Annotated in this window: 51 protein-coding genes and 1 pseudogene (2 of these 52 running past the window's edge); 12 read left to right on the top strand and 40 right to left on the bottom strand. The window is 37.2% G+C overall.

Annotated elements, in window-relative coordinates; translation table 11 throughout:
- Nucleotides 1-1,345, top strand: the 3' portion of a protein-coding gene (locus ACQKFG_RS07485; protein WP_427557501.1) for a cytochrome P450. 56 nt of this gene lie to the left of the window's left edge; 1,345 of the gene's 1,401 nt are visible here — the last part of the coding sequence; its start codon lies beyond the left edge, outside the window; it ends in the stop codon at nt 1,343-1,345.
- 88 nt (nt 1,346-1,433) lie between these two features.
- Nucleotides 1,434-1,663 (top strand): annotated as a pseudogene (locus ACQKFG_RS07480) (3-hydroxyisobutyrate dehydrogenase); the annotation flags it as partial.
- A 416-nt stretch (nt 1,664-2,079) separates the two neighbouring features.
- On the opposite strand, the gene ACQKFG_RS07475 reads toward ACQKFG_RS07480, so the two are convergent.
- On the bottom strand, nt 2,080-2,934 hold the full coding sequence (locus ACQKFG_RS07475) for a helix-turn-helix transcriptional regulator (RefSeq protein ID WP_427557498.1): 855 nt from the start codon (nt 2,932-2,934) through the stop codon (nt 2,080-2,082).
- Between the two features lie 121 nt (nt 2,935-3,055).
- Between ACQKFG_RS07475 and fabF the strand changes: the two genes are divergently transcribed.
- Entirely contained in the window at nt 3,056-4,291 is a 1,236-nt protein-coding gene (gene fabF, locus ACQKFG_RS07470) for a beta-ketoacyl-ACP synthase II (RefSeq protein ID WP_349728182.1), read from the top strand.
- Between the two features lie 1,150 nt (nt 4,292-5,441).
- Here fabF and ACQKFG_RS07465 read toward each other — a convergent pair.
- Both ACQKFG_RS07465 and ACQKFG_RS07460 read right to left on the bottom strand, forming a co-directional pair.
- Nucleotides 5,442-6,302: a CPBP family intramembrane glutamic endopeptidase gene (locus ACQKFG_RS07465; RefSeq protein ID WP_377400508.1), complete on the bottom strand. Its 861-nt coding sequence runs from the start codon at nt 6,300-6,302 to the stop codon at nt 5,442-5,444.
- A gap of 86 nt (nt 6,303-6,388) precedes the next feature.
- Entirely contained in the window at nt 6,389-6,946 is a 558-nt protein-coding gene (locus tag ACQKFG_RS07460) for a hypothetical protein (protein WP_192205212.1), read from the bottom strand.
- Nucleotides 6,947-7,381: 435 nt separating this feature from the next.
- On the opposite strand from ACQKFG_RS07460, the gene arfA reads away from it, so the two are divergent.
- Nucleotides 7,382-7,519 carry an alternative ribosome rescue factor ArfA gene (gene arfA, locus ACQKFG_RS07455; RefSeq protein WP_192205213.1) on the top strand — a complete coding sequence of 46 codons (138 nt, stop codon included), beginning with the start codon at nt 7,382-7,384 and terminating at the stop codon, nt 7,517-7,519.
- Between the two features lie 19 nt (nt 7,520-7,538).
- Here the strand turns inward: arfA and ACQKFG_RS07450 are convergent, their stop codons facing one another.
- The 7 genes from ACQKFG_RS07450 to ACQKFG_RS07420 form a co-directional block, all read right to left on the bottom strand.
- Nucleotides 7,539-7,937 carry a hypothetical protein gene (locus ACQKFG_RS07450; protein WP_427557493.1) on the bottom strand — a complete coding sequence of 133 codons (399 nt, stop codon included), beginning with the start codon at nt 7,935-7,937 and terminating at the stop codon, nt 7,539-7,541.
- A 306-nt stretch (nt 7,938-8,243) separates the two neighbouring features.
- Nucleotides 8,244-8,471, bottom strand: a complete 228-nt coding sequence (locus tag ACQKFG_RS07445) for a hypothetical protein (RefSeq protein WP_427557490.1) — start codon at nt 8,469-8,471, stop codon at nt 8,244-8,246.
- A gap of 620 nt (nt 8,472-9,091) precedes the next feature.
- Nucleotides 9,092-10,033 (bottom strand): sporulation protein, encoded by a 942-nt coding sequence (locus ACQKFG_RS07440; RefSeq protein ID WP_427557487.1) that lies wholly within the window; start codon nt 10,031-10,033, stop codon nt 9,092-9,094.
- Nucleotides 10,034-10,441: 408 nt separating this feature from the next.
- On the bottom strand, nt 10,442-10,870 hold the full coding sequence (locus tag ACQKFG_RS07435) for a MarR family winged helix-turn-helix transcriptional regulator (RefSeq protein WP_427557485.1): 429 nt from the start codon (nt 10,868-10,870) through the stop codon (nt 10,442-10,444).
- Between the two features lie 246 nt (nt 10,871-11,116).
- Complete coding sequence (locus ACQKFG_RS07430; protein WP_427557482.1) at nt 11,117-11,749, bottom strand: fumarylacetoacetate hydrolase family protein; 633 nt, start codon at nt 11,747-11,749, stop codon at nt 11,117-11,119.
- A 591-nt stretch (nt 11,750-12,340) separates the two neighbouring features.
- Nucleotides 12,341-13,570, bottom strand: coding sequence for an NAD(P)/FAD-dependent oxidoreductase (locus ACQKFG_RS07425; protein WP_427557479.1), 1,230 nt, complete (start codon nt 13,568-13,570; stop codon nt 12,341-12,343).
- A 548-nt stretch (nt 13,571-14,118) separates the two neighbouring features.
- Nucleotides 14,119-14,754: an FMN-dependent NADH-azoreductase gene (locus ACQKFG_RS07420; RefSeq protein ID WP_192205219.1), complete on the bottom strand. Its 636-nt coding sequence runs from the start codon at nt 14,752-14,754 to the stop codon at nt 14,119-14,121.
- Between the two features lie 239 nt (nt 14,755-14,993).
- Here ACQKFG_RS07420 and ACQKFG_RS07415 point away from each other — a divergent pair, with 239 nt between their 5' ends.
- Together ACQKFG_RS07415 and ACQKFG_RS07410 are read left to right on the top strand one after the other, a co-directional pair.
- Nucleotides 14,994-15,812: a histidinol-phosphatase gene (locus ACQKFG_RS07415; protein WP_427557476.1), complete on the top strand. Its 819-nt coding sequence runs from the start codon at nt 14,994-14,996 to the stop codon at nt 15,810-15,812.
- 383 nt (nt 15,813-16,195) lie between these two features.
- Nucleotides 16,196-16,366 (top strand): hypothetical protein, encoded by a 171-nt coding sequence (locus tag ACQKFG_RS07410; protein WP_192205221.1) that lies wholly within the window; start codon nt 16,196-16,198, stop codon nt 16,364-16,366.
- Between the two features lie 206 nt (nt 16,367-16,572).
- On the opposite strand, the gene ACQKFG_RS07405 is transcribed toward ACQKFG_RS07410, so the two are convergent.
- The 17 genes from ACQKFG_RS07405 to ACQKFG_RS07325 form a co-directional block, all read right to left on the bottom strand.
- The gene (locus ACQKFG_RS07405) at nt 16,573-20,505 is read right to left on the bottom strand and encodes a TIM-barrel domain-containing protein (protein ID WP_427557473.1); all 3,933 of its coding nucleotides are present in this window, start codon (nt 20,503-20,505) and stop codon (nt 16,573-16,575) included.
- 287 nt (nt 20,506-20,792) lie between these two features.
- Nucleotides 20,793-21,941 carry an N-acetylglucosamine-6-phosphate deacetylase gene (gene nagA / locus ACQKFG_RS07400; protein WP_427557471.1) on the bottom strand — a complete coding sequence of 383 codons (1,149 nt, stop codon included), beginning with the start codon at nt 21,939-21,941 and terminating at the stop codon, nt 20,793-20,795.
- A 25-nt stretch (nt 21,942-21,966) separates the two neighbouring features.
- Nucleotides 21,967-22,383, bottom strand: a complete 417-nt coding sequence (locus tag ACQKFG_RS07395; RefSeq protein ID WP_349728170.1) for a PTS sugar transporter subunit IIA — start codon at nt 22,381-22,383, stop codon at nt 21,967-21,969.
- A gap of 45 nt (nt 22,384-22,428) precedes the next feature.
- The gene (locus tag ACQKFG_RS07390; protein ID WP_349728169.1) at nt 22,429-23,244 is read right to left on the bottom strand and encodes a PTS system mannose/fructose/sorbose family transporter subunit IID; all 816 of its coding nucleotides are present in this window, start codon (nt 23,242-23,244) and stop codon (nt 22,429-22,431) included.
- Nucleotides 23,234-24,010, bottom strand: a complete 777-nt coding sequence (agaW, locus tag ACQKFG_RS07385; RefSeq protein WP_241590302.1) for a PTS N-acetylgalactosamine transporter subunit IIC — start codon at nt 24,008-24,010, stop codon at nt 23,234-23,236. Before agaW ends, ACQKFG_RS07390 begins: the two co-directional genes overlap by 11 nt.
- A 41-nt stretch (nt 24,011-24,051) precedes the next feature.
- The gene (gene agaV, locus ACQKFG_RS07380; RefSeq protein ID WP_349728168.1) at nt 24,052-24,531 is read right to left on the bottom strand and encodes a PTS N-acetylgalactosamine transporter subunit IIB; all 480 of its coding nucleotides are present in this window, start codon (nt 24,529-24,531) and stop codon (nt 24,052-24,054) included.
- An 843-nt stretch (nt 24,532-25,374) separates the two neighbouring features.
- On the bottom strand, nt 25,375-26,361 hold the full coding sequence (gene lacD, locus ACQKFG_RS07375) for a tagatose-bisphosphate aldolase (RefSeq protein WP_349728164.1): 987 nt from the start codon (nt 26,359-26,361) through the stop codon (nt 25,375-25,377).
- Between the two features lie 13 nt (nt 26,362-26,374).
- Nucleotides 26,375-27,310, bottom strand: coding sequence for a tagatose-6-phosphate kinase (gene lacC / locus ACQKFG_RS07370; RefSeq protein ID WP_349728162.1), 936 nt, complete (start codon nt 27,308-27,310; stop codon nt 26,375-26,377).
- A 315-nt stretch (nt 27,311-27,625) separates the two neighbouring features.
- Entirely contained in the window at nt 27,626-28,792 is a 1,167-nt protein-coding gene (locus ACQKFG_RS07365; RefSeq protein WP_427557465.1) for an SIS domain-containing protein, read from the bottom strand.
- Nucleotides 28,793-28,811: 19 nt separating this feature from the next.
- A complete protein-coding gene (locus ACQKFG_RS07360) occupies nt 28,812-29,717 on the bottom strand; it encodes an ROK family protein (RefSeq protein WP_349728160.1) in 906 nt (301 codons plus the stop codon).
- A 368-nt stretch (nt 29,718-30,085) separates the two neighbouring features.
- Nucleotides 30,086-30,844, bottom strand: coding sequence for a carbohydrate ABC transporter permease (locus ACQKFG_RS07355; protein WP_349728158.1), 759 nt, complete (start codon nt 30,842-30,844; stop codon nt 30,086-30,088).
- Nucleotides 30,845-30,933: 89 nt separating this feature from the next.
- A complete protein-coding gene (locus ACQKFG_RS07350) occupies nt 30,934-31,881 on the bottom strand; it encodes a sugar ABC transporter permease (RefSeq protein ID WP_349728157.1) in 948 nt (315 codons plus the stop codon).
- Between the two features lie 57 nt (nt 31,882-31,938).
- Complete coding sequence (locus tag ACQKFG_RS07345) at nt 31,939-33,183, bottom strand: ABC transporter substrate-binding protein (protein WP_427557461.1); 1,245 nt, start codon at nt 33,181-33,183, stop codon at nt 31,939-31,941.
- Nucleotides 33,184-33,462: 279 nt separating this feature from the next.
- Nucleotides 33,463-34,740 (bottom strand): Gfo/Idh/MocA family protein, encoded by a 1,278-nt coding sequence (locus ACQKFG_RS07340; RefSeq protein WP_427557458.1) that lies wholly within the window; start codon nt 34,738-34,740, stop codon nt 33,463-33,465.
- Nucleotides 34,741-34,825: 85 nt separating this feature from the next.
- Nucleotides 34,826-35,875 carry a LacI family DNA-binding transcriptional regulator gene (locus ACQKFG_RS07335; RefSeq protein WP_427557455.1) on the bottom strand — a complete coding sequence of 350 codons (1,050 nt, stop codon included), beginning with the start codon at nt 35,873-35,875 and terminating at the stop codon, nt 34,826-34,828.
- A 414-nt stretch (nt 35,876-36,289) separates the two neighbouring features.
- Complete coding sequence (locus tag ACQKFG_RS07330) at nt 36,290-37,021, bottom strand: GntR family transcriptional regulator (RefSeq protein ID WP_427557452.1); 732 nt, start codon at nt 37,019-37,021, stop codon at nt 36,290-36,292.
- A 447-nt stretch (nt 37,022-37,468) separates the two neighbouring features.
- Nucleotides 37,469-38,458: an MBL fold metallo-hydrolase gene (locus tag ACQKFG_RS07325; protein ID WP_427557449.1), complete on the bottom strand. Its 990-nt coding sequence runs from the start codon at nt 38,456-38,458 to the stop codon at nt 37,469-37,471.
- A gap of 270 nt (nt 38,459-38,728) precedes the next feature.
- Between ACQKFG_RS07325 and ACQKFG_RS07320 the strand changes: the two genes are divergently transcribed.
- Nucleotides 38,729-38,899, top strand: a complete 171-nt coding sequence (locus tag ACQKFG_RS07320; RefSeq protein ID WP_349728148.1) for a hypothetical protein — start codon at nt 38,729-38,731, stop codon at nt 38,897-38,899.
- Nucleotides 38,900-39,124: 225 nt separating this feature from the next.
- Entirely contained in the window at nt 39,125-39,745 is a 621-nt protein-coding gene (locus ACQKFG_RS07315; RefSeq protein ID WP_427557446.1) for an NAD(P)-dependent oxidoreductase, read from the top strand.
- A gap of 202 nt (nt 39,746-39,947) precedes the next feature.
- On the opposite strand, the gene ACQKFG_RS07310 is transcribed toward ACQKFG_RS07315, so the two are convergent.
- On the bottom strand, nt 39,948-40,688 hold the full coding sequence (locus ACQKFG_RS07310) for a VCBS repeat-containing protein (RefSeq protein WP_427558223.1): 741 nt from the start codon (nt 40,686-40,688) through the stop codon (nt 39,948-39,950).
- A 430-nt stretch (nt 40,689-41,118) separates the two neighbouring features.
- Between ACQKFG_RS07310 and ACQKFG_RS07305 the strand changes: the two genes are divergently transcribed.
- Nucleotides 41,119-41,700: a TetR/AcrR family transcriptional regulator gene (locus tag ACQKFG_RS07305; RefSeq protein ID WP_192205226.1), complete on the top strand. Its 582-nt coding sequence runs from the start codon at nt 41,119-41,121 to the stop codon at nt 41,698-41,700.
- A 25-nt stretch (nt 41,701-41,725) separates the two neighbouring features.
- A complete protein-coding gene (locus tag ACQKFG_RS07300; protein WP_192205227.1) occupies nt 41,726-42,931 on the top strand; it encodes an MFS transporter in 1,206 nt (401 codons plus the stop codon).
- A gap of 177 nt (nt 42,932-43,108) precedes the next feature.
- Here ACQKFG_RS07300 and ACQKFG_RS07295 read toward each other — a convergent pair whose 3' ends face one another.
- The 10 genes from ACQKFG_RS07295 to murQ form a co-directional block, all read right to left on the bottom strand.
- Entirely contained in the window at nt 43,109-43,846 is a 738-nt protein-coding gene (locus ACQKFG_RS07295) for a GntR family transcriptional regulator (RefSeq protein ID WP_427557442.1), read from the bottom strand.
- A 128-nt stretch (nt 43,847-43,974) separates the two neighbouring features.
- Nucleotides 43,975-44,841 (bottom strand): MurR/RpiR family transcriptional regulator, encoded by an 867-nt coding sequence (locus tag ACQKFG_RS07290; RefSeq protein ID WP_349728144.1) that lies wholly within the window; start codon nt 44,839-44,841, stop codon nt 43,975-43,977.
- 25 nt (nt 44,842-44,866) lie between these two features.
- Nucleotides 44,867-45,763: an N-acetylglucosamine kinase gene (locus tag ACQKFG_RS07285; RefSeq protein ID WP_427557439.1), complete on the bottom strand. Its 897-nt coding sequence runs from the start codon at nt 45,761-45,763 to the stop codon at nt 44,867-44,869.
- A gap of 34 nt (nt 45,764-45,797) precedes the next feature.
- A complete protein-coding gene (locus ACQKFG_RS07280) occupies nt 45,798-46,907 on the bottom strand; it encodes a DUF871 domain-containing protein (RefSeq protein ID WP_427557436.1) in 1,110 nt (369 codons plus the stop codon).
- A gap of 15 nt (nt 46,908-46,922) precedes the next feature.
- Nucleotides 46,923-47,252 carry a PTS lactose/cellobiose transporter subunit IIA gene (locus ACQKFG_RS07275; protein WP_427557433.1) on the bottom strand — a complete coding sequence of 110 codons (330 nt, stop codon included), beginning with the start codon at nt 47,250-47,252 and terminating at the stop codon, nt 46,923-46,925.
- 80 nt (nt 47,253-47,332) lie between these two features.
- Nucleotides 47,333-48,679, bottom strand: coding sequence for a 6-phospho-beta-glucosidase (locus ACQKFG_RS07270; protein ID WP_427557430.1), 1,347 nt, complete (start codon nt 48,677-48,679; stop codon nt 47,333-47,335).
- 40 nt (nt 48,680-48,719) lie between these two features.
- Nucleotides 48,720-49,004 (bottom strand): hypothetical protein, encoded by a 285-nt coding sequence (locus tag ACQKFG_RS07265; RefSeq protein ID WP_192205233.1) that lies wholly within the window; start codon nt 49,002-49,004, stop codon nt 48,720-48,722.
- A 70-nt stretch (nt 49,005-49,074) separates the two neighbouring features.
- A complete protein-coding gene (locus tag ACQKFG_RS07260; RefSeq protein WP_427557427.1) occupies nt 49,075-50,364 on the bottom strand; it encodes a PTS sugar transporter subunit IIC in 1,290 nt (429 codons plus the stop codon).
- Nucleotides 50,365-50,413: 49 nt separating this feature from the next.
- Nucleotides 50,414-50,719, bottom strand: a complete 306-nt coding sequence (locus ACQKFG_RS07255; protein WP_061463755.1) for a PTS sugar transporter subunit IIB — start codon at nt 50,717-50,719, stop codon at nt 50,414-50,416.
- Nucleotides 50,720-50,759: 40 nt separating this feature from the next.
- Nucleotides 50,760-51,644, bottom strand: a complete 885-nt coding sequence (gene murQ / locus ACQKFG_RS07250) for an N-acetylmuramic acid 6-phosphate etherase (RefSeq protein ID WP_192205235.1) — start codon at nt 51,642-51,644, stop codon at nt 50,760-50,762.
- A 328-nt stretch (nt 51,645-51,972) separates the two neighbouring features.
- Here murQ and ACQKFG_RS07245 point away from each other — a divergent pair, with 328 nt between their 5' ends.
- Together ACQKFG_RS07245 and anmK are read left to right on the top strand one after the other, a co-directional pair.
- Nucleotides 51,973-53,583, top strand: a complete 1,611-nt coding sequence (locus tag ACQKFG_RS07245; RefSeq protein WP_427558220.1) for a glycoside hydrolase family 10 protein — start codon at nt 51,973-51,975, stop codon at nt 53,581-53,583.
- A gap of 166 nt (nt 53,584-53,749) precedes the next feature.
- A complete protein-coding gene (gene anmK / locus ACQKFG_RS07240) occupies nt 53,750-54,910 on the top strand; it encodes an anhydro-N-acetylmuramic acid kinase AnmK (protein WP_427557422.1) in 1,161 nt (386 codons plus the stop codon).
- 319 nt (nt 54,911-55,229) lie between these two features.
- On the opposite strand, the gene ACQKFG_RS07235 is transcribed toward anmK, so the two are convergent.
- A complete protein-coding gene (locus ACQKFG_RS07235) occupies nt 55,230-56,669 on the bottom strand; it encodes an NAD-dependent succinate-semialdehyde dehydrogenase (protein WP_192205237.1) in 1,440 nt (479 codons plus the stop codon).
- On the bottom strand, nt 56,666-57,671 hold the 3' portion of the coding sequence (locus ACQKFG_RS07230; protein WP_427557419.1) for a hypothetical protein. Its footprint extends 383 nt past the window's final position; the window shows 1,006 of its 1,389 coding nt (coding positions 384-1,389); its start codon lies off the right edge, out of view; the stop codon is at nt 56,666-56,668. The genes ACQKFG_RS07235 and ACQKFG_RS07230 overlap by 4 nt, the downstream gene beginning before the upstream one ends.

Below are 57,671 nucleotides of genomic sequence, written 5' to 3'. Positions count from 1 at the left end.
TACTGGCCATTCAAAGGAGTTTACTTCAGATACACTTGGCTTTCTTACCCGTTTAGCAAATGAATATGGAGAAGTTGCTAAAATTCGTTTTGGACCTTTCCAAAATGTTTACTTCATTTCAAATCCAGATTTAATTAAGCAGGTACTTGTAACAAAACAAAAATCCTTCTTGAAATCAAATGACTTCCAAGCTTTAAAACCATTACTTGGAGAAGGCCTTCTTACAAGTGAAAAGGAAATTCACATGCGCCAAAGAAGGCTTATTCAACCTTCTTTCAAAAAGTCTCATATTAGCAATTATGCCCAGGATATGATTGATATAACAATGAACTATATTTCCACTTGGAAAAACAGGGAAGAACGGATTATTACGGAGGATATGATGAGCCTTGCTCTCGGTATCATCAGCAAGACCATGTTCAGTTTGAACCTCAAAGAAGGATATGACGAGCTCGGGGAACCTATAGAAGCATCTATGAGAATTGCTGTTAAAAGGATGAGAACACTTCTTCAATTGCCACTATGGGTTCCGACTAAAAATAACCGTGAATTTAAAAATTCGATACTAAGACTTGATACAGTGATTTATAACATTATTGAAAAACGTAGGGCAGATTCAGAAAGACATGAGGACATGCTTGGGATTTTAATGGATGCTCGAGATGATGAGGATGGCTTAGGTATGACAAACCAGCAGGTACGTGATGAGCTAATGACCATTTTCCTTGCCGGTCACGAAACAACTGCAAACGTGCTTTCCTGGACCTTATACTTGCTTTCACAACACCCTGATGTGGAAACTAAACTTTTCAATGAAATAGATAGCGTAATCGGCAATCGCAACCCTACTCCTGGCGATTATATGAAATTAACGTACACACAAAATATTATCAATGAATCAATGCGCATATACCCTCCTGGCTATATCATATCAAGGAAGGTGGAGGAGGATGTGGTAATAGGGGGATATCATTTTAAAAAAGGCGATATGATCATGTTAAGTCAGTATGTGATGCACCACAAGCCAGAGTATTTTGATAATCCAGAGTCTTTTAATCCAGAGCGATTTGAAAACAACTTTGTGAAAACTCTACCTCAGTTCGCTTACTTTCCGTTTGGCGGAGGGGCAAGAGTTTGTATCGGTAATCATTTCGCAATGATGGAAGCTGTGCTTGTCCTAGCGTGCATTGCTCAACGATATCGGATAAGGCTTGCGCCGGACCATCATGAAGTAAAGCCGCTTCCGTCTATTACACTCAGACCGAAGCGTGGATTGCGCATGGTAGTCGAAGAAAGAAATATAGGAAGTATCCCACCAGAAGATTCTGAAATTCAAAGGAATTAATGAACAAAATTGTCACTCTACACCTAAGGAAGATCCCCACTTAGTTCCATAAAAAGACTGCAGCATCAACCCTAGTTTTTTTGAAGTAAACCAGCTCGACTTCGACACAGTGGATATTGGTTCTTTAAGTGATTCGTGGAGTCAACAGCCAGGAACTCCTGCATACTGCACAGAACTAACAAAAGCATTGGAAAAAGCAAATAAAGAAAAGCCCCATACCTACGGGATAAGGTAATAGAAAAGTTATCAGCCTCTAACCTCAAACCCCTCTCAAGTAAAGATATTGTGAATATGAACAGAGAAATATATAATTCATAAAACAAAAAGGTGCACTCAGTTTAAAGTGTACCTTTTTGCATATCCATATATATCCCCATAAAGTTGTGGAAAAATATGTTCACCACTTTCCTTTATGCCGCCAAACAATCCAGAATATTATTGGTAATTCTGAGAGATTACAAAAGTCCTTCCAGTCCGATCTAATTTTTTTCAAAACAGAATCTAAGTATGATTGTGTTTAAATCTCTCTTCTACTAGCCTCCCTCTATAAACATTGATGTATCAACGAGGAAAATGAAGCAGAAGATTTAAACAGAGTATTAAATTCGAATATCAGGCCGATTATAAAACTTGTCCTAAAGATTAATCGGCACCAAGAGCTTTACTAAATGTTGATTAGTTTGGGTAAGGTTTAACCATGATAATCTATCTATAAAAGACAGTGAATATACTGGTTATGAACTTTCAATGGAGATTTTCTTCATTAATCTTTTTAATTTATCTTCTGTAGCTGTTCCCTCTACTGGTGTATAGATACTGCACCTTAAGTCCATGTCCCCCTGGACTTGGAGAGAAGTTAAATTAAACAGCATCTTTCCGGCTTTAGCATGTCTAAATTCAATCATTATTTCTGGAGCTTTGCTCACTTGACTTTCTTGCCATAAAGATTGAAATTCCGGGTGGGAATCACTCATTTCTTTAATAAATAGGTTATACCATTCATCCCCTAAGTAGTGACCATAATAGGCACGAAAAATGGCAAGAAACCCTTTAACAAAATGCTCCCAATTCACAGCTAATGCTTTTAATTCTTTTCTTGTAAATATTAGATGGATCAAATTTCGTTGGTCATCCGGGAGTTGTTCAAAATCTAAAAATACATGAGCAGCAGCATTGTTCCAGCCTACAATATGACAATGTCGATCTGTAATGATAGTAGGACAATACGTTAACTCAGCTAAAATTCTTTCCAAAGAAGGACTTAGTTTTGGCTGATCCTTCTTTCGATGAATAATGGATGATTTCACTTCTAAAGCTAAATCATATAGATACTCCCGTTCATCATTATTTAATTGTAGAGCTGTAGATATGCAATCCAATACGCTTGTGGAGACCTTTATATCCCGTCCTTGCTCTAGCCACGTATACCAAGTAGTACTGACTCCCGCCAAATGTGCGACTTCTTCCCTTCGTAAGCCAGGTGTTCTTCTCCGTGTACCAGCAGGTATACCTATAGATTCAGGCTTTATTTGGGATCGCTTCGATTTCAAAAATGAAGACAAAGCTTCAAGCCTGGTTTTATCATTCATTTCTAAAACCCCCTTCATAACAATTTAACCTAGTAGTTATTATACCAGGATAAACTCTCACTTGTAATAGGATAACCCCGAAGTATAATACAAATATACTATTCATTTGGAGTGATGAAAAATGGAAAGAGTCGTTATTACAGGAATGGGAGTAGTCTCTCCTATTGGAAACAACGTAGAAAAATTTTGGAGGAATCTGACTGAAGGGAAGTCTGGCATTTCCACTATTGATACATTTGACGTAAGCAATCATAAAGCAAAAATTGCAGGAATTATTCGTGATTTTAATGCAGATGAGATCTTAGGAAAAAATGAAGCACGACGTCTAGATCGCTTTACTCAATTTGCTTTGGCTGCTGCTGAACAAGCTTGGACTGATTCTGATTTAGATATTGATGATGTCAATCTGGAAAGACTTGGCGTATATGTTGGTTCGGGGATAGGAGGAATTGAAACATTTATTGATAATGTGGATACTCTTCGAGAGAAAGGTCCAAGAAGAGTCAGTCCAACCCTGGTACCAGCCATGATTTCAAATGCTGCCGCGGCCCAAATTAGTATTAAGTGGAACGCAATGGGACCTACTATGTCACCTGTTTCTGCTTGTGCGATCGGTAATACAGCTATTGGTGAAGCATTCAGACTTATTCGATTTGGAGAAGCTGATGCCGTTTTTGCAGGAGGAGCAGAGGCAGCTATAACAGATTTATCTTTAGCTAGTTTTGGCAATGCTACAGCATTATCAACGAGAAACGATAATCCAACTAAAGCTAGCCGTCCTTTTGATGTAGATCGAGATGGATTTGTCATGTCAGAAGGAGCAGGAATTTTAATCTTGGAATCTTTGTCTCACGCTTTACGTAGAAACGCAAAAATTCACGCTGAAGTCATTGGATATGGTGCAAGTTCTGATGCCTATCATATGGTGGCTACACACCCAGAAGGTAAAGGAGCCTATCTTGCAATGAAAATGGCTTTGAAAAGCGCAAAAATTTCTCCTGAAGAGATTGATGTCATTAGCGCTCATGCAACAAGTACAGAAGTTGGAGATCGTTCTGAGACACTGGCAATCAAAAAACTATTTGAATCAAAAGCTTATCAAATCCCAATAACAGCTAATAAATCTATGCTTGGTCACATGTTAGGAGCAGCTGGAGGCGTGGAAGCAATTGCTTTGGCAAAAAGTTTAAAGGAAGGAATCATCCCTCCAACCATCAACTTGGAAAAGCCTGACTCATTATGTGATTTAGATTATGTACCGGGTATTGCCCGTAAGATGGAAATAAATACTGGTCTATCCAATTCATTTGGTTTTGGAGGCCATAATGCAGCAATCGTTTTAAAAAAATACGAGTGAATTAACTCTCGCATCGTATTTTTAAATGAAAGATCCTCAAGAGAAACTAAGTTAGTTACCATAATGGGTCACTACGAAAAAGCCCTTTTTTCTTAAGGGCTTTTCTTATGTTCATAAAGCCATATTTTTTAAATACCTGTTAGCTACATCGACTAATTTAGTTAACAAAACAGTTAAGGTAAACAACAAACGTGTTTTTAAGCAAGAAAATGAAGGTGTTAATTATTTATTTTTATCAAAGGAATGTATTGCTCAATACTATTACTTCTACAACGATATTTTGATTAAAAAAGGCGACCTTCTTTATCCAAGTAAGTGGATCAAAAACGATGGTTTCACTCTCTATCCAATAGCTAATTTTGATCCAGATGATTATGAATATATATTTTATCCCGATTTCCATACAATAGATATGCAAGAGGTTCTAAATACATTTACAGATATAAAATTGGAAGACGATTTTATATCACTGTTGGCATTAGATGAATTACCTGCATCAGTGGAAAAGATGATTAGAGAAGTGATTGAGCGCCCTAGATCGAATTACTGAACTAAGGTATGCATTACAAGACTGGAGTCGCTTAGACTTCTTTTCAATGAGTAAACCATTACCTAGAGTGAAACGGGATTACCGGTTTGTTTACAAATACGACTCAGACGACACTTCATTTTATAAATTACCAGTTGGTTTAAGAAATGCTAAAGGTGTAGGTGGAGAAAGCATTTATCATAAAGCAGAAAAAGGGACAAGTCTGAAGAAGTTTGGGAAAAAGAAGAATAGATTTATGCAATTGATAAACTAATAAAGGTATATACATATTGCTCATTATGCCAGGGTTTTTCCTGTTTTTTTATTTATCTACATCACTCTTTCAACTAAATTGATATTATGTTGAAAGAGTGGATTTCTTTTTAAGACCCCTACTCCGCTGTTAAAATACAAATACATTAGGATAAAATATGTAAGCAGCATAAGACGTGTTTGTATACTACGAAAAGGGCAATCTAATGATTCCCCTTCTGCTCATTTCTTTTAAACTTGTGCTTTCGCTTTCTCATACTATTTAGCGTAGGCGCAGGCTATTGACTCCACGGTAGGTGACATACCAAAATGCGCAGTAATCATTTACCCGTTTGTCTTTGGTGAAATTTATTTTATTGTTAGGAAAATAACATACATCAAAAACAACAAAATAATATACCTATCAAAGAATTTGACTTTTTCACTTTGAAAATGATTATTTTTTATTACTTTTATAAATAAGAAAGTTAATATAGATAGAAAAAGTATTAAACCAGTTATGGTAGTAATTGGAGACACCATTACCTTAAAATAAGTTTCAGTAACCTTTTCTGGGAAATGCATTAAGATCCTCAATGTTTCATTCACTAAAAAGTGAAAAAAGATAGCCGGAATAATACTTTCAGTATAGATAGTTACTAGTGCAAAAGAGATACCCATTACAAATGCAAAAACCAAATTCCCAACCGTCATATGGTAAATGCTAAAAATAAGAGCACTTAAAATTATTGCCGGTTTTATGTTCATTCTCTGATATTCTTTTAATAATATGCCTCTAAAAAGAATTTCTTCACTAATAGCTACTGAAAAGCCAATCATAATAATGCTGTAAAAACTTATGTTTTTACTACTCTCCATAAGTGTACTAACAATTTTTTCAGCAGAAAGCCATTCGCCAGTTAGTAGATAATATTGAATCCTACCGAATATCACAGATAGCATGTGAACTACAATACCCATTAAAATACCAAGAAGAATATATTTTATATGTACCTTTTTAAGCCGAATGCTAGATAAGGTTATTTTCTTCTTTTTTAAGAAAAGAAAAAGCACATAGATAATTACCAGTTTACTTAAAAAGAAAAATAATTGTTTGTTTATTTGTAAAGAAAGTTCTTGTAATACAATTTCCACAAGAGGAAAAATAACCATAATTAGTATTGTTATATAAAATATAAAGCGATGAGTTTGCTTAATATTAGTACCCATTCTTACCCCTTTGTTATACGAAAATTTCAAATTCTAAAATGCAAACCCTTATTCTAAAAAGGGTTTGCATTTTCACTATTTTTAATTTATTTTGTTGCTACTTTTTTATATTTAATGTAGGTTTCATTTCTTTTTTCTGTTTTTATCAAATTACCAGTTGGGTTATAGGTTTTTAGTGTTCCAGTCAATTTCCATGTTTCTTTGTATTGGTCCCATTTTTTCGTTGCCGAGTATACCCTTTCTCCACCACCAGAAACAGCTATTATATCTTTTATTTCCACCTTAAAGCTAAGGTTAATACTCCATGTTGTAGTATCAGTTATTTTTTTGTGAAAGACTCTTGATTGTCTTGTATCTGTGGCTGTTTTCCAAGTATATTGATTACAAGTAGCACACATTATAGATATACCATTTTCAATATTAGTCATTTCTCCTGTTTTTTCATCTACAAGAACGGGTATTTCTTGACCTAAAAGTACATCAGTACCTAATAGAGTTGTATCTTCTGTCGGAAACTCACCTGGTTGGCTTCCCTCTTTTGTTAAATCAACCTCTTTAGTAGGAGAACTTGCAAAGGTTGATGTTGGATTAAATCCAAACAAAAACATAGGAATTATTAATATAAGATATAGTAACTTCTTCAATTCCTCACCCCATCTAATATTTTTTTAAAAGACCTACAATGATTTTGCATAAACATTCGTCTTTTTTAAATTATCAATTAATCTCGCGTATATATTTCTAGGTATTAATTGCAATTTAATATAAATTAAAAGACGCCACTCACTGCTCTCCCTTTGTAAATTTTACCATATAAGTATTTATTTTTTCACTTAATTAAAAAGTATACTAAGTCTTGAAATAATGAAAGTAGTAGTTTGCATTATAAGATTTAAAAGGTTTTATTAAGAATGTAAGTTACCTCACAAGTTTTACCTTCACACCTCCCGTGAATCCAACTTGATTAAACCTACCTTTACCTTAGTTCGACATTTTATTTTCCTCCCTCACACATCGAAAAAGACAGCCACCCCCGGCTGTCTTTTTCATTTCTATTAATTTATGAAAGCAGGTATCTTATGAACAAAACAAAAAAGAAGACAATTGGTGAAATGACAAATAGCCGGATGCGCTGGGCCTTTGACCCCTCAACTCGTGTTATTAAAAACAAAAAAGGAAAAGGTTCTTATAACCGGAAAAAAGAGCAATCCTATTGAGGATGCTCTTATTTTTTTCTTATTCGATTATTTCTTCATGGCGGTAAGGTAGCTCAATTTCCCGTAAGATAGGTACTTGATCTCCTGCTGTTTTTAGTATTGTTTTTACATACACAGCTTGTAGTGGTTGGAAGATATCTGTTGAAAAATTAAACTTCTCAGATAGGCCTTCGTCAAAATACAATTCGTGTTTAACCGTATAATCATTGAATGGTGGGCACCCTACTGGTGTTGTAACCTTTGGAGAATCAATATTGGCAAACCTTCGATCTGTTCCCTCTAAAGAAAACTTCGTTACAAATTCAGCGGTATCTTGTGAATACTCTCTGTACTCAACAATGATATCTTGGAACCCATACATAAACACCCTCTTATTATCATTGCGGAACCAGTACGGCTGCTTAACTTTGATTTGCAACTCTGTCACTTCCCTTTTAGGAAATGAGAATACCAGCTTCCCTGCTTCTGCAATTTTTTCCGGGACCTCCGTATTGTTCACTTGTTTTGTAGGGTATGTTTCTATTCTACGTCACTCCCCATTTTGATTCTTATATTTTTCCTTGTCCACGATAGTTTTCCGAAGTAAACAAATATAAGCCTTATCGCTCTTATTGGTATTGCACCACAAGCAATGATTCTTCATTATCTTTTATCATCAAAATAAACAAGGCTAAATTTTTCTTCGATTAAGAAAATGACCATAAAAAAAATCTAGTGCAGATGACTAGATTCTCTTTTTAATATCTTCCCTTATCGATTCAATGATAGTACCTGATAAATTTGCTGGAAGAGATGAACCATCCTCAAAAACCCATGTATTAATTATTTCAAGATCTTCTTTTTTAAAAGTAATGCTATAATCTTTCTGATTGTGAGTAAAATCGGCTGTAACCGATTCTTCACCATCAAACTCGTCATCAATAATCATATTTTTTATTTCAAATGGTTTCACGATGTAATCTCCTTTTTATCATTCTTGTATATAGAATTGGCTTTATATGATTGTTTATTCATTTTTTACAGCAAATCAAAAACCGAAGGGTTATTTCAGGAGATGAAAGCTTTAAAACCATTCAGAAATCAAAATGTCGGTACCATCAAATAAGCGTCAAGAAAAGAAAAAACATGTAGGTAACCTAATTGATAATTAATTAAAGATTTCGTTTAATATATAAAGTCAATAAAACATAAAATGATTAGCTTCATGATCACCTTCACCTAATCCGTTTATCACAATCGATTAAATATGACTTCGTTTTCACTGACTGTTCCGGGAACACATGACGTGATACTTTACTACGGTGAAGAATCGAAATTTCAGGCTGTTGATATAAAACTTGTCTTAATATAGGAGTATTAATAGGCAAAAAACTACGGATTAGAGGAAACCGGAGCAAATGTAAAAGGAAATAAATTGCACTATTAAATGTGCCCTCCTGGCAAAACAACATTAAAACAAGCGTTACTTACTGATCAAAGTAAGTAACTCTTGTCTTCCAATCCTTACCCAAGCAATGATTAGTGGGTACTTTTTCTTTCCTACGTTAACACAGGAACTAACTAATGGCCTTATTAGGATTCCCCATCTCCATTATCAAAAAATGAATCAAATCCCCCATCAAAATCCTCTGTTGCCTCTTCAAACATTTCCTCAATATCAAAACCTTCCATCATCTCAGTAAATAGCATCGTCCCTAAAACCCCCACTGCCAATCCACCAACCATTCCAGGTATAGCATTAAATTGGGAAGCGCGAACATTATGCTGGTTTACGGAATAAGAGAAGGGCTGTGTAAAAGCATAAGGCTGATCAATAGCTTCCGTTATATATTTTCCTAGTAGTTTTTCAAGTCCGGCTTCATGTTCAAGAACATTTTGATTTAAATGAAACTCACGTTTTGCTTCAATTTCCTTGTAGCCGCTTTTACAGTCAACTTCCATCCAGACCCGGATACCTGATTCTTCATTGGCAAAACGCATTTCAACTTCATTTACTTGTCCCATGAATTGTTGAGTGGGGAAAAAAGCAAATTCCTGTCCATATTGGTCGAGTTTACCCGAGTCGGCTGTCTCGCGAAAACCTAATTGAGCCATTGAATTAAAAATGGCTTGAATAGAATTCTGGGGTTGGATGACTAGCCGGTCTACATCTTTGCGGTCAACCCCACCCTCAATATCAAGATGTGTATCCAGATAGTATGAGACAGTTCCCCTTGAAATAGGTATATTCGTAGGCAGGACGTAATGAAAAGGAATGACCTTACGTTCTTTGGGGTGAATACAATCTCGATTAACTAATGGTATATGGGCAACTTCCTTAGAAACGCTTCCTTGTTTTAATACCACATTCATCATAAGCCGGACAGTCAATTGATTAATGTTCTGTTCCACCTCACCACCTTGAATGACAACCTCCCCTTGAATGCTTTCTCCCGCTTGATAATTACGATTACCACATTGTAAATCTACAGTTGCGGCTCCTTTTCCTAAACTTGCTAAAATCTTTTTGAACATGCTTCCTCTTCCCTTCGAAATTATCTCAAACCGTCTTAAGAATATGTAAATAAAAAGTCGCGTAATAAGAAATGACAAGAAATCTATTCGCATTTAAGGAAATTTCTAAATTACCCCTATAGTAATACGTCGAAATATGAAAATAGTTTCAAATGAATTTACTGCAGTAGGTGATTTTCATATGATAAAAGGAGTGAGTATAACACCCCTTAAATGCATGCGCTTACATTTAATTCCGCATTGACACTTCTCTTTTTGTCAACAGTTCCGTTCATAATAAAAACGAAAGGCAACACTAAGATTTAAATAATTTCAGTTCATTTAAATCTTACTGGGCAAAGTAATAGTCCTTGCTAATATATATAGTAATAATAGACTTCACTTACAACTAAATAGATGCAAGAACCATTACAATTTCTGGATTATGGATTGTAACTCATCTTGAAGGTTTCCTTTCGAAAAAGCAGAGTGCAGAATTTCATGAACAGTATTTAAGGAAATTTGTAGTTTTTCTTCACCTATTCTAGTTAAACGTGTGTAAATACCTCGTCGATCATCTTCGCATATTTGCCTTTGTAAAACGCCGCAGCTTTTTGCTTCCAGTCTGACTACCAGCCTAGATATAGCACTTTGACTTAATCCTACCATCTCTTGTAATTGTTGTAGCCTCAATTGTTTTTCGCTTGTTTTGGATAAAAAGTATAGAACGTAAAACTCTTTTAACGAAAGGTTATGATTTTTTTGCAAAGCACTTTCCAGCTCATTCGTAATGCTCATTTGAATATTAGTAAGAGATAGCCAATTATCTAAATACTTCTTTTCTTGGTTGTTTTTCATGCACATTCCACCCTGTTCTATCCTTTATATTAAAATTGATAATCTTCATTCAATTAAATTGTTCTAATTCATTAAAAATTAATTTTCCAAAGCCGAAATTTAATGATTTAACTTTTTGAAAAGTACGTGCCATATTGGCGGTTTCCATGTTGTTAAATTGTTCTCTTCATTTTAGACGAGTTTCTTCTTTTTGTCTAAGTTTGAATTATTCCATAAAAAAAACAGTCAAAATGACTGCTCCTTTTTTCATGAATTCAGTGTAACTGAACAGGATCCAATTTCATTTCCACCCCAGTTTAGTGAAAGCTTGTCTTGGTCTGAAAGAGGTCCTACACCACTTGGAGTACCTGTAAAAATAATATCTCCTTTCCCAAGTCCAAAATGCTCTTCTGTAAATTCTATAATCGTTTGCAAATCAAATAGTAAGTCTTTAATATTTCCGACTTGTACACGCTCTCCATTCTTTAACAAGGAAAAATCTAATTGTTCACATGCTTCGACACCTGGAAATGGAATGAAATCACTAACAACTGCTGAATTTTTGAAACCTTTAGCCAAAAGCCAAGGGTGCTGTTTCTGTTTTAACTGTGATTGAACATCTCTAAGTGTTAAATCCAACCCAATTGCCATCGCATCAACCATTTCATCTACTTTCATTCCTGGTTCGTACTGCTTTGCGATATGTATGACAAGTTCAGTTTCAAAATGAACGGAACCCTGATTACCCGGCAAAGTAATTGACTGACCTTTTGCTTCAACAAGTGAATGAGTTGGTTTTGAAAATAAAAAAGGGGACGTTGGGATTTCATTATTCAACTCTTTTGCATGCAAGGCATAGTTTCGACCTACACAATAAATATTTTTAATGTCTTTCCTCATAAAACTCACTCTTTTCTTTTTAGAAATTAAAATTAATGAATGGCTCTATTCGTAAAGATTGTTGTTTTTAAAACAAAACGATTTAAGGTTGATTGGAGCGCAAGTGCGAGACTCCTGCGGGAGCAGCGGGACAGGTGAGACCCCACAGGCGTTTTAGCCGAGGATGTTCACCGCCCGCCCCGCGGAAAGCGAGCATCTGGAGGGGAAATCAACCACACCGCTTTACTTGGTAAATAGCAACAAAATATGAGAAAACAGCCTAATGAATAGTAAAAGGTAACTATTAAGAAATGATTGCCACTTTCCCTAGTCATGACAATCGTCGTTTAATAGTCAGCCAGATTAATAATCACAAATTCAAATAAGAAAAAATCCTCAGATTTAAGTATATTTTATATTTTTCTGACTCTTTATACAACCGTTATACCTGTTAAAAGAAAATCCATTTCGATAACATAATTTCATGTCCGTACAATATGTAAAAATAATCATAACGGATTAGAAGAATAGCTATAAAGAAATTTTTCACATTCTTTGGTGGAACATGCCAGATTTATTGCGTTCTCTTCTTTTGCCTTTATAAAGTGTTTCCTAGTTCGACTGCATAATTCGTGCGAGTTCTTTTTCTAAAACAGCGGGCTCGTTTGCGTAATTGTAAATACCTAAAAACTTCTCTATAGCCTCTGGATGGGAACTGATCAGCTTGTTGACAGCTTCCTGTTGTTCAGATATGCGTTCATTCTTCGAAATTTGGCATCCCATGTGAAACCGAACCATAAACTCATCTTCTATTGCCTTTTGATATTCTTTAGACATTTGATTTGATGTATTGGATTGCCCCTTATATTTTAATAGAATATTGGATAATATACGTGCTCCACATATAGCATCATGGATCCCCTGCGCCATGCCAGGATCTTTAAAACAAACCGCATCACCAACCAACGCCCATCCTTTTCCCATTCCCTTATACCAATAATTATCATATCCCAGTATACCTTTGACAGGTTCAGCGATTTCAGCATCTTTCAAGCGAGCTCCAATTGTTGTATTAGGAAAGTTATCTGTCAAGAGATTGCGCAGACAGCTTTCCGGATTTAATTTCAGCCGTTCTATCAATTCCTTATTTTCTAATGAGAAAATGCCGACAATAACATATAAATCATCATTCGTCGGAAAGAGAATGGCTGTGTTATCTTTTCTATTGTATACTTCAAATTTAGGGACATCATCGTGGCGAAATCCAGAAAAATACCCAAAATAGATGCCGACTGTTGCCGGAATACTTGTTTTGAGTTCACTTTTTACCAGCTTGCGAATAATTGAGGATCGGCCGTCTGCCCCGACTACCAGGCGAGCTAAAAATTCTTGCTTCTTGTTGTTTCCGTCTAAACCTTTCACGCCTATTACTGTTTCGTCATCACGGATGACATCCGTCACACGAAATCCTTCTAAAACGGTAACATTCATTTGAGATTTGGCTTGTTCAAGTAGGATATGATCGAGATAAGTTCTCCTAATGCAATAACAACTGTCCTCACCGTAAACCACAGGGATGAGTCCTTCTATCACTGTATCCTCAAATTGAAATTTAATATCCCGTACCGGTGGGGCATTTGTTTCCAGTAACTTGTCCATTACACCTATTTCCCGAAGAAGAGCGACAGTATTATTGAAAAAGGTATGGGTTGATAATGTGTCCCTTGGAAAAGTCGATCGGTCAACTAACAACACATGGAAACCTGCCTTAGCAAGATAAATTGCCAGAGCAGAGCCGGCACATCCAGCACCGGTAATGATGACGTCATACATCTTATTCATCGTATCACTCCTTTTTCAAGTACCATGATTGACTTGCTTATCCATTAGCAGAGCTTGATAAAAATATACTACATACATAAAATATGGAAGTTAAAACTAAAAAAGTACAGAGAATTCCAAAGTCGACCCCGTCTATGTGAAGAATCGAATTTTTTACTTCATCTTATAGAACTCCCTCATTTAATTCAGGATTTCATCCCACTGGGTAAAGGAATTACAAAGGCATCTCATCTACCACACTATCAAAACAGAAAAGCATTGGTATATCGTTTGCATCTTTAAACCATCAAGTGTTAAAAGCAGACTTTTTCGTTAATATTCTTCCAAATCGGTTTCAAATAAAGTGTACTAAAGAGTGCTACTTCTAGAATTACATAGTATGTATTAATCAGGGGGAATTTTAAAAAGCCAGAATACAAAAGCAACAATAATGAATAGCCGCACATAATAAAAAAACATAGTTCTTTATTAGAGATGTCCTTGATTGGTAAGAATAAATCCATTTATTTTGACAAAAAAAAGAGCCAACAAGTTGTTGACTCTTTGATTTAAAAAGTAGAAGCTAAATCTTTTGATCGTGCTATAGCATTTTCTTTTATTTCTTGTGCTTTATCAGGCATTGCTGCATGTCCTTCAACGAATACACCTTCAAAGGAAGGCACTCCGAAGAATTGCATGATGATTTTTAGATACCGGTGACCCATTTCCATTTCAGCAGCTGGCCCTTCTGAATAAATACCACCACGAGCTTGAATATGCAAGGCTTTCTTATCAGTTAAAAGACCAACTGGGCCTTGATCGGTGTATTTAAATGATTTACCTGCAACAGCTACAGAATCTATATATGCTTTCATTACTGGCGGGAATGAAAAATTCCATAAAGGTGTTACAAATATATATTTATCGGCAGCTATAAATTGCTCACATAACTCTGAGAGTCGACTAACTTTTGCTTTCTCATCCGCCGAAAGTTCTTCAAAGCCCTTTCCAGATTGAAGTTTCCCCCAACCACTGAAAACATCTACATCAATTTCAGGAATATTTTCTTTATAAAGGTCAATATTCACTATTTCATGGCTAGGATTTACTTCTTTGTAAGTGTCAATAAATGCTTTTCCAACAGCCATACTGTAAGATTGTTTATCATCATGAGGATGAGCTGTGATGTACAATACCTTAGTCATTTTGTATCTTTCCTTTCTTTTTACATATTTGAACATTCTAGTTTGTCTTGGAAATTCAACATTTATACATTTACTCTAACTAAAATAACTTTAATTGATATGTATAAAATTATTCGTTACCCGCCCATAAAACGCAGATTTAAGGAAGGTATAAATCTTCTTTCAAGTTTTGAGAAAAAATGCGAATTTGGGATATGATATAACAAGACAAACCTGTTATTTTTAGGAGGCTTTAGAAAATGACGAATGCAATAAAATTTGATCTGCACACTCACCATGAACGATGTGGACATGCTATCGGCACAATTGAGGATTATGTAAAACAAGCCATTGAATACGGCTTGCAATATATTGGGATTTCTGATCATTCTCCATATTTCTATAGTGAGGACGACCATCTCTACCCAACTATCGCAATGGCAAAAAGTGAACTTGTCCCTTATATTGAGGAAGTTCTTCGCTTAAAAGAAACATATGAAGGTAAAATTCACGTGTTATTAGGAATGGAAAGTGATTTCTTCCCTGATCACATTGAAGTCTACCGTGATCAATTTCTTTTACACCCTTTTGACTACATAATTGGATCTGTTCATTATGTTCAAGACATTAGCATTTTTAAAAAAGGGCGTTGGAATGGTTTAACTTCTAAAGAACAGTCAAAATTAAAGAATGAATACTATGAATTAATACAGAAATCTGCAAAAAGCGGAGTGTTTCAAATCTTAGGCCATATTGATGCAATGAAAGGGTTTTATCCTGCCTTTTCATCCATTGAAACAGACAGTATTGAAAAAACGTTAAAAATCATTAGTCAAGAAGATATCGCCATTGAGATTAATACCTCTGGTAAAACAAAAGAGTGTGGTGGGTGGTATCCAGCAGATGACATTTTAGAAAGAGCTCTTTTCTATAATGTGAAGGTAACATTTGGATCAGATTCGCATACACCTGAACGTATTGGCGATGAATTTGAACAAGTAAAAAAAAGACTAAAGGAAATCGGCTTTTCTGAGTGGGCTTACTTTGTTAACAAGCAAAGGATTCTCACTCCACTTTAACCTTCCAGTCAATAGGGTTAGAACTTGTCCAATCGCTTGAGTATCCATTAACAATGTGTATCGTAGGGATGGTTTTTTCAACCCTTTTGCTGCTAAGAAGGGCGATGCAAAAAAAATTCGTGTCCAGGTATCGGTTATGATCCTGCTTCGAATCTCATTACACCCCTCATCTGATCAAAGAATCGGTACCAATCTTTTTTATGAACATAAAATAATCATTAAGCATTCTGTAAAAAAAATTTTAGCACGGTTGCTTACAAGTTCTTACCCGTTCATTTCAACTAATCCCAGTCATCATCTTATTTTTTAGCATAAAATCAAAATATTTAGGGAAATTAATAACTTACCATTCGTTAATCTTATAAAAAGGAGTTGATTTGGGTATGATTGATAACCCATTGCATAAAGAGAATGACGAAAACTCTGTAGAGTCAGTTGAAGGTAAGGATGTTTTTAACTCTTCAATAGGGAGATCCGAAGCCCCTCCAATAACACCGTCAAAAGATCCTGAATTCGATCTTTTTGGCACAGTATTAAACGGGTATCCGTTTTAATTAAACTTCCTTTTTTAATTTACCTTCAGAACCTTGTGAATGGTATTAGAGCATTAGATTTCAAACCTACATTATAATTACCTATATAATAAAGAAGAGCACATATTAGTCACGTATAATATGTGCTTTACTTTTTTATAATTCAAGCGCCCTTTTCTGGATTTATGCTAGTGTACCTAATAATAATAATTCATTTGCCTCTTCGGTTAGTCTATCTCACCTGGTTCTTCACCTGGAATTAACACTTCTCCAATTTTATCGATTGAGTCAAAAGCTGTATTAACCAGTAAGGACCTTGTTATTGGCATATCAAAATCAATATCTTTTTTAGCCTTGAGCCTTATGGTGGCTAATGTATTTTTACCCTCTAATGTTTGTTGAGATCCTTTATGGGAAAATGCCGCCATAATCCGTTGCTCAGTATTCCCTATACCTGCAAGTATAGAGTAATTTAACATATCCTTAGTTACATTGGTTGGTTGAACAATACTTGAATCACATGTACCATCTGCTTGACATTCCTTGACCAATTCATACTTATTCGGATCTAACTTCAGCTCTAAATTAAAGGCATTGATATCCTTTAATCCCACTCCAATTATTTCGACTAAAAATTCTTCTCCTGCCTTTAACTGTTGTTTATTAGGTCTAATATCTAGTAAACCAGCAATTGGCCTACCAGTTGGTATAAGTGGTGTTTTCCCTAGTTGTCCTGCTACATACATTAAATCATAAGCATCTATTACCCCATTGTAATTAATATCAACCTTTGATACTTGATCCCATGCTGTATCTGTTGTATCAACACCCATGTAGCTAGCAAAGAATAGTAAATCTTCATCATCAAGTGCACCATTTGGTATATTTTCACCTACAACCGTTCCTACTGTTTTATCTTTTTTATATGGTCTAAATTCTTGAGCGGAACCAAATTTTCCGACAGCATCAGTAATTGTCAACTTGATGTATCTAGCTGTCACGTTATTGTCAAAGGAAATGGCTTTAATATCTTTATTTCTTTCGAATGTTCCATTAGTGACAATACTTTTATACGTTATACCATCTAAACTGACATCTAAATTATATTTTAAGATAGTTCCATTTCCAGCATCAGGTCTAGGAAGATACTCTAACTTATCTAATTGGTATGCTAACTTCATATCAATTTCATAGGTATGAGGCAATACATTCCCATCAGACCATTCAGTATGCCATAAAGTATTATCGTCACCATCTACAGCTTTAGACCCTTCGCTGCCCGGTTGTTCACTACTTGCTTTTGCTGTCATATTCTTAGGTACGTTTCGATACCGATCAAGCTTTGTTCTAGCCTTAACTTCATCACTCCAATTTGATACTCCCTTTGAATTTGCTGCCCTTACTCTGTAAGAATATTCTGTATCAGCTGTTAATCCTGAATGAATATAGAAAGGTACTTGTTCACTATCGGTTGCCTTAAACACATTTGTATAGATTACACCATTAATCAATAGATCATAAGTATTCTTACCATCAACTTCATCCCAATTTAATTTGATACTTTTATCCGTAATATTTTCATCTTTTGCTCCCAGGCCTGTCGGAACATTTGGTACTGCTTCATCCACTACATCCTTAACTTGGGTATTATTGAAACCATCTACCATCAATTTAATAGTATTAGCTGAAACATTGGTTTTCCCAACCTTAACATAGAGTTTAGGTGATGTAGTTATCTTCGTTTTTTCAAATTCTGAACCCTTTGTGGAATATTTATTAAAGGTTGGATTCTCATTAAAGAAATACACATTATCAGAACTTTTGTATTCTTCTTCAGTTATGACTTTTCTTAATACAACATCTTTACCTCCAACTTTAACAGATACTTTCTTTGGATTTTTACGTGTATTTACAATGAATTCTGTACCTCTATTCCTAACTATGCCAGTATATCCTTTTCCTTTTGCCTTCCCAACAGTTATAACAACCCTTTCACCTTTAACATCTGAGATGATATTGGTTCTAGTGTTTTTATCCTTTTTATATTCATTAGTTTTCCCATCATCTTCATATAATGTAAATTTTGATTTTCCAGATGGGTATACGTCAAATATTCTATTATCAGAGCCATCCAATTGATTAATAGAATTGTTTTCAGGAGACATAGGAATAATAGCACCTGCCTTAACAAATACAGGGGTCTTCCATAATGGAGCACTAAAATTATTGATGACTGAACCACCCTTGTACTGATCACCTGTAAAATAATCGATCCAAGTTTGTTTCTCATCAGGAAGATAAATTCCGTTTCTTACACCGGCTGTATGATCATTTTCATTATATACTGGTGCCACTAATAAATTTGGTCCCCACATATATTGATATTGTGTTTCTGTACCATACGTATATGGATCATTAGGATATTCTAACATCATCCCTCTAATCATAGGCATTGATTTTGATGTTGATTCTTCTGCAATCGTATATATATACGGCATCATTTGCGCTTTCAATTTTAGATACATTCTATTAATGGAAGCATATGGTTCTCCATAATTCCAAGGATTTTTCGATTTACTATAATCGTCACCTGAAGATGCCCATCCATCCATATCTATTTGAATAGGAGTGAATGCCTTCCATTGGTAATCTCGTGTCTGGATGACTTTATCTCCCCCAAATATACCATCCATATCTGAACCTACATTTGGATTTCCTGATAAGCCTGCTCCAATGTAAGTTGGGATATGCATTCTTATATATTCCCAATCTCCGCCATATTGGTCACCAGACCATAATGATGCATAACGTTGCGTACCTGCCCATCCATCAAGAGAAATTACGAAAGGACGTGCTCCTTGAGAGTTTTCAGCTTTTTGTATTCCTTCGGCCGCTTGACGTGTTGCATTTAAAGCCATAGAATATCCTTGTCCAACCCATGCAACATCAGTCTTTATTGCTCTTACACCAGCTTGAACTTCTCCGTCAAGGTCTCTGCGTAAAGGACTATCCTCTGGCAAACTAGGATCTGGATATAGATTACTTTGTGTCCATAAGCCTACCTCAACATCTTTCGCATTAGCTTCTTCGACAAAACTCTTTAGATTGTCTATTCCGCCATAACCGCAACCATACCCATCATTTGGTAAAAACCAACCTATAGGCATATCATTATTGCCATATTCATTTAGATTATTTAGTCCATTATTTAATAGTGTTCTTTGGTCCTTATGACCATTATGAGTTCCATTAAAACAATCCGCCTTCCCTAAATAAAACCCATATTTCGGCATAAGAGCAGCTTTACCGGTTAATTCAGTATATTCACCAATGATTTTTGGAATCGAATCTTGTACAAAATAATAAGCATCAAATCTTTTTTCATTATGAGAAAAGCTGGCTGTCTTAGAAAAATTATAAACTCCTGGCTTAAACGTATTACGCATCACACCATATCCTTCAGTACTTAAATAAAATGGAACTGGACTAGAAGCAGCACCTGCATCCCAACCACCACCAATCGCAATATTTATTGAAGTGTTTCTATGCGAATAGTATCCATTTTGTTGTCCGCCACCATAAAAATATTCATTATCTTTCGTTGCAAGAGTTTGTAATGTTTTTTCATCATTATATTTAAGCGGCTCTTTTTCACTCCATAGAACTTTAGATTTAGTTTTATCATATAAGCTCATCTTAGAAGTTGCTATTTCAATTTTTAACTCTACAGATTTTGTAGAAATCTTATAAAAATTTGCATCGCTTTTATTAACCTTAATATTTATTTTTCCGTATTCTTTATTGTAATCGCTCACATTTTTGTCAATTATCCTTGTGACGTGATCAGATTTATTCGGAGTCGGATATTCTGGAAAGTCTCCTGCTGGGTCCAAGTGCAATCTAAATAAGTTATCCTTAAGGAAACTTATTTTTATTTTTTCACCTGTTGAAAAATCAAGATATACATCATTTCCGTCTTTTATGATTTTCGTTACTTTTCCAATTTTCTTAAACGTTTCATTAGCTACAGTCGAACTATTTACGCTATTATCGCCCGAGGCCTTACCAGTTAAAGGAACTATTATTAACCCTATAATGACTATTAAAAACAAGCTTGCAATTTTTTTACAATTATTAGCATTCTTCATTTTTCTTTTCAACAAAATATACCTCCCTTACAAATATTAATTATTCTCTTATGTTTTGCTTTTTACGACTAACTGCTAAACCTTCAAAGTCAGGTTCGGTCATGGTCCATTTCCTTTGAAAAACTAGAAACCAACAAAAAAGGTATTACCTCACGAACATTATAATAATAGTATCTTATTAATATTTACCATAATGGTAGTCATTGCTTGTGAAGTCTCCCACCCTCCCATTAAAATCTCGCAGTAATATCTTCTTCCGGTTAAACCGCAGCATATTATTTAATAGCATCTTCTTCATTTCAACCTCTTCTATACCTCTCTACACCATCAACAGCTGTGGCTTGAACATCTAACTTCTCATTCAGGACAACGTAATCAGCTATTTTCCCGCTTGATATGCTACCTAACTTCTTATCTTTTCCTATGCTTGCTGCTGGTGATAATGAAGCACTGTGCCATATTTTGTACAGCGGCTCACTGCTCCAACTTTTTAAATTTTTCACTCCATCTATTAGTTTCAAAGTGCTGCCAGCCAATGATCCTGTTTCTGTGCGAGCCATGCCATCTTTCATTACAGCAATGAATTCACCTAGTTGATATTCTCCATCAGGCATTAACCCTGCGCGCATACAGTCCGTAATTAGTACAAGCTTGTCCCCTTTAACACGTAATGCCAATGTTGCAATGTCTGGATGTACATGAAAACCATCACAAATTAATTCAGCAAATGTGTTAGGATTCATTAATGCCGCACCTACCGCACCTGGGTTACGATGATGTAATCCTGACATGCCATTAAATAAATGGACAAAGGTTTGGGCACCCGCATTAATAGCCCTCTTACAGCAATCATGACTTGCGGCCGTATGTGCTATGCAGACAAATACACCTTCTTTACTAACATTACTAATAAACTCTAATGTGTTGTCTCGTTCAGGAGCCAGGGCAATTTTTACAATACTTCCTTCTGAAAGCCTCTTATATTCTTGAAATTCCTCATAATCTGGATCCCGAAAATAAATAGAATTTTGTGCCCCTTTATGTTGTTCAGAAAAATAGGGGCCTTCCAAAAAAATACCTTCTGATTGTGCACCAGGCAGTCCTTGTCTGACCGCTTCCGTTATCGCTACAATAGCTTGATTCAAATCTCTTTTAGACGATGTCAATGTTGTTGGTAAGAAACGCGTAACACCAAGTTGTAAAATTGCTTTCGAGATTTCATGAACTGCTTCCGTCGTTCCGTCCATGATGTCATAACCTTTAATTCCATGAATATGAGTGTCAAATAAACCCGGCGCAATTATATATCCGCTCCAATCGACCACATCGGAATATGAAGGAACCGTTTCTGAAAATCCACCAAATAATCCATTACTTACTTGCAAATATCCACCTAGCTTTTCTTCATTCTCCATTAAATATCGTTCTGCTTTGATATAATATTTCACTTTGTATCCGCTTCCTTTTTTACATTTATATTCCAGCTGCATCTTCTTCTATTTGTTTCTGTATTTTTTTAAATTCCATTATATTTTCTTTACCATCTTTTAACATTTTTTCAACAAATGCTTCGAGGCTGAGTTCTCGGTGAAATAGTCCGCTCAACAACATAGGTAAGTTTGTTCCAGCTATTACTCGAATATTATCTTTACATGACGCAATTGTAGAGCACACATTAAATGGAGTTCCACCCGCCAAGTCTGTAAAACATACAACTCCTGCTCCTGTTTCTACATTGTCAATAGCTTTTGAGACAGCTTGCTCTAATATTGATACATCTTCTTCAAACGGAATAACCTCTACTTGCTTTACTTCTCCAGCAATTAACTGAACCGACTCCAACATTCCAGTTGGAAAATAACCATGTCCTGTTAGCACAATTCCAATCATATATTTCATCCTCTCTTTTCAATAGTTTGTGTTAAGATATTAAAATTATAAAATATTAAAGTAAGATCCTATTAAGCCGACTACAATAGTTAGGCCAATCAACATTAAAGGAGAACGCCCCTTTTTAAGTAACCAGTACATTAGTAACGTATATAATAACGGCAGCATCGCTGGCATGATCATATCTAATACATCTGATTGGATATTTAATTTTGCGTCTCCAGATTTCCAAACATAATCAACTTTAAATGCTACATAAGTGGCAATTAATCCTCCAACTACTGTCAAACCTACAATTGAAGCAGCACGGGAAACGAATTTTGTACCATCCTTTAATTTCACAATTGCTTTAACACCTGTTTTATATCCATAGTTCATTAATCCGAACCGGACACCAAAGTGAATAATATTAAATGAGATTAAAAATACGATTGGTCCAAGGGGGTTCCCCTCTACCGCTAATGAAGCACCAATACCCGCTGTAATCGGTAGTAAAGTAAGGTAAAACAATGCATCCCCTATACCACCAAGTGGACCCATCATAGCAACACGAATGCCACGAATAGCCTCTCTATCTTCTTTCTTTTGTTCCATTGCTAAAATCACACCCATAATAAATGTTACTAAAAACGGATGTGTATTAAAGAATTCCATATGGTCTTTCATTGATTTACTTAAATCTTTTTTATTTTTATGAATATGCCTTAGACCTGGTAAAATGGAGTAAAGCCATCCAGCCGACTGCATACGTTCGTAGTTGAAAGATGCTTGTAATAGTAAAGAGCGCCATACTAAGTTTCGTAATTGCTTTTGCTGTAAATCCTGAGCTTCAGTTACATCTTCATAATTATTAGATGCCATCGGTGATTTCCTCCTCACTAGGCTGAAATTTATCTGGACCTTGTTTTTCTTTGTTTTGGTAAAAGTCATACAATGCGATTGCCAAACCAATTAATGCAATTGCCAGAATTGGCATTTTTAAATAAGCTGCTGCGACAAACCCTATAATAAAGAACATGATATATTCGACTTTCATCATAATTTTCAATAACATTGCAAATCCAATTGCTGGCATAATCCCTCCAGCAATGGACAATCCGCCAATAATCCATTGTGGCACTGTTTCAACAAATCCTGATGCTTTTTCTGCTCCAAAGTAAATGGGTAAAAACGCAATAACTGCATAGAATGTAAACAGAATTAACAAGCCTAAATAGTTTATCCGTTCAATACCTTTATAATTTGCTTCTAGTGCATATTGATCGGCTTTGTGCATCATTGGTGCAAATACTGTGAAAAATAAGGTAATTAACCCTTGAACAGCTACAGCAAACGGAATGGCCACCCCAACTGCAACTTTTGGGTCCTGACCAGCAATAATACCAAAAGCTGTCCCAATTACTCCTCCAATAACAACGTTCGGCGGTTGTGCACCAGCAAGTGGCACCATCCCCATCCAAATTAACTCCAAAGTTCCTCCAACTATCAAACCAGTCTGAACATCCCCTAAAATTAAACCAACTACAAGCCCCGTAACTACCGGACGGTGAATATGGGTTAATCCATTAAATAGATCGACACCGATAATCCCTGCCCATAAAGCAATTAATAATGCTTCAAATAACATAGGTTATCCCCCCAATGAATTTACGTTCGTCCATTATTTTTTTAAAATAAATCTAATATATTTAGTCCCTTTTCGCTTGGCACTCCTCTTAAATCTAACTTCACACCTAATTCTCCCAGACGTTTAAAAGCAGCGATATCTTTTTCATCAACAGATACAGTAGATGAAATCTGCTTTTTCCCTTCTTCATAATGCATATTTCCAATATTCAACTGATCAATTGGCACTCCGCCTTCCTTTAGCGCCAAAGCATCGTGCACATCTTTAACAACTAAGAATATTTTTTGATGAGGAGAGGCTTTATGAATGACGTCAATCGTTTTTTGTAATGAAAAAAAGCGTGATTGAATAACATCAGGCAATACCATATCCATTAAATTTTGTTGAATTTCATCTGTGGATACCTTGTCATTCGCAACGACAATTAAGTTTGCCCCCAAATGGTTGACCCATGTAACCCCCACTTGACCATGTATTAAACGATTATCGATTCTGGTTAATAAAATATTAGGAGCTGACATTAAGATTCTTCCTCTCATAAATGGAATTTTTTTTCGACATTTTAAGTTTATCTGGAGAAAACCGATTTGCCTTGACTTTTTCTTAGCTAGTGCTTGAAGGAAATAATATAAAACCGCGCAATGTGAAAATCACTTTGAAAATGTATATGTCCTCATAATCTCTTTGTATAAGTAACCCGTGACATAAATAATTCATTTAAAATTGATTTCGGACCATTACGAAAGCCTAGTGATGAATCATGAATCGTGACAACTTGACCTGCATATAGTACAAGCATCTTCAATGCTGCTTCGTATGTAAGCTGCCCTAGTATATGCCCAATCCTAAATAATACGATCAAAGGCAAAGTCAAAATTGCCTCAATACTGCCTGTTATAGAATCGACTAAAAGCCCAGCATTACAAAAAATTATCCTTATCTTCTGAAAGCGTTTCCACAGAAACTAAAGAAAAGTCAGCCAATGAAAAAGAAATGCTGGGTGTTGCAGACACCGGATTTTGTTGAGGTTGGTTTTTAACTGATTAAGGAATGGCAGCCAGACCATTCACAATTTTGTATGAATGAATTTCTTTCTCATCAAAATTATCTTCTATAATCCCTGAGCACACGCAGTGTCAATCATTTCCTCGAGTAACTCAGGGATTTCACGGTAAGCCCACCTGGCAGCTTCCACTTCGTCAATCAACATGCAGGCGACAGGGTTTGATTAGGGCATTGGACCTTACCACTCAATCAATTGAGTGAAAACCGCTTGATTCATTAATTATTGAACCAGTGATGAATCACTTTTTCCACATCTAATTCCTGTCTTCATTAAACGTCACGATGCTTAAATCGAATTATTATTGTACTTTCTCGAACCAGGAACTGGCTGTCTCTTTTAATACTACATTCAGTTCTTCAATATTTCTTTTACCCGTATCTTGTAACCAGGCACGTCCTGCTTGTTCTCCCCTTTTAGCAAATGATGCCACACCATCTTTCCAGGTTGCCCGGCCGCATAACACACCGTTAAAGGTAGAACCGGATTTTTTGGCAAATTTCAATGTTTCTTGGAAAAGTTTTGCACTTACCCCTGCACTTAAGAAGATAAACGGCAGTTCTGTTGCTTCACTCTGTTCATTGAAAAGAAAGGCAGCTTCTTCTTTGCTGTAAACAATTTCGCCTTCTGCATAACCTTCCACAAAGTTCATATCTACCGGAACTTCAACTTTCAACACATCAACTTGATATTGAGGTTTGGAGAACTCCTTCATGGCCCTTATCACTTTATTCGGTTTCACTTTTGCGTACTCTTTACTTTTCACATCATTAATTCCAGCATCATAAGTAACAATTTCCAAGAAAAATGGAAGATCTTCAGAAGCACACTCGGATCCAACACGTTCCATATAGACATGCTTATAGTTATTGATTTTCTCTTCTTCATCTACATCATAATAAAGTAAGAATTTGATAGCATCAGCACCGGACTCCTTTAAACGTTTTACTGAATATTCCGGTAATAAATCAGGCAACCGGCCCACTTCTGACGCATCGTAACCGGTTTTTTCATAGGCCACTAATAAACCTGCGTTCTTATCACGGACCTTTGCTGCCGGCAGACCATATTCTGGGTCCAAAAGAATAGCGGTTGCAAACGGTGTTAATTCCTTAGAAACCAATTCTTTAAAACGGATGATACCTTCGTCTACCACTTGATTTGCTTCGCCAGACGCAATCATTTTTTTCAATGAGCCACGTTGATCGATGGCTAATGCTCCAATCACGCCATTTTCATCCGATAAACGTTTAAGAGCTTCTAACTTATTTTTGGTGAAATCTAACATTTGCATTCTCCTATCAATCTATTTTTTCAACTTTTACTAAATCAAAGTACTGTTTAAATTTGTTTAAATTAATAAAACCGGTTACGGCTTCCATTGTATTTAACATTCCTGTGGTCATAGCCGTTTTCAGTACAGACTCCACCGTTTGATTTCGGTTCAATGCCACAGCTAACCCAGCAATGGTCGCATCTCCGGAACCTACAGGATTGACCACATCTATTTTTGGAATCGTAACCTGATAATAATCGTCCCCATGCCTGACAAAGGCACCTTTATCACCCATGGACACAACAATCCACTCAATACCCTTAAAAATGTCACGGTTTAATGTTTGTTTCAAATCGATGATTCCAGCTTCAGCTTCGAAGCCAAACAGCTGAGACAATTCCGCAGTATTAGGCTTGATGGCAAATGGTTTTTTCTCATGTTTCAAGACTTGTTTTAAAGCTTCCCCTGACGTATCAACAACCACGGGCTTTCCCTTATTAGAACAGATTTCAACCATTTTAAGGTAAAAGTGAGTTGGTAACCCTTTCGGTAAACTTCCTGAAATCGTAACAAGTGAAGCAGTTGTAAGCAGACATTCGAATTTTTCTAAAAAAGCTGTCCCTTCTTCTTTGGATAACGTCGGTCCAGATTCTAATATCTCTGTTTGCTTTCCCTCATGAAGAATGGCAATACAATTTCGTGATTCTTTTTTGATTCTCAAAAAGTCATTGGGAATATTGCTTTCATTTAATTCCTGAACAATGTATTCACCAATCGTTCCGCCTAACACACCTGTCGACAAGACCTCTTCTTCCATTTGTGCAATCACTCGGGCAACATTCAAGCCCTTTCCACCAGCCGTTTTTCGTACCGTTTCCACCCGGTTGACAACATCAATCTTGAATCGATCAACCGGATAAGAAATATCGACCGATGGATTCATTGTTACAGCTAAAATCATCGTAATCACTCTTTCTAGTTGTTGTTTAGGCTTAATAACAACAAACACATTTCATATAAGTCGGATTAAATCAAGCTCAGGATTAAACACATTAAAGTCTGCAATTTTCCCACATTCGTTAAGCAAGTGGTTTCTGCAGCAGTGGCATTACATCATGGCTGATCATCAGGTCTTAATAAATATCGAATTCTCCATCTTTATTTTCCAGACAAACAGGGGCTACCATCTATTCCTCAAGTTATCTGCAAAAATAAAAGTTGACATGCGTCTTTCCCCTTATTCTAAATACCACTTAAGCGTTCAAGTACTTTCTATTTACTCATATTCGTATACGGTTACGCCCTTCACTACACGGTTAACCGTTCCTGTCGGTGAAGGCGTATCCGGTGTATTACCGACTTTTACGGAAGCTAGGAGTGAAACAGTTTGCCCTATCATGACAAAAGGTAATGCCAGGTAAACATCCGGTATGGACTGAGCATCTCTGCTAAATAAAAACGTGTTCCCAACAAACCTGGTTGTGCCATCGACTTCGATGGCACAAATGTAGTTGGCAATGTTATCTCGCTGCAATTCATTTAACATATCCAAATCATATTGACGTGTATAAGGGTGATTAGAAACAAAAACAAAAACCAACGTTTTTTCATTGACAAATGATTTAGGCCCGTGCCGGAAACCCAATGGCGAATCAAATGCTGTAACAATTTTACCCGCTGTTAGCTCTAATACTTTTAACTGCGACTCTCTCGCTAAGCCTTCTAAACTTCCTGAGCCCAGATAAATGATCCGGTCAAAATCACGATCGATGATTTTTTGGATATCCTCTTCTCTACGAATAACACTTTCACCCATTTGGCAAATCGTTTGGACAATTGACCCTTTTTTCTCCAATGGCAGCGGATCAAAAACAAGTAATGTTGTTAGCGTCATGCATGAGTAGCTGCCGGTCATGGCAAATCCTTGATCATTGGCTCTTTCGGGCATCAATAACAAAAGATTGTGTTCATCACCTTTTGCCCTTTTCGCCAACTCGCCATCATTAGCACAAGTAATCGTTAACTGGTAGAAGTTCGTTACGATTCGTTCAGCTAATTCAACTGCTGCAACACTTTCAGGGCTATTGCCGCTTCGAGCAAATGAAACCAACAAGGTTGGAAGATTTGCTTTTAAGAATTCATAGGGGTTTGACACCAAATCGGTAGTCGGAACACTCAGCAATTCCCACTTTTTTTCATCCACTTTTCCTTTCAAATAAGGTGTGACCGTATCACCGACATAGGCAGATGTTCCAGCACCTGTAAAAATGACACGTATTCGTTCGTGTTGCTCAGCCAGTTTTTGCAAAAAGACTTGAATCTCTACGTGTTTCTTTGTATACAATAAATAGGTCTCATCCCATAAAACGGGTTGTTGCTTGATTTCCTCTGTAGTAATCGATGCACCTAACGAAACTAATTTTTCTTTATCAAGTGTAAACATCTCCAACACTTCTCCTTTTTTATAATTTCTCGAATACTCGCAACCCTGCACCAACTACGCCATTATCCTGCTTCAATGTGCTGATGCTCATTTGGTCTAAAATGTGTTGTTGTTCAGGTAATTGGTAGCTTTTTAGCTTTTCTTTCATTAATTTAAGCAGAAAAGGATTGTTTACGATGACACTGCCTCCGAAAACGATTTTATGTGGATCCAATAAACAGGAAATCGTATAAAGTCCTTGAGCTAAGTTGTCAGTCACTTCTTCAATGATTGGTAGATATTCACAGTCCCCATTTGCATAGCCTGCAAGGACTTCTTTAGTGGAAATTTTCGCCACTTGCAATTCCTTTTCTGCCAACTTTTCAATGGCAGGTCCAGCAGCCACTTTTTCTAATCGCTTATTTCCCTTCTTGTATGCCTTCGAAAATACCGGTATCAACCCAAGTTCCCCGGCGAATCCGGCCCCTCTGAAAAATGAACCATTTTGAATGATGGAACAGGAGATTCCAGTACTAATAGTCACATAGACAAATGCCTCATTCCGCTTTACCTGAGCTGCCTTCCACTCGGCAAATGCCGCCATATAGACATCATTATCAATACTTATCTGGTCGAGTCCGAATTGCTCCCGTAAACGAGCAGTGATGGGGAACTGTTTCCACGGTAAATTGTTTTGAAAAATGGCAATGCCATTTTCACAATCCACTTTACCTGGTACACCCACACCAATGCCCTCAATGTCAACTAAGGAAAATGATGATTTTTCTAGTACTTTTTCCACTGCTTCTAAAACTCTGGCAAACATTTTTTCCCGATCTGAAGGATCACTTTTTACATCCACGCGCTTTAGCAATTCTCCCGATTCCGTAATGATACCAGCTGCAATTTTTGTCCCTCCAATGTCAATGCCGATTGCCCTTTTCATTTTCCTGCACCTCTTATTCCTATCCATCTTCTACTTTTTGAATAGTGATTCTCAACACTTCAACTTTTTCCCACTTCCGCAAATAGTCAATTCTTTCAGATTCTCATATCCACTTACATGATCGGGTTGTTGGTACAAGTTTTGTTTAATAAAAACTCATAGCTAAAATACTATGAGTTTGTTAAAACGTAAATTCAAAATAAATGTGTTTACAATAAGTGTGCCTGCCAAAAACTGGACACACAATCTATCCTTATTTATTTTACACCACCGCTACTTATTGGGTCAACCCAACAAGTAGCAATATACTACAATTAATTTAGATTTAGGTAAAAGTTAGCCTTATTGAATCTTGTATATTTTTCTATTTATTTTCCGCCTGTTACTGCAATTCCTTCAATAAATTGTTTTTGCAAGAAGATAAATAAAATCAGCATTGGCAGTATCGCTAAAAAGGAGCCTGCCATAAGTATAGGATAGTTTGTTAAATATTGACCTTGGAGTGATGACAATCCGACAGAAAGTGTCATTGCTTCTGGAGAACTATTTACGATCATTGGCCACATCAATTCATTCCAGCTCCAAAGAGTAGTAAAAATACCCAAAGCAATCAAACCAGGTTTGGCGAGTGGCAACATTATTTTCCAGTAAATTTGGAAATGGTTACAGCCATCAAGCCTGGCTGCCTCTTCTAGTTCTTTTGGAAGCCCCATAAAGAATTGCCTTAGCAGGAACGTACCAAATGCACTAAACAGACCTGGGACTATTACCGCCTGTAATGTATTTAACCAGCCAAGTTCTACCATAATCATATATTGCGGGAGTAAAAACACTTGCCCTGGTACCATTAATACCGATAAAGCCAACATAAACAGAATATTCCTGCCAGGAAATTCAATCCGGGCAAATGCATAGGCGGCTAACGAACATAAAAATAGCTGGCCTGCTGTCCGGACAATTGTAATTATAAAGGTATTGAACATAAATTTGAAAAAAGGCAAAAGTCCAAAAACCTCTATATAGTTCCCCCATTGGAAATCCTTCGGAATTATTACAGGCGGAACATGAATAGACTCAGCATAAGTTTTTAATGAGGTTAAGATCATCCATAAAAAAGGCATGACCATTGCCACTGCTCCTACAATAAGGGCGAGATGGATAAGGAATGTCTTACTTGTAACAAACTGTCTTGTTCTTTCCAATGGTTCTCCCTCCTTTAGTCATAATGGACCCATTTTTTCTGTAAGACCATTTGGATTGCAGTGATAATCAGGATAACGATTAATAATAGAACAGCGATTGCTGCTGCATAACCCTTATCGTTTAAAACGAAAGCGTGCTGATAGAATAAATAAACAACAGATTGTGTGCTTTCCAAGGCTGTACTACTTTTTCCAATCATCATGAAAATCAAATCAAACACCTGAAAAGCTCCAATTAGAGAAGTGATGCTTACAAAGAAAATAACTGGAGAGAGCAGTGGCAGTGTGATTTTAAAGAACACACTGATTGGGCCTGCTCCATCCATTTCCGCTGCTTCATAATACGACTTTGGAATTCCTTGTAGTCCGGAAAGGAAAATGACCATGTTATAACCAATTCCACTCCAGATTGCTACCACAATAATAGAATACAAGGCAATTTTCGGATCACTTACCCACTGTGGACCCTTGATCCCAAATAAAGATAAAAGATAGTTTAGTAGTCCATAATCAGAATTATAAAGCCATTTCCAAACCATTGCGATGGCAGCAGGCATAGTAATTACGGGTAAGAAATATAATGTGCGATAAACAGAAGTCCCTTTAATTTTCTGGTTTAGGAGTACCGCTATTAGAATAGAGAAGAAAATCCCAACTGGGACTGTTATAATAATATAAATCCCCGTATTCTTAAAAGATTTAATAAGGTTAGTGTCCTCAAGCATCCGTTTATAGTTATCTATCCCCGTCCACTCATATTGTCCAAATGCTCCCCATTCGGTGAAACTAAAGTAAAAGGTCTGAATGATAGGCCACAGGTAAAAAATGAACAAACCTAACATGGTAGGAGCAATCATGAGATAAGCCCAAAAGAAGTCTGAACTTTTCCTTGTCTTCGGTAAGTTAGAAACCTTAAGTTTTGTATTCGTTTTGACTTCAACCTGTAAAGGATGATCCTTCACTGCATTCACTCCTTTTAAGGAAAGAAGAGAAGAATCATCTTCTCTTCTTCATTTTTTCTATTTCTTGGATAGCGCCTCATTTGCCTTTTCTGTTAACTCTTTTACAGCGTCCTCTACACTTTCTTCTTCGCTCCAAACCTTTTTAAGAACGTCCGTTTCATACTGCCAAATTTCTCCTGTTCTTTTCACACTAGGCAGTGGAACAGAATAATCGACACCATCAATAAAGGCTTGAAGATTTATATTTGGAACGGCTTGTACCCAAGCATCTTGTGTATCATTATAAGCTGGAATAACCGTTCCTGTTTTTGCAAATATTTCTGCTGCTTCTTTAGAGCCTAGGAACTGGACAAACTTCCATGAAGCATCTTTATGCTTTGTGTTAGCCGCAATTACATTGGCTAGCCCATGAATAGCAACCGCGCGCTGTTTTCCTTTTGGTACTACAGCAACATCTATATCAGGATTATTCTTATACTCCTGTACCATCCAAGGACCATCAAACATCATCGCTACTTTTCCTGAAGAGAATAATTCAGAAGCGGCTGTTTCTGTCATTTGAGCTTGTGTTGGAGATAATCCCTCCTTAATGAAACTAATATTATAATTAAGTGCATCAATGGACTCCGGTTGATCAAAACCTACGGATTTGCCATCGTCTGAAATAATATAGCCGCCATTTTGCCAAATGAAATCATAATAGCCACCTTGGTTACCCATTAATGCAGCATAGCCCCAAATACCTTTCTCTTTATCTGTCAGTTTTTTAGCGACTTCCTTTAACTTATTCCAATCCCAAGTGTCATCTGGATATGGCACACCTGCTTCATCAAAGATTTTTTTGTTATACCATAAACCTGTTGTATCAAAGTCTTTTGGAATACCAAATATTTCTCCTTTAACTGTATAAAGTTCAATCAAAGATTTCGGATAATTATCTAAGCTAAGGTTTTCTTTTTTTGCAAGGTCAGTAAGTGGGAGGATTACCTTTCCTTCTGCATATTGGTCAACATGGGCACCATTCATCCACATAACATCTGGCAGCGCCGCGCCAGTTGCAGCAGTTTCAAGTTTTTGGAAATACTGACCGTAAGGAGTGATCTCCGTTTTCACTTTAATGTTCGGATATTTTTCGTTAAATAATTTGATAACTTCATCTATGGCAGTGACTTGCTTCTTATCCCAAAATCCATAAGTAATTTCAACCTTTCCGTCGCCTGATGCAGTATCATCATTACTACATCCGGCTAATCCTATTAATCCTAAAATCGCGGTTATAAGCATTATTAGCCATTTTTTCATCATGTTACCTTCTTTCAAATAAAGTTAAGTAAGTACTCCTAAAACATGAATGGTTTTATGACAAATCCCCCATGATAACCCTTACATTTATTTCATCCTTTAAAACTTTTTCACTGCATAACTGAGAAATACGTACGAATGCGATTTGTATAGGGCTTACCACCTCCACTAAATAAAATAGGCTCGGAAATTAAAAACAGGATGTGAACAAATTTTCTTTATTTGAATCTAAACTCCAAAGAAAATGGTAGATGGTACATCTCTCTTAATATAGGGAAACTACTTACCTATTGGTTTTTCTTTTAAACTATTATAATAATCGTCAATATTAATGGATTGCCCCTGTTTTAACCTTGACTCTTCAGCAGCAAATGCCATTAGGTGACTTCTTACTGAAGCAAGTGCCGAAGAAACACTATCTTGTTCATTTCCATATTGAATTTCTCTCAAGAAAGTTCTAATGATGCTGTTATCCCCACCACCATGTCCACCAATGGGATTGTCAAATTTTATTACCGTTTCATGTTTGGTGAGAAAATTAAAAATCGAAATACTATTTTCCTCCATATTCCCACGTATTTCTCCTTTTGTTCCCATTATTTGAACAATACGAGTTTGCTCCCTTGTGAACCCGCACATACTAAACGTTGCTGTTGCTCCACCCTCGAATTCCATATTTACAACTTGATGATCCACCACATTATTATCTGAACGATATACGCATTTACCAAATGGAGTTTCATTCAATGCTTTTATTATTCCTTCATTTGTATAGTCTTCTGTAAATTTCCTTGCCCATCCTTTTCCTTCACCAAGATAATACCTTCCAGCATGAAATGGACATTCATGTTCAACAGGACAGCCATCTAAGCATCTCTGCGGCGCTCCAATTGGTGCATGATCTTCCTTAAAATGCATAAGCGAACCATATGAACTAATGCGTTTACATTCCTTGTCTATCACAAAAGAAATAATATCCATATCATGACATGACTTTTGCAGAATCATTGGACTTGTTCTTTCTTTATTATTCCAATTACCACGTACAAAGCTATGCGACATATGCATCACTTCTACATTTTCATTTAATTGCAGAGATACTACCTCTCCAATTTCCCCTGAGGAAATAACCTTTTTAATTGTTGCCCAAAATTCTGTATACCTTAATACATGGCATATTGTAAGATTTCGTTTATACTTTTCGGCGGCTTGTTCCATCGCTATGCATTCCATTGGATCTGGAGACATAGGCTTTTCCAACAGAACATGATAACCCAGTTCCAATGCTTTCATGGTCGGTTTAAAGTGATGGCGATCAAGTGTACATATTATAGCTATATCTGCAATTTTTCTTCCTGGATTGAATGCATCTTCCCACGAGTCATAACAATTTTCATTGGAAATATTATGTTCTTGTTGAAATTTAATCCTTCTTTCTTTATTCGGCTCAGCCACACCTGTGATCTTTAATTCATTAGGATAATCAATGGCATAAGGAGCATAAGCTCTTACCCCCCTGTCACCTGCTCCGATTATTATTGCTGTCATTTGTTTCATGGTATAATCTCCCATCTCCCGTTTTTCCAATCATTTTCCTGATTCAATCCAAACGTTTTCCTACAAATTTTAAAAAAAGAACCGCTTAGGTTCGTTTTATGTTAGATGATTCCCGAAATACTAATTCAAATGGCAAAATGATTTTTATCGGAAGTGTAATCTTCCCTTCTACCATTTCCATAATAGTTTTAGCTGCAATTCTTCCCATTTCATATTTAGGGATTTCTACCGTCGAAAGCTGTGGAGACGAATATTTACCCATTTCAATATTATCAACCCCAAAAAAGGCGATATCCTCTGGAATTCTAAGTTTATTTTCTCTGACAGCTCTCATGGCAGGTATGGCCATCAAGTCACTCGCACAAACCATTGCTGTTGGTAAATGCAATGGATCTCTTTTAATCAAAGTTTTCATTTTCTCATAACTATTTTCCATTTTCCACTGTGTATTCATGACCCATTCAGGTTGGATGGCTAGCCCGGCTTCTTCCATCTCATTTTGAAAACCTTTAAAACGATGTTCGGTATACAAATCTTCAAAAGTTTCATTAACACCCCCGCCAATAAAACCTATTTCCCGGTGACCTTGCTTAACTAAATACTGAACCACCATTCTAATGGATTCCTGGCGATCGTAGTCTACAATCGCTATATTTTTATCTGTATAAAAAAAGTCCAATCCTACTATAGGTATATTTTGTTGAATGTATTCGATAATGCTGTCATTAATCTTATCGATAAGAAGCAGTCCTTCAATCCCCGAATCATGTATAGTCTTAAGAAGTAACGCCTCGTTTTCAAGTTCATCCCTGGTTATACTAATCAAGTTGTAATCATTATCTGTCAATACATCACGAATACCTGTATAAATATTTGCAAAGTAAGGGTTAATTTCCGCTTGTTTTGGATTGGCCACCCATCCAATTTTCATTGTTCTTATGTTATTCTTCCCTTGCTTGCTAGCAACCAAATTTCGAGCATGCTGATTTGGTTTATACCCTAACTCCTTAACAGCTTCCCAAATTTTAGCTTTTGTTTCCTGGTTTACATTTCGAGTCTGATCATTTTGAATTACTCTCGAAACAGTAGAAATAGAGACACCTACATGTTCAGCAATATCCTTTAATCTTATCACGAATAAAACACCTCTTAATTATGTACTTAAGCGCTTTCTTATAAAGAATAGCAAAAATCTTTATCCTTTATAAGGAAAACCTTGAATATTTATAATGTTTTTAAGAGTAGTTTTATTTTGTTCCAGAGCATATTCATTTTTTCTTGAAAGTTAATGGGTTGTAGGTACAAGGTAGATTAAAAAAATTCCGATAAACCGTTTTGTCGACATCACTTATATTTAACAGAAGATTATGACTAATATAAATATATACTCCCGATAGTTAACCTGTCAACCCAACAACTTAAATAAATAAAAAAATCCAATTCCCTTATATTTTAATGTACTATTATTTCTTATCTCTCATGTTAATTGTTTTTGGTATAAGTTGGACTAAAAAAACTCATAGACACAATGCTATGAGTAATTCAACTTTTATGTAAGTTCCGTGTAAAAGCGGCAGCGATCGCCTCGTACAATGGATATACAAAATTCAACAGGCATTCCATTGGAATCATAGGCAGTTCGTTCAAGCAACAGTGCCGGACGGCCTACTTCCGTTTGAAGGTACTCACTTTCTTCAGGACGAATGAGGACGGGTTCAAACGCCTCTTTTGCTCTGGATACTACGATATTAAATTGTTGTGAAAATAAATCATATAATGAAATTTCCCCAACTTTTTTAAGTTGCTCCGTATCTGATACCACGTTTTTTGGGATGAAAGATGATTCCAAAATATATGGCTCATCGTTGGCACACCGAAGACGTTTCATTTCAATGACATTCTCATCTTCTCCAAGCAGCAGCGCTTCCCTGATTTTTGCCGTTGATTTAACTTCCTCTATTTTAAGGATGATATCTTTAGGGTTCATTCCCTTTTCTTTCAATACTTTGCTAAAGCTGTAAAACCCCATCAATGACTGTTGCAATTTTGGTTTTGCCACGAAGGTACCTTTTCCTTGAATTCGGTATAGGATGCCTTCCTGTACGAGCTCCTCAATTGCTTTTTTTGCTGTGTTCCGGCTCACACCGAATTGGTCCATTAATTGATTTTCAGATGGGATTTTGTCTCCATGCGTCCAATTCCTCTTTTCAATAGAACCCTTCAGCCTCTCCATTAATTGGTGATAAAGTGGAATTACACTGTCATGCTGCAGTGGTTTCATTATAATTAAGCCTACCTTCCATCCAATACTAACATTCCTATAATAAATTATATCATCAACACTTATAGTGTCAACCCAACAAGTGCCGTTGGCTTGGGGATTTTTGTTAGTGGTTGGGTTAGCAGATTGCATCCTCATTATATTTATTTCCTTTTATTTTTGGTGATGTATTGTAGGAATAGCACGTGGTACCTTTTATTGTTATTTGGGTGATTGGCATGTTGCTATGATTGCTGATTACAATTTCTCTCTTGATTTCCATTCGTTTAAAAACGATTGCAAAAGATAAAATTAAGTTTTTCGCATCTCGAAATTAAATAAATGAAATGCCTATCGGTATTTTTATTAACTGCCTGCCCCTTTAGTAACATAAGAAAAAAGGTTGCAACAGCAACCTCCCTTTGAAGTAAGCCCTCTCTTTCATGATATAGCTGAAACTGGTCTGTTTTAATTCCCCGGGGTCGCCTCGATTCCTGGCTGCTGTACTTGAACATTGTCTCCTATTTCAATGGACAACAAATCCTCACCTACTAAAACAGTTCCTCCATATGTTTTTTTAGTTCTTTCAAGCAAATTAGCTTTTTCCTCTGTTAATCCACCCAATAATACTATATGTGAGTACACAGCAAGTTTTGGTTGTATTTGGCTAAAGACTTTACCTGCTTCCTCCGGTGTAGTGTGAAGATCAAGTATATTGGCGATTGAACCTGATTCATTATCAGGTTTTGCAGCTGCAACCTCATGAATAACTACTTCGGCACCTTTAGCAAATGTAATTAGGTTTTCATTATAGCGGGTGTCACCTGAGATAACTACTGAATGTCCTTTGTAATTAATCCGATAACCGAAAGCGGGCTCAATTGATTTATGGTCTACCTTGAAGGCTATCACTTCAATTCCTTTTCTTTTATAGACGATCCCCTCCTTGATATCATTTGCGGCGATACTTGCTCCTTCTACATTTCCATTTCCAGAATCATCTCTTGCATCCAAATCGGCTTTAAATGCTTTATTCATATGTAACATCATTTTCTCGGTTCCCTTAGGTCCCCAAATGTTAAATGCTTGGTCTCTTTTCCCTCCTGTTGGTAAAGAACCTGTAAGCCATACGTCTGGTATGCCGATTGTATGATCCGAATGTAAATGAGTAAGAAATAACTTGTCAACACTGCCAGGTAACAGATTCGCTTTATATAATTGTAAAGCAGTACCACGTCCAGCATCAAAGAGGAGTTTTTCATCACCAACTTCTACAAGTGTAGATGGGCCGGAGCGGGTTGTACTTAAAAGAGGAGAACCTGTTCCTAATAGCGTTACTTTAAAGTCGGTTTGCTGTTCAGCTGTTTGGCCAAATGAAGGAAGAAATAATGATAATGATAGAACTATTAAAGCTCCCAACAAAAAAATAAAAGAAATATTCTTTATTCTTTTCTTCATATCAAAAACCTCCTTATTTTTTCTTTACTCATGGAAGAACATTTTACTTGTTTTTAATATAAAACATAGTTTTATAAATGCGTCCACAAACTGAATGTTACAATATTTATAATATTCAGTCAATAACTCCCAAAGTAAAATCCTATATACTAATTCAACCTTCCATCAAGACAACAGGACCCAAGCTGAAATAATCGTACAGAATATTGGATTTCTTATTGGAACAATTGTTCATACTAAAGAAAAGTATCTGTTAAAGAAGGAGTTTATATGCCAAACAAAAAAAACCATAATCCAGCTCAACATAAAAGTCAGGTTAGTAAATTACATTACAACGGAATGGAAGTGGATACTGATGTCAATGAAGATCCCATTCGCGAAAAATTATTAGATGACTCAGTTGATTCTTATCTAAAATTGAAAGAAGGACAGGAATATTAAGGAGAAACTCTGGTCGCTAATATCTTGTTTAAGAAATGTTGTTATTCTAATTCAATCGGGCCCCTATTAAGCTTTTGAGGGGGCCATTTTGTATTTTCATCAACGTACATTTCCTTAACAGTAAGACTCTGAATTATGATGTCTTAATGCACTAACGTTTCATTAATTGAAAATGACGATATAATGTTAGTGGAATGATTGTATTCGCAAAAGGAGGTTCGTTTCTTGAATATTTTAATTTTGGGTGGAACTGGACGAGTTGGGGGGCAATTAGTTACTTATAGTCTCCAAGACAGACATCATGTTACAGTTTTGGTTCGCACTCCAGAGAAGATTGGAATGAACGATGACAATTTAACCATTATTCAAGGTAATGCTTTAAATAAAGATGATATCAGACGTGCCATGCATGGGATTGATGTAGTTTTTAGTGCACTGAATACTGATGGGACAACCACTTTATCAGCAAGTATGCCACTAATTATTGAAGCAATGGAAAACGAAGGTATCCAACGAATTATTACCATTGGAACAGCAGGTATCCTGCAAAGTAGAACAACCCCAAATACTTTGCGTTATCAGTCACGTGAATCTAAGCAGAAGTCTACCCGCGCAGCGAAAGAACATCATCAAGTTTACGAAATGCTGAAACAATCAACACTTCAATGGACTATTGTCTGCCCTACATATTTGCCGGATGGAGAAAGTGTAGGTACATATCGTGTGGAAGGTGACTTTTTACAGGAGAATGGGGTTGAAATATCCGTGCCGGATACAGCGGAATTTGCATTTAGCCAAATAAAAAGTAGTGATTATTTAAAATCACGAGTAGGTATTGCCTACTAATAATTCCAATTATTGATACTCCCCTTTGAAAAAATATTTGTTTAATCTTAGATGAAGTAAAGAAACCATCTCGTCCTTTTAAAGCCGGTACAATTATTGTAAATGCACACAGTCAGCTGAACCATTGCCAAGAATATTTTCCGGTTTCATTAGGGCGAAGATTTCGCCCGTACCTTGTTCAAGAACCTTCCATTCCATTGTGCTATATTTCCCCTCCAAAAATAGCCACATTCTGCCTGTCAGGAGCAAACTCTAGCCCGTTCCATTTCAATACAGTCTGTACAAATCCTAGTGAGTCAGCATTGTACCTCCCTGCGATCTTCTGATACGCTTCGAGCTCATATATGCCATCCCTATTGTAATCAACCGGATATAAACCAGATAAAGGATTGACCCATCCATCTATCGGCGCCTTCAATACACCAACCTTGTTATAAATTTCAGATAAATTTTCCTTACCTTTATAAGTAAGGTCAAGAATGTACCTTTCTTTAAGGTAATAACTGTTCACCTTTGCCTTGTATTGGTCTTCATAATTAACAGCATATTTATAGGTTCCATTGAATGCGTCTGAATTAAAGATGGTCATGAGTTGACCGTTAAGATATGAAAAAACATACGCATAAATGGAACCACCGCTTCCTCCTGCATCAATGACCACTAAAATGTCATCCCCTTTGTTACCTGTAAAATCACCAAGAAAAAGGGTCGGATTATATCCTCCGTTATTTTTCATGGGAACATGTTCATATTGATCAGTCCTCCCCTTTTGGATAACCAAAGTTATATTCCTCCAAAAGGGGCTATCAGGGGTTTTGTTTGCGGTAAGAAAAACATTGTCCTTTATCCCATCCCCATCAATATCGCCTTGCTTTGAGGTCACTGTGACTGTTCTGTACAAATTCATTTCTCTTGAAAGAGCAGATTGGAGGCTCAATTGCATGTCTAGCAGTTCCTGCTTTGAAGGATAAGGATTTGGAAACGACAAGGCGTTATCGATTGTTTGCACCGCTTCACTTGTTAAACCGGCTCTTCTTTGAGTCTCAGCCAAACAGTACCAATAATAGGGATCATTCGTTTTTTGTATTTTTGTGTAATAGTAATGAATCACTTTTCTGATGTCATACGTATCCAACTTCATCCCACCTGTCTCACTTTATTATCCATATGAATTGTATGCGGGAATTTAGTGAATAATCTTGAGTACATATCTATTGCTGGAAACAACAATATTGTCCTTTTCAAATTTAGTACCCTTATTATGAATGATTTCTGTTGCCTAATACCTTTTTATGAACTTTTTTCGCTTGCATATATTTATTTAATTTGCTATTATAACTGACGAACGTTCGTTAAATTATGAGGTGATATTATTGAAAAGTAATGAAATTAAGGAAGCCGCTCTAAAATTTTTCACGATTCATGGTTATGAAGGAGCGTCCCTTTCTCTAATAGCTGAAGAAGTCGGCATGAAAAAGCAATCCATTTACGCCCATTTTAAAGGCAAGGATGATCTTTTTCTGCAAGTTTTACGTGATGCGAAAGAGACGGAGCTATCTTCGAAACTCCAATATTTCAGTAAAGTCGATTCAAAAAATCCTGAAAAAGATTTATACGGATTCCTGCAATTGGTCATCGATCTTTTCCAAAAAAATGAGCATATAAAGTTTTGGCTGCGTATGTCCTTTTTTCCGCCAGCGCATCTTGAAAAAGAAATCGAGCAGGAAGTCATAGATATCGAGGAAAAGGTGCAGGCAATTCTGGAATGTAAATTCCAGGATTGGATCAATGCCAAATTAATCGTCGAAGATGCAGCCATAACTCCGACCTATGCTTTCTTGGGAGTAGTGGATTCCATTTTGCTTGAGCTTGTATACGGCAATGATGAGAAACGGCTGAAGGAAAAATTGGCAGCCTCTTGGAAAGTGTTTTGGAGAGGTATTTCACAAGAATGATTCACAACGAAAGTGGTGTTAACACATGAATAAACCAATTAAAGAACAAAAGGCGGTATTAATTATTCTTCTAAGCAATATATTCATTGCTTTTCTGGGAATTGGACTCATCATCCCCGTCATGCCGTCATTTATGAATATCATGCATTTATCAGGAAGTACGATGGGCTATCTTGTTGCCGTATTTGCGGTATCACAGCTTGTTATGTCTCCATTCGCAGGTCGTTGGGTTGACCGTTATGGGAGAAAGAAAATCATCATCATCGGCTTATTCCTTTTTGGTGTTTCAGAACTTATCTTCGGTGTAGGGACAAACGTATCGGTGTTTTATTTATCAAGGGTCCTAGGGGGAATAAGTGCCGCCTTTATCATGCCAGGTGTTACTGCATATGTTGCGGATATTACATCCGTTCAGGAAAGGCCAAAAGCAATGGGCTATATTTCAGCTGCCATTAGCTTGGGCTTTATAATTGGGCCAGGGATCGGTGGCTTTGTTGCAGAATATGGTATACGCTTGCCCTTCTTCCTTGCGGCGGCCATTGCTTTTGTAGCATGCCTTTCATCAATATTCATTTTAAAAGAGCCGATGACAAAGGAACAGCTTGCAAAAGTTTCTGCAAATATTAACCAAACAAACTTTATGGGCGATTTAAAAAAATCACTAAACCCGCTTTACTTTATTGCGTTCATCATCGTATTTGTACTCGCTTTTGGTTTATCAGCCTATGAAACTGTTTTTAGCCTATTTTCTGATCATAAATTCGGCTTCACGCCGAAGGATATTGCAATAATCATTACAATAAGCTCTATTTTCGGAGTTATTGTGCAAGTATTCATGTTTGGAAAACTGGTGGATATTCTCGGCGAAAAGAAGCTTATCCAATTATGTTTAATTGTCGGTGCCATTTTTGCGGTAGCGTCCACTATGATTTCCAGCTTTTTGGCAGTTCTAGTGGTAACTTGCTTCATCTTCCTTGCATTTGACCTGCTTCGTCCGGCATTGACGACATTTTTATCAAAAGCTGCCGGGAAAGAACAAGGATTCGTTGCTGGAATGAACTCCACCTATACGAGCTTAGGAAATATCGCCGGGCCATCCATGGGAGGATTGTTGTTTGACGTAAACATTCACTACCCTTATCTTTTTGCTGCTGTCATTATCGTCATTGGCCTTGGCATTACAGTCATTTGGAAAGAAAACCGATTGACAGAAAGCTTAGCGAAATATTAATGTCCCGGATCGAATTCCTTAGATTTTAAATGCACCTTTACTTTTCGGGCTGGAAAACTCTCAAACTTGAAAAATGATATTCTACTAAAAAACCCCTTGTCCATATTGGCCAAGGGGTTTAACTTATCCAGATTAGTCATTTTTGCTATTATTATTATTTAAAAGTGGGATTCTGTTTTATATTACTGGTGATATACGCTCCAAATTAATTCTGAATTTATATCGATCTGCACGGTAGACAGATCTGACAACCCCAAGAGGTCGATTCGTATCCAGGATAATTCTTCGTTCTATCAGCAAAATAGGGGAACCTTCGACTACCTCGAGCATTTCCGCCTCTTTTTTTTGAGCGATGGAGGCTTCAATTATCTGTCTGCCATGCTGGATTTGTAAGCCGAAGGTTTTTTTAACATAGTCATGTATGGAACTCACGGCCATTTCTACCGTTAGATCCGGGGCAAGATCTTTTGAGATGTATAGCCTTTCAAATGCCATCGGCAACTGATCAGCAAGCCTTACACGTTCCAGTTCGAAAATAGGAGTTCCTTCTTCAATCTCAAGCTTTGCAGCAAGTTCATGATCAGCATTGACCTCTGAAAAACTGATGACTCGTGTACTTGGTTTATGTCCTCTTGATATCATATCCTCTGAAAAGTTTGTTAATCCTTGCAAGGGCTGCTCCAATATTTGTTGGGCAACGAATGTTCCTTTTCCGCGCTGCCTGTATAAATAACCGCCATTTACGAGGTTAGAAATCGCCTGTCTCACCGTCATCCTGCTTATTCCATATTTTTCAGTATATTCTTTTTCTGAAGGAATCATCTCTCCTGGCACCAATTCAAGGTTTTGAATCGCTCCTTTAATCTCCTCTTCAAGTTGATGATAAATGGGACTCGGGGAATTCTTTTGGATCATTTAGCGCACATCTTCCTTTCATCGTGATGTAAATTTTACAAGGCATCCTGTTCGGAAACATCTCAAGCTAAAATTCCGTTCGATGATCCCTATCGATGCTAATAAACACGATAAGACAAGACTTATATTTAAGTATCCAAATTCCTTTTTGTGAATTTCAATACCGATTCCCTTGAACGTTCAATTTCATTTTTATTTTCATCATAGAATTTTGAAACGTACGCATAGAAAATAATGCTGACCGTTAGAAATTGTGCAAAAAGCGAACTTGTTGCAGCACTTCGGAATTTTGCCTCAGGAGCACGTACATGATTTAGGGACATATCAACTTTTTTAGTTAGCCCATTGTTCCCCAATCGTGATAAACCAATTGTTTTAATTCCATATGCTTTAGCAATATCAACGAGTTCCAGAACTTCTTCAGTTTCGCCACTATTGGAAATACAGAAAAAAACGGTATTCTTTGATGATGCAGCGAGTGCTGTGGCCGTAATATGCGGGTCTTGATTAGCACTTACAATCTTACCTAACCGTAACCATTTCTGTGTAATATCTTCAGCAACTAGCCATGATGCCCCTAATCCATAAACATAAATCACATCTGCACTTCTCATGGTTTCAATGATATTGTCAAGAACGGTCTCATCCAAATAATGTGCCGTTTCCTGGATAGCTTGGACAGAGTTGGACACTATTTTATTTTTGATGGACGCTATTGTTTCATTAGGCTCAATGTCATGGAAACCTTTTTTCTCCGGTTGGGAAATCAGTGATGATAGGGATACCTTCAGTTCTGAAAAACTGTTAACTTTTATCGAATGACAGAATCTCGTTACTGCAGAACTGCTGGCATTGGCATGGTCAGCTAATTCATGTATCGTCATTCTTATAATATCTTGTGGATTTTCTAGGATATATTGGGCAATTTTCCTTTCTGAATTAGGCAACTGGTTCAATAAACTTTCAATTCTCAATAAAATATTTTCAACGGGCATATCGTTTACTCTCCTTGATCTTTACTTACTTTAACTGCTTCACTGCTATGTAGTAACCACCCAAGGTAGCTGATACGTCATCCAAAACAAATTTCACATTTGGTTTTTCAAGTTTAATATGATTGATGAAAGAGCTTTGCACCAATGGTATATTTGTCAATATGCTACCTTTTATCGCAATTGTAACATTCTCACTTAACTTTAACTTCTTGATAACCTCAAGCGTTTGTTTTGAAAGGTGGTACCCAGCCTGATTCAGAATATTTTGCGAGAAACCTTCGCCCTTCTCCGCATGTTGGACAATTAGGGGAACAAACGCGGCAATCTCGGATTTCGTGGCGGAATAAATGAATTTCTTCAGTTGCATTACACTATGAAGCCCAAGTTTTTTAAGTATTGTCTTGGTTAAATGGCTATATTCATATCCCTCATCCTCTTCTTTCGTCATTTTTATAAAAGCCTGCATGGCGATCCAGTAGCCACTTCCTTCATCCCCAAGAATGTGTCCCCAGCCTCCAGAAGATTTCTCGATACCTTTATGGATGCCGATACTTAAAGATCCAGTTCCGGATATGGTCAAAATGCCATCATTTCCTTTTAGTAAAGCAGCATGAGCGATAATTCCATCATTTACAATCGTGAACGGGGCATTAAATGCCTTGCTTAATGCACGTTTTATGCCCTGCGGATTTTCAACTCCTCCATACCCGGCTAGACCTAAGCAAATGTAATGGCAGCTTCCATTATCAATAGGCGTTATGCATTGTTCAATTGCCTGTATAATGTTAGCGATGGCTTGTTTTTCATCTATAAGCAGGTTACCATACCCCGCTTTGCCTACACTTATTTTATTTCCCTTTAAATCATAGGCCACTGCTTCAGTTTTAGTGCCACCGCCGTCAACACCGATAATATAATTCATATCATTCTCCTATTCAGTAAAAAAGGGAAGGAAATTACCCTTCCTTCCCTGAAGATTCTCCATTAACATCGAATTGAAATTTCCCCCATGGTTCCAAATAATCGAGGAGAAAGATTTCCTCTTCCGCTATTCGGCCAACTACATTTGTTTTCCCCGAATTCTTCATTTCCTTCAATGCAATCTGCAGTTCCCCTTTATATTGTCCATAGAGATCATTTTCAATTAAAATATCACCACGTCTAATATCAGGGGTATATGTTGGTTTAAATTCTTCGCCCTTATATTTCACTCGTGATTGAGTCGAGCGAATAAGGTAATCGGAAACATCACCACGGTAAAAATGGAATTCTTCCAATACTATTTTTTTCTCTAAAGCTGTTATGGTGTCGTGAAGGTTAACATTAAATGTTAACAGACCGCTGTTTAACAGGCTAAGCTCCTTCAATTCATCTTCGGATGCGTAGGCATTTGCAATAATTACATCATCAATCAACCCTGTCGCATACAAGTGTTTCGCTTGTGTCGTAATGGGCAATTCCCGGTGCATTTCCAATGTACATAGCCCTTCCATGATAGGCCAAGGTCCGTACGTTGCTGCATGTGAGCTTATGAAAGCTGCGGTGCGGATATTATGCTTTTTGAATGACTCACAGCATTTTATAAAATGAGGATAGCTCAGCCCTGCATAGCGATGAGGATAGAAGTTATGCGATCCTACTAAATTCTCTTTATTTGGTTTGTAATCGATAATATTTTCTAAATATTTTGTTGCATTGCTCATATTTATTTCAATTTTGAGACCATATGGATTATGTGTCATAATCGACTCTTCGTTACCTGTAAAGCCCATGTCCAGCCTGATCCCATACGCACCTAATTCTGCAAAAAACGATAAGTCTTTATACGAAATGCCTAGCGAACCGAATACTCGGGGAGCAATATCGACCATCACTTCCATATTCAATTGATTGGCATAACGAATCGTTTCTTTAAATTCTTTTAAAATCTTCTCTTTGTCACCTTCGACGGATAGCAAGCAAGTAAAGATCTTTTTGAATCCATATTTGTGTGCAAGTGCAATGTATTCCATGTCTTTTTCAACGGTTGAATGCTCTGGATAGATAGAAATACCGAGTTTACCCATTATTTAATCACCTCTTTACTGTTGTGGAGCTAGCTTTTTTACAATGCGAATCATATGTTCAATTAGCTTTTGTTCACTCATTGCCGTCATTAAGTGATCCTGAGCATGAATCATTAATAATGTTTTCTCACTTGGAACTCCATTCAATTCTGCTTGAATCAGTTTGGTTTGTGTTTTATGGGCCAAGTTCAATTCCTCCTGACCCTGTTTAATTAGATCCTCTGCCTTTTCAAAATTGAATTCTTCCGCTTCTTTCAGTGCGTCGAATGCTAAACCCCTCGCATTTCCACTATGTGATATTATCTCAAAAATTTCCATTTCGTTATTGTTCACTTCAGTTGACATATCATTACACTCCTATTTTATGTTAGATTTTGAAGGTTCATTGGAATACTGTAATCCAAGTTTACTGTTTAAAACACCATTCACTTGATGTTCGGTACAGCATTTTCACTGAAAAATCGTGGTAAGTATTCTTGATGCGCTTTTAAAAGTTTTTGTAAAACAATTTCCGCCAAGTCATCACTTGGAATAAGCGGGTTAATCGTTAAAGCTAATAACGCTTTATCATAAGAACCTGTAACGGCTGCCTCAGCACCAATTCTTTCAAATGATTTGATTTGTTGAATTAAGCCAAGCACTTGTATGGGTAATTTACCCATGGATAAAGGAATTGGTCCATTTTTGGTGACGATACAACTTACTTCGACTGCTGAATCATGATCTATATCCGTAAGCGATCCTTTGTTTGGTACATTTAGCACTTGAATGTCTTTTTTATCATTATAAATGGAAGAAATGACGTTACACGCTGCATCACTATAGTAAGCCCCACCACGTTGCTCTAATTGTGGAGGCTTGATGTCAAGGGTTTCATCCTTGTATAGGTCAAACAAACCTTCTTCCAGTTTTTTCACAACTTCTGCTCGAGTTTTCCCTGATTTGAATGCTTCCAACTCTTCTTCTAAAATCGTTTTTGTTTTGTAATAATAACGATGGTACGGGCAAGGCACCACTCCTAAAGATTTCAAAAATCTTCTGTTCCAAGCCAATGGGGCAATATTCTTCATCGTCAGTTGAATTTCAGGATTGCCAAGCATTTCAAGCACTTTATCCGTGACTTCTTCATCATCAACGAACACATGCATCCCGAATACCATATGGTTTAACCCGGCGAAATCCATGTGCACTCTCTTCATATCAACACCAAGCATGTCAGAAATAGACATATGCATATTAAATGGAACATTGCATACCCCAATGACTTTTTTATGCTTGCTGTAGCGGAGAAGGGCTTCCGTTACCATCCCAGCTGGATTTGTGAAATTAATTAACCATGCATCCGGGCAGAGCTCCTGCATTTCTTCTGCAATTTCCAGAAGAATGGGGATAGTTCGTAATGCTTTGGACAATCCTCCTGCGCCATTTGTTTCTTGACCAATTAAGCCTAATTCCAATGGGATCCGCTCGTCCTTGATTCGTGCATCAAGTAAACCCACTCTCATTTGCGTTGTGACAAAATCCGCATTTTGCAAGGCTTGACGGCGATCTAACGTTAGATGTATTTCCATTGGAAGTCCTGCTTTTTCAACCATACGTTTTGCTAATGTTCCTACAATCTCCAGTTTTTCTTTTCCTGCCTCAATATCCACTAACCACAGTTCTCTAATAGGCAACTCATCATATCGTTTAATAAAACCTTCTATTAATTCTGGTGTATAACTGGAGCCTCCACCAATTGTGGCAATCTTCAACCCGTTTTCCATTTCCATTCCCCTAACACCTCATTGTAAGCTAATCTGAATTCTTCATTTATTTATAGATGATTGCATAACAAACCAATGCGCTTACCGCTAATAAAGACAAGAATAATAGTGCTGCTTGTTTCTTGTTTTTAAACTTACCTTCAACAAAACAAACAACCATCGTCAATCCTGCGCTTATGGCAAAGGTATTTCCCATGTATAGTGATAATTGTTCATTTATCTCAAAGGCATCCATTAATCTGTTAAAGATAAAATTAAAAACAAGAATGAAGCTAAAAAATAGAAAGGCACTTTTGTAACTAAAAAAGTGGATTCTGGAAGTTGAATTCATGTTCTTTCCCCCTCTCAATTCATAAAAGGAGTTTGGAGCATTTAGTCCCAAACTCCCTTTTAGGTATTCCTTATAAAGCGATATTATTTTGATCCGTTGTTTCTACCATGTTTTCCTGCGCTAAAAGCTTTTTATCGTACATCTTAAAGAATGGCAGATAAATAATAACGGAAATCGTTAAATTCACCATCACTAGAACAATGGCTCTCCAATCACCGCCTGTTGAAAGGTAGGCACCTATTGGAGCGGGCAGTGTCCAGGGAACCATTACATAAGTCGGATTCACCAGTCCGATGGACGTTGCTATATAGGCAAGTGTTGCACCAATTAGCGGTGTAATGATAAATGGAATGATCAGTACCGGGTTGAGTACAATTGGCATTCCAAATATTACAGGTTCATTGATGTTAAAAATGCTTGGTACGATTGTTGCTTTCCCCATTGCTTTACTATAGGTGGACTTTGCCGTTAAGAGCATGGCAATTACTAAACCCAATGTTGCACCAGACCCACCAATCCAAATAAACCATTGGAAAAATGTTTCAGGAGCGATGTGGGGAATTGTCTTTCCAGCAGCAACCGCAGCAGAGTTATTCCCCAAGTATACTTCCCAAACCGGACGAGCTACGGCACCTACGACTGATACGCCATGAATACCAAATGACCAAAAGAATGTAATCAAAAATACTGGAATTAATACACCTGGCAATGTATCGCCTGCACTGATGAGTGGTGCAACCGCTTTATCGACAAGTGAGTGTAAATCAACAGCAAAAACGACTGTAATTAAAGTCATAACAAGCAGAACAATTGAAACTGGTATTAATGCTTCAAATGAACGGGCCACTGAAGTTGGAACAGAATCCGGCATTTTGATTGTGATATTTTTTGTCTTACAAAGACGTAAAATTTCGACAGCAAAAATGGATACAATCATTCCTACAAAAAGACCATGTCCGCCGAGATTTGTCATTGGCAGAACAAATCCCACATCATCCATCGTCTTTACACCAATTGTGAACAAGAAGGCTGCTAATGATAGTAAACCTCCAGATAGCGGATCAAGTTTATAGCTTTGAGATAAACTGTAGCCTATACCAAAAGTAATATATAGCGTCATGATGAACATCGTTAATCGATATGGTATTAAAATTTCAGCTATATGTTTTGCAGACCATTCACCTAATGCAGTATCTGCTGCAACGGGCGGAAATGCGATGATCAAGAATAAACTGCCAAAGATGATGAAAGGTAACGCAGAAACCACTCCATCCCGAATTGCGCGTAAATGTTTTTGCTCAGACAATTTAGCCATAGGTGTTGAAAGATTATTTTCTAAAAAAGCTACAAACTTGTCCATTCGTGTTTTCCCCTTTTACGTTTAGTGAAAAGAAATAGTAATTAGTTTATTATTTTGCTAGTTCCGTTACCAGTTTTAGTAGCTTAGGTCCGCCAAGAGGGCTGTAAGCTTGCGCTGGTATGGCTTCACATGGGACGCCCGCTTCATCTGCCGATGCCTTAAAACCATCGAAACGATGTTTGACTTGCGGAGCTACCATTGCAACATCCCAGCCATTTCGTACTTCCGCATCAAATTCTTGAGTGCCGACTGCCAATACTTCTATGGTTACACCCTGTTTTTCCCCTTCCTTCTTTAAAGCGCTTACAACGATTGCACTAGACATTCCACCTGAGCATACGAATAATACTTTCATTCTTTTTTCCTCCAATTTTTCATTTTTTTTATAAAAAGCGTTAAATCGTTTTTCTTATGAATCCTTGTGCCTTCACTAAACGATTTGAGGCTTCTTCATATGATACATTCGTTAAAATCATGACAATTGCAATCTTAGGCTGGGCATGTGCCTTTTCTAAAAATTCACCTGCAATTTCATAGCTACAGTCAGTAGCATCCATGATAATACGTTTTGCACGTTCAACTAGCTTTTCATTAGTTAACTGTAAATCTACCATTAAATTTCCATAAACTTTTCCAACTCCAACCATTGAAGCGGTGGAAAGCATGTTACATACTAACTTTTGCGATGTTCCAGCTTTTAAACGTGTAGAACCCGTCAGGACTTCAGGCCCGTTTACAACTTCAATCGCAACTTTTGCAATCTTACCTATCTCAGAACCTTTGTTACAGCTTATCGACACAGTTCCTGCACCAACTTGATTGGCATATTCCAATCCAGCAATAACATATGGAGTGCGACCACTGGCTGCAATGCCCACTACGACGTCCCTGTTTGTTAATTCGATTTTCTTCAAATCTTCTGGACCTAATTCAAAACTGTCTTCAGCACCTTCCACTGCCTTAATGAAAGCCTTTTCCCCACCAGCTATAAGACCCACTACTTCACTAGGATCGGTATTGAATGTCGGGGGACATTCTACTGCATCCAATAATCCGATGCGCCCGCTTGTTCCTGCACCCATGTAAATTAATCTGCCGTTTTTTTTCATGGCTTCGACGATCATCTCCACGGCTTTAGAAATTTGCGGAAGTTCTTTTTTTACACAATGGGCAACTTTGATGTCTTCTTCGTTCATTACCTCTAAAAACTCAAGTGTTCCCATTTCATCCAAACTCATGGTCTTTTCATTACGACGCTCTGTCGTTAAATGCTCTAGCATACATATCATCCTTTTTTATTTCAGTGGTGAAAGTGGTGAAACTTTTTTAGCTATAGAGAATATATCATTATTAAAAATTAATTTCAATATTGTGTATACATTTTTAAAAATTAATTTTAAAATAAACGGAGATAGCTAAATGATTATTATCTTTCTACTAAAATTGGAATGTAAACTGACTAGCCATCTTATGAACCGAACCTCCGATTCTTTTTATTGTTTAGATCTTATCTCACTATTCATATGTAACAAATTCATATATTCATTATTTGTTAACGCTTACAAATAATTAAATATAACTATTAAATGAAATGAGGTTTTACTATTGATGAATGAAAGAATTACAAAGACAAGATTTGGTTCACTGGCGCTAGCCGCTTTAGTGGGAGGATCACTTCTCCTTCCATCCGATTTGATTGCACATGCAGAAACGGAGACGATCCCTCAGCAAACTACTTATGTAAAACAGGAACTGCGCGCAACTTGGATTGCAACTGTGTTAAATATTGACTGGCCGTCCAAACCAGGTTTATCCATATCAGCACAGAAAGAAGAATTCATAAAATATTTGGATGAACAAAAAGCAATGGGGATGAATGCTGTCGTTATGCAAATTAAACCAACTGCAGATGCTTTTTACCCTTCTGAATACGGTCTTTGGTCAAAGTATTTAACAGGAATCCAAGGAAAAGATCCTGGGTATGACCCTCTTGCATTCATGGTAGAAGCAGCACATGATCGTAATATGGAATTTCATGCATGGTTTAATCCATATCGTATTACTATGCCTTTAGGTAAGACAGCTGAATTATCGGATATTGATAACCTTCCAGAATCTCATCCTGCTAGAAAACACCCTGAATGGGTCATACCTTATGGGCAACAGTTGTACTTTGACCCAGGCATTCCTGGCGTACAACAGTTTGTGATCGATGGAATAATGGAAGTTGTTAAGAATTATGATATTGATGCAGTCCATATGGACGATTATTTCTATCCTTACAAGATTGCAGGAGTACCTTTCCCGGATGAAATTTCCTATCAAAAATATGGAGCAGATAGATTTACAAATGTGGAAGATTGGCGAAGGGATAATGTAAATAACCTTGTTAAGAATATAAATGAAGAAATCAAGGCTGAAAAATCATATGTGAAGTTTGGTATTAGTCCATTTGGAGTTTGGCGCAACAAAGCAGTTGATCCCACAGGGTCTGACACTGCCGCTGGACAAACGAATTACGATGATTTATATGCGGATACCAGGACGTGGATCAATAATGGATACATTGATTATATTGCACCTCAATTATATTGGAATATAGGATTGCCAGTAGCTGACTATGCCAAACTTCTTGATTGGTGGACAAAAGAAGTCGAAGGTAAAAATGTTCAACTCTATATTGGACAAGGAGACTATAAAATTAATACAGAGTCCAATGGTGTCCAAAACTGGTTCAATCCTGAAGAAATGCCAAACCAGTTAAAACTGAATCGAACATATAAGGAATTTGATGGAAGCATGCATTTCAGTGCCAAAGATTTACGGAAAAACCCCCTTGGGATAGCGGATCGTTTAAGTGAGGATATTTATAAGCATCCCGCATTGGTTCCTGCCATGCCTTGGATTGATGATCATGCCCCAAAGGCTCCAAAGGTGAGCAAGGCAACACAAGCAGGTGATGGAATACAATTTGAAATTCACGATCACAAGCAATCAGATGCATCCTATTATGCCATTTATCGTTTTGATGGGAAGGAAAAAGGAAATATAGAAGACTCAACGAACTTACTTGCCACAGTGCATAAAGAAAATAAACGTCAATTATATATTGACGGCAGTGTAGAAAAAGGAAAGACATACACATATGTTGTGACTGCCTTAGACCGAACCCACAATGAAAGTAAACAAACTAAACAGATTAATATAAAAGTAAAATAAACTTCAAGAAATAGCTTTACGGTTCAAGAGGCATGTCAGTGAACAATGGACGTAAGGTATATATTAAACAATATGTTAGATAGAAATGGTCTTACCTTAGTATCATATACTGTTTCATATGATGCTAAATTGGGATTTTAAAAGAATCGAAGTAGGTGGAATGACGATGTACATAGTTGGATTAATGTCCGGAACATCACTGGATGGAATTGATGCCGCACTTGTTCGGGTGAATAATAGTGGACTCGAGACTGAAATGGAAATGATTGAGTTCATGACATGCCCTTTTCCAAAAGATATTGAAAAAGAAATAATGCAGTCTTTATCTGCAGACACATCCAATGTTCAATTAATATGCAGTTTGAATTTTAAATTAGGAAAATTATTTGCCAATGCGGTAAAGGAAGTTTGTCATAAAGCTGGACTTCCCCTTAATAAACTGGATCTTATTGGATCCCATGGACAAACCATTTACCATCAGCCTTTAAAGGACCAAAATTATATACCCTCCACTTTGCAAATTGGGGAAGCCGCAGTAATTGCTCATGATACAAACACACTTGTTATCTCAAATTTTCGTACGATGGACATGGCAGCTGGTGGACAAGGAGCTCCTCTTGTTCCTTTTACCGAATACATTCTTTATAGAAGTGAAGGGAAAGGAAGATTACTTCAAAACATAGGGGGCATTGGAAATGTTACCGTGTTACCCAAGCAAGCATCTCTTGATGACATGTATGCTTTTGATACAGGGCCTGGGAATATGATCATTGATGAAGTATGCCGCCAATTGTTCAATATAAGCTATGACGAAGGTGGTAACATAGCTAAACAAGGAAAAATCAATGACGAACTTTTATCTTATTGCATCAGTCATCCTTATATTATGAGCCCTCCGCCAAAATCCACTGGCAGGGAATTGTTTGGCAAGGAGTATGTAGTAAAACTATTAAAGATGTTTGAATCACTTCCAAGTCAAGATATTTTAGCAACAGTAACGATGTTTACAGCAAAGTCCATTGTGGAGAACTATCGAAATTTCATCTTTCCGAAAGCCAATATAGAAGAAGTGATTATTGGCGGCGGTGGAAGCTATAACAAAACGTTATTAAATATGATTCAATCACTGCTTGGAAATTCCATACAAGTCTTGACTCAAGAAGATTTGGGATACTCTTCCGAAGCGAAAGAAGCGGTGGCCTTTGCATTACTTGCAAATGAGACTTTCCATGGTAATACAAGTAACGTTCCCAAGGCTACCGGTGCTGACTTCGATGTCATCCTTGGAAACATGACCTTCCCTCCTTTACATCGAATTAGTAAGTAAACATAAGATAAAAGCCTCCCTTCCCCCTTAGATTTCTTAGGGGGTTTTTTCATTTGATCGTCATAAATTCACTATAATGGCAATCACCTAGTATGATAGCGATGCCCCCCGTACATAACTGTAAATGGACCACCCACTTGGTTTATTTATCCTAAAAGCAGCTATTTGAAGAAAATAACGTCACGATTTGGATTTGCCATGGAAGGTATGTATGCTTTTTAACCATTGGAAAAAAGCAGAAGGCACATCGATATTTGATGTGCCTTCTGCTCTTTTTTGAATACCTGAAAATCATGGTGGACTATTCCATTCTATTTATTTACTGGCCTAGCAGCATGGAGACATACTTCACTTCTAAATATTCATCCATGCCGTAGTGTCCCCCTTCCCTGCCTAATCCACTTTCCTTCATCCCTCCAAAGGGTGCTTGGGCAGTGGATGGGGCACTGTCATTAATACCGACGATTCCATATTCAAGACTATCCGAATAGGCAACTGCCTTATTCAATGACTCTGTATACACATAAGCTGCCAGGCCAAAATTCGTGTTATTGGCCCGATCGATCGCCTCTTGATCGGTTTTGAATGTACTGACCGGTGCAATTGGCCCAAACGTTTCTTCCTGCATGCACAGCATATCATCCGTTACATTGGAAAGTATGGCTGGTGCGATAAAATAGCCTTGTTTTTCATCGACTTTTGCGGTTTTATGGATGATGGCCCCTTTACTTGCAGCATCCTCTAATTGATGCTGGACTTTTTCAACTGCGGCTCCATCTATCAATGGACCAAGGTCGGTCCCTTCCATTCCATTTCCAACCTTCAAAGTTAAAACGGCTTCTTTAAAAGCTTGTAAAAACGGCTGTTCAATTGTCTCATGGACGAATATTCGGTTCGCACAAATACATGTTTGTCCCGCATTCCTGAATTTCGATTGAATCAAACCGTTTACTGCTTCTTCAATATTCGCATCTTCAGCAATGATGAACGGAGCCAATCCACCGAGTTCAAGCGAGACTTTCTTTACTGTTTCTGCCGCCTTTTTCATTAAATGTTTCCCTACAGGAGTGGAGCCAGTAAATGTGATCTTTTTAACACGTGAATCATTCATCCAGACGTCTGACACATCTCCCGGTTTTTGTGTTGTCACAATATTTATCACACCGGCCGGAATGCCTGCTTCCTGGGCACTTTCAACTAATAGCAAAGCGGTCAAAGGCGTTTGTTCCGCAGGTTTGATGACCACGGTACATCCTGCAGCAAGGGCTGGCGCCACTTTCCTCGTGATCATGGCAGCAGGAAAGTTCCACGGGGTAATGGCAGCGACGACACCGACTGCCTGCTTTTGCACAAAAATACGTTTTGAAGCAACAGACGCTGGAATGATCTCCCCATAGTTACGCTTTGCCTCTTCAGCATACCATTTCACGAAACTTGAAGCATATTTCATTTCACCTTTTGCTTCAGCCAATGGCTTTCCTTGTTCCAGTGTCATGATCGTTGCGATTTCATCCAGCCTGTTCTCAATGATCGTGTACCACTTCTCAAGTAATTCCGCCCTATGGTAAGCACTGGTTTTCGACCAAGTCAGAAAAGCAGCTTGAGCTGCATCCACAGCAGCCTTTGCCTCTTTTTCGTTAGCGTCCGGAACATAACCCACAGGCTCCAATGTTGCTGGATTTTCCACTACAAAATGATGCTCTGTATGAACAGGTTCTCCGTTTATATAAATTGGCCATTTTTCCACCACTTTTTTCATCCTGCTTTAATCTCCTCTTCTTCTGCATGATCTGTAAAAGTCTTATCATTCTCGCCTTTGAAAAAGTCCTTGCCATATAGAAGGACACATAATAAAATTCCCGCTGCAAACGCCATTCCAGCACCTTTTATTACAAGGATGGCAGCGACGACCCCTGCAATTCCCAGGTCGCGTTGGCTCTTCGCCTGCATCACACCGACGCGTACGCTAACATACCCTTGAACCAAAAGCGTTAGGGCCAAGGCCACACCGAGAATCGGTTCAACCAAGCTGACTACCGGCAATAAGAATAACCCTGTATTTGTACCCCAACGGAACGAGCCAGCACCGCCGAAGAAAGAATTCATCGCTTTCTTGCCATTTTTGAACCGTTCCACAACCACGACCTGCATGGCTGCCCACAACGGACCGCACATCGTTATATCAGGTCCGATAAAACTCATGATCACATTTCGGCCACCAAAAATTAAATGAGCTCTGTTTGGATTATAGTCCACTTTTTCATCCTCCCTGACCTCATCGGATTCAGAAAGCAACGCTTTTGTTTTCAGCACATCCCCGAATACAACTAAATAAGTGGCAAAAACAGCTGGAATCGCACTTAAAAAGAAGGTCAAGGCAGGGAAACCTAAACCAAACACAGTATAGTCCGACCAAAGCGTAGCAAAGTCCGGACTGCTGAATCCCCATTGAATATCAGGCCATTTTGCTTCACCAAAAATAGGGGCTACAAAAACAGCAAGCAAGATTGCTGGCAATATCCCTAAATTGCCTATGAATACCCAAACTTTATTTCGCATTTTTAACTTTCCGAAATTTTTCGAAAAAAGCAAGTAAAAGGCAAATCCGATACAAATGCTTATTGTATAAGGAAATAAATCAAACTTTCCACCCACTTCGAAAATGGATACGACAGCACCAATTCCTGCCCCTAAAATGATGCCTGATTTAATTGCATTCGGCACTAATCTTACGACCTTACTCGCAAGTCCGGTCATTCCA

The sequence above is a fragment of the Peribacillus sp. NPDC076916 genome, from assembly GCF_050269675.1.
Classification (GTDB): Bacteria; Bacillota; Bacilli; order Bacillales; family DSM-1321; genus Peribacillus; species Peribacillus aracenensis.
This window is presented reverse-complemented; position numbering and strand designations above follow the sequence as displayed.

What these genes read in the sequence shown, in the direction of transcription:
- ACQKFG_RS07410 (WP_192205221.1), top strand. Translation starts at nt 16,196, where the DNA reads ATGATTGATAACCCATTGCATAAAGAGAATGACGAAAACTCTGTAGAG.
- ACQKFG_RS07415 (WP_427557476.1), top strand. Translation starts at nt 14,994, where the DNA reads ATGACGAATGCAATAAAATTTGATCTGCACACTCACCATGAACGATGT.
- ACQKFG_RS07340 (WP_427557458.1), bottom strand. Translation starts at nt 34,740, where the DNA reads ATGAAACAAATGACAGCAATAATAATCGGAGCAGGTGACAGGGGGGTA.
- murQ (WP_192205235.1), bottom strand. Translation starts at nt 51,644, where the DNA reads ATGCTAGAGCATTTAACGACAGAGCGTCGTAATGAAAAGACCATGAGT.
- ACQKFG_RS07295 (WP_427557442.1), bottom strand. Translation starts at nt 43,846, where the DNA reads ATGATCCAAAAGAATTCCCCGAGTCCCATTTATCATCAACTTGAAGAG.
- lacD (WP_349728164.1), bottom strand. Translation starts at nt 26,361, where the DNA reads ATGTTAGATTTCACCAAAAATAAGTTAGAAGCTCTTAAACGTTTATCG.
- ACQKFG_RS07290 (WP_349728144.1), bottom strand. Translation starts at nt 44,841, where the DNA reads ATGCCCGTTGAAAATATTTTATTGAGAATTGAAAGTTTATTGAACCAG.
- ACQKFG_RS07330 (WP_427557452.1), bottom strand. Translation starts at nt 37,021, where the DNA reads ATGAAACCACTGCAGCATGACAGTGTAATTCCACTTTATCACCAATTA.
- ACQKFG_RS07465 (WP_377400508.1), bottom strand. Translation starts at nt 6,302, where the DNA reads ATGGGTACTAATATTAAGCAAACTCATCGCTTTATATTTTATATAACA.
- ACQKFG_RS07355 (WP_349728158.1), bottom strand. Translation starts at nt 30,844, where the DNA reads ATGGTCATGCCTTTTTTATGGATGATCTTAACCTCATTAAAAACTTAT.
- ACQKFG_RS07365 (WP_427557465.1), bottom strand. Translation starts at nt 28,792, where the DNA reads ATGTTTACACTTGATAAAGAAAAATTAGTTTCGTTAGGTGCATCGATT.
- ACQKFG_RS07300 (WP_192205227.1), top strand. Translation starts at nt 41,726, where the DNA reads ATGAATAAACCAATTAAAGAACAAAAGGCGGTATTAATTATTCTTCTA.
- ACQKFG_RS07420 (WP_192205219.1), bottom strand. Translation starts at nt 14,754, where the DNA reads ATGACTAAGGTATTGTACATCACAGCTCATCCTCATGATGATAAACAA.
- ACQKFG_RS07280 (WP_427557436.1), bottom strand. Translation starts at nt 46,907, where the DNA reads ATGGGTAAACTCGGTATTTCTATCTATCCAGAGCATTCAACCGTTGAA.
- ACQKFG_RS07430 (WP_427557482.1), bottom strand. Translation starts at nt 11,749, where the DNA reads ATGAGGAAAGACATTAAAAATATTTATTGTGTAGGTCGAAACTATGCC.
- ACQKFG_RS07425 (WP_427557479.1), bottom strand. Translation starts at nt 13,570, where the DNA reads ATGAATAAGATGTATGACGTCATCATTACCGGTGCTGGATGTGCCGGC.
- agaV (WP_349728168.1), bottom strand. Translation starts at nt 24,531, where the DNA reads ATGTCAGCTCCTAATATTTTATTAACCAGAATCGATAATCGTTTAATA.
- ACQKFG_RS07285 (WP_427557439.1), bottom strand. Translation starts at nt 45,763, where the DNA reads ATGAATTATATTATCGGTGTTGACGGCGGTGGCACTAAAACTGAAGCA.
- ACQKFG_RS07345 (WP_427557461.1), bottom strand. Translation starts at nt 33,183, where the DNA reads ATGAAAAAATGGCTAATAATGCTTATAACCGCGATTTTAGGATTAATA.
- ACQKFG_RS07275 (WP_427557433.1), bottom strand. Translation starts at nt 47,252, where the DNA reads ATGTCAACTGAAGTGAACAATAACGAAATGGAAATTTTTGAGATAATA.
- ACQKFG_RS07235 (WP_192205237.1), bottom strand. Translation starts at nt 56,669, where the DNA reads ATGAAAAAAGTGGTGGAAAAATGGCCAATTTATATAAACGGAGAACCT.
- ACQKFG_RS07360 (WP_349728160.1), bottom strand. Translation starts at nt 29,717, where the DNA reads ATGAAAAGGGCAATCGGCATTGACATTGGAGGGACAAAAATTGCAGCT.
- agaW (WP_241590302.1), bottom strand. Translation starts at nt 24,010, where the DNA reads ATGTTATTTGAAGCATTATTAATTGCTTTATGGGCAGGGATTATCGGT.
- arfA (WP_192205213.1), top strand. Translation starts at nt 7,382, where the DNA reads ATGAACAAAACAAAAAAGAAGACAATTGGTGAAATGACAAATAGCCGG.
- ACQKFG_RS07320 (WP_349728148.1), top strand. Translation starts at nt 38,729, where the DNA reads ATGCCAAACAAAAAAAACCATAATCCAGCTCAACATAAAAGTCAGGTT.
- ACQKFG_RS07390 (WP_349728169.1), bottom strand. Translation starts at nt 23,244, where the DNA reads ATGGCATCTAATAATTATGAAGATGTAACTGAAGCTCAGGATTTACAG.
- ACQKFG_RS07475 (WP_427557498.1), bottom strand. Translation starts at nt 2,934, where the DNA reads ATGAATGATAAAACCAGGCTTGAAGCTTTGTCTTCATTTTTGAAATCG.
- ACQKFG_RS07270 (WP_427557430.1), bottom strand. Translation starts at nt 48,679, where the DNA reads ATGGAAATGGAAAACGGGTTGAAGATTGCCACAATTGGTGGAGGCTCC.
- lacC (WP_349728162.1), bottom strand. Translation starts at nt 27,310, where the DNA reads ATGATTTTAGCTGTAACAATGAATCCATCGGTCGATATTTCTTATCCG.
- ACQKFG_RS07265 (WP_192205233.1), bottom strand. Translation starts at nt 49,004, where the DNA reads ATGAATTCAACTTCCAGAATCCACTTTTTTAGTTACAAAAGTGCCTTT.
- ACQKFG_RS07255 (WP_061463755.1), bottom strand. Translation starts at nt 50,719, where the DNA reads ATGAAAGTATTATTCGTATGCTCAGGTGGAATGTCTAGTGCAATCGTT.
- ACQKFG_RS07435 (WP_427557485.1), bottom strand. Translation starts at nt 10,870, where the DNA reads ATGAAAAACAACCAAGAAAAGAAGTATTTAGATAATTGGCTATCTCTT.
- fabF (WP_349728182.1), top strand. Translation starts at nt 3,056, where the DNA reads ATGGAAAGAGTCGTTATTACAGGAATGGGAGTAGTCTCTCCTATTGGA.
- anmK (WP_427557422.1), top strand. Translation starts at nt 53,750, where the DNA reads ATGTACATAGTTGGATTAATGTCCGGAACATCACTGGATGGAATTGAT.
- ACQKFG_RS07245 (WP_427558220.1), top strand. Translation starts at nt 51,973, where the DNA reads ATGAATGAAAGAATTACAAAGACAAGATTTGGTTCACTGGCGCTAGCC.
- ACQKFG_RS07260 (WP_427557427.1), bottom strand. Translation starts at nt 50,364, where the DNA reads ATGGACAAGTTTGTAGCTTTTTTAGAAAATAATCTTTCAACACCTATG.
- ACQKFG_RS07440 (WP_427557487.1), bottom strand. Translation starts at nt 10,033, where the DNA reads ATGTTCAAAAAGATTTTAGCAAGTTTAGGAAAAGGAGCCGCAACTGTA.
- ACQKFG_RS07325 (WP_427557449.1), bottom strand. Translation starts at nt 38,458, where the DNA reads ATGAAGAAAAGAATAAAGAATATTTCTTTTATTTTTTTGTTGGGAGCT.
- ACQKFG_RS07310 (WP_427558223.1), bottom strand. Translation starts at nt 40,688, where the DNA reads ATGCAATTGAGCCTCCAATCTGCTCTTTCAAGAGAAATGAATTTGTAC.
- ACQKFG_RS07395 (WP_349728170.1), bottom strand. Translation starts at nt 22,383, where the DNA reads ATGATTGGAATTGTGCTAACAGGACATGGTTATTTTCCAACTGGAATG.